This is a genomic window from Pseudomonas sp. FW305-20 (assembly GCF_058788075.1).
Genome location: NZ_JBYTAJ010000039.1, coordinates 1 through 53,208 on the forward strand (window position 1 = coordinate 1; position 53,208 = coordinate 53,208).

The window sequence follows — 53,208 nt, forward strand, 5'->3', positions numbered from 1 at the left end:
TGGAGCGGGAAACGAGACTCGAACTCGCGACCCCGACCTTGGCAAGGTCGTGCTCTACCAACTGAGCTATTCCCGCAAATGGCGTCCCCTAGGGGACTCGAACCCCTGTTACCGCCGTGAAAGGGCGGTGTCCTAGGCCACTAGACGAAGGGGACACGCTAACTGAAACACATGGTGTGTATTTCAGTGCCCAAATCCGCATCCGAAGATGCTGGTTCTGGTTTCACTCAGCCCTGCCCGAAAGCAACGCTGTTTAAAATTGGAGCGGGAAACGAGACTCGAACTCGCGACCCCGACCTTGGCAAGGTCGTGCTCTACCAACTGAGCTATTCCCGCATATGGCGTCCCCTAGGGGACTCGAACCCCTGTTACCGCCGTGAAAGGGCGGTGTCCTAGGCCACTAGACGAAGGGGACACACGTACAACATTCACTGCCTACCGCGTTTCGCTGTGTGCTTTACGCTGTAAGTGGCGCGCATTCTATGGATGGATTGAGGGGTCGTCAACCCCCAGATATAAATTTATTTAAATCAATGACTTCGCCCTGCTTTGAGACACTAATCGGGCTTTTCCGTCGCTCGGGGTTTGACGCCTATATTCTGACACCCGCCAAGACGTTATAGTCCACCCACGCCAAAGATGATGGCAATGTGCACCTCGCACGCTATTACTTATATAAGCAGGAACGCGGCCGATACAGACAGTGCAGTAGCCGATTCAACTCGCCGAGCGGCGCTATGCGCCCCAATGCCAAGCCACTACACTCGCACGCGAACCCCATAAAGAGGTCTTACCGGTGACACCACTCATGATCACCCTGCTAGTCGTAGCCGGGATCGCACTATTGATCGCCATTGGCTACATGAACCATGTGGTGGAAAACAATAAGCTGGAAAAGGCCCGCGCCAAAGTTGAGCTCAACGATCGTCTGCGTCGTTGCGGCGAAATCACCGAGACCTTTCCCGGCCAATTGATGACACCGGGCCTCAAATTGCTATTGACCCGCCTGGAATTGAACGTCTGCCAACGCCTGCTCACTCTGGAAAAAACCAACGCCAACCTCAAGGCACGGATTGGCGAACTGAGCGCCCTGGTCGGCCAGGGTGAATCGATCCCGGTCAACAACCCGCCGGCACCGATCCAGACAGAAGCCAAAGCCAAAGACGTACGTTTCCTGCTCGAAGCCCTGCACGGCCAAATCACCCGCGCCGCCCAGGACGGCTTCTTGCCGACCAACGAAGCCAAACGCTGGATCCGCGAAGTTCGCCACATCCTGGTCCTGCTGCACATTGAATTCTTCAACAACCTCGGCCAGCACGCCCTGCAACAGAACCAGCCCGGCCAGGCCCGCCTGGCATTCGAACGCGGCGTGCAATACCTGCGCAAACAACAAGAACCCAAGGTCTATGCCGAACAGCTGGAATACCTGGAAAAACTCCTGGCTCGCGCCAACGCACAAGTTATGGACAACATCGCCCCGGTAGAAGGCGAAGTGAACCAGCTGACCGAAGGCCTCAAAGACGTCGAGGCCGATGCAGACTGGAAGAAAAAAGTGATCTACGACTGATCACAGAAAGAAGAAAAGCCACCTGAGCAGGTGGCTTTTTTTTGCGTTGAGTTTGATGGACGGGTACAGCCGCGACAGTAAGGTCGACTATCGGTCGCCATCGCGAGCAGGCTCGCTCCCACAATTGGACGATGTACAACCGCAAGGCCGCCATCGCGAGCAAGCTTTGCTCCTACAGAGCCAAAAGCAGAGCGGCATACACCCGCCGCCCCTCACCACTCAACCGGCCGAGCGTTAGCTCGCCTCAGAGCCGAAAGTGCCCCACCATCCCCTTCAACTCAACCCCCAACTGCGCCAACTCGATACTGGAAGCCGCATTCCCCTGCATCGCCAACGAAGACTGATCCGCACTGGCGCGAATACTCGTGACACTGCGATTGATCTCCTCCGCCACCGAACTCTGCTCCTCGGCAGCTGCTGCGATCTGCTGGTTCATCTGCTGAATCAAAGACACCGCCGCAGCAATACTCCCCAGCGCACTCTCCGTCTGCAACGCATCACTCACCGCCAGCTTCACCAGTTCGCCACTGTTCTGAATCTGCTGAACAGAAGACTGAGCCGCCGAACGCAAGGCGCTCACCAGTCGTTCAATCTCCTCGGTCGATTGCTGGGTACGCTTGGCCAAGGCCCGCACTTCATCGGCGACGACCGCAAAGCCCCTGCCCTGCTCGCCGGCTCGAGCCGCTTCGATCGCGGCGTTGAGGGCCAACAGGTTGGTTTGCTCGGCCACACTCTTGATGACGCTCAGCACCGTACCGATGTTCTGGATTTCGGCACTCAAGCTTTCGATGCTCGAACTGGCCGAGGTGGCTGAATCCGCCAACTGTTCGATCCGCGCCATGCTCTGGCGCACCACCTGCTGGCCACTTTCAACCTTGTCGTCTGCCGTCTGCGCTGCCTGAGCGGCCTCCTCAGCATTACGCGCAACGTCGTGCACGGTGGCGGTCATCTGGTTCATCGCAGTAGCAACCTGTTCGGTTTCTTCCTTCTGGCTGCTGACTTCAAGATTGGTCTGCTCGGTCACCGCCGACAGCGACTGCGCTGAACTGGCCAACTGCTCGATACCCGCCTGCAAACCGCTGACAATACTGCTGAGCCCTGCGCCCATCTGCTGCATGGCCTGCATCAACTGCCCGATCTCATCACGACGGGTCACTTCAACCGTTGCACTCAAATCGCCAGAGGCAATCTGTTGAGCAACCCGGATCACGCTGCGCAGCGGTGCCACGATCAACCGGGTAATCACCCAGGCCGCAATCAGCCCGACCAGCAGCGCCAGCGCCGAGGAACCGATGATCAGCATCGAATTCTTTTTCAGCTCCGCCTGCATCGACTGGTCTTCGGCGACATAGGCCTGGTCCACCCGCTCCATCACCTGAGCAGCGCGCTGATGGAGTTGCTCATAGACGGTTTTTTCCTGCGCCAGCAGGCCGGTGTATTCGGCGAGTTTTTCGCTGAATCCGCCAATGTGCCCGACCACTTCATTAAGGACCGTCTGGTAACCCTCATCCTTGACCGTGGTTTTCAACTGCTCGGCCTGGGTCAGCGCCTGGTCGGCCTGCTCGATCTTGCCCTGCCCTGCGCTGTCATCGCCTTTGCGACTCAGGTCCAGGCGCACGCGCGCTTCGTTCATGGCCTGCAACATCAACCGCGACACCTGGCTGACCTGATTGGCCTGTTCGATGAACTGCCCCCCGTCCTTGCCTTCGGATTCCTTCAAGGTATAAGCGCCGTCATCGGCCAGCCCGGCCTGCAGCACGTCGAGGTTATTGGCCACGCTGGACACCGACCAACTGGCCATCTCCAGCGCCAGGTCCTTGCCCTGGCTGAGCGAGACGAACTCGTCGAAGGCCTTGCGATAAGCCCCCAACGACTGCTCCACATCATTCATCACCGGCACGTTGGCCGCAGACGCCGCTTTCAGTTGGGTTGCCAGGGCGATCAAGCCGTCAACGCCCTTGCGTAGCGCATCAGCGGTTTTCGGGTTGCCGTGCAAAGCGTATTCCTGCTCGAGCAGTCTCACCTTGAGCAAACCGCTGTTGAGCGACGACATCTGCTTGAGCCCATCAAAGCGCTGGCTGATGGTTTGCAGTGACCAAACGCCGATGGCCGCCACCAAGGCGGTCAACAGCAGCACCAGTACAAAACCGACACCCAGTTTTTTCGCCATACCGAGGTTGGCAAAACGTCCTTGCACGGCCGAAATCATTGCACTTAGTCCCCTGACATAGTCTGTTGACGCAGATTCGCAACGGGCCTGTATCAACACAAGTCTCTGGCGTCTGAATAATGGCAAAAAGCTACGCTTGCGTCGTTTTCAGAACGCTTGAGGTCGATCCAGAGCGGTGGCCTTAAAAAACGCTCGCGCTCGCGGATCACAGGCATAGGCCACATTGATACGCTGCCAGTCACCGGCCTCTGCGGCGGGACTGAATGCCGTCGCAGAAGACAACAGGACACCGAAGCGCTGGGCTTGTTTGCGCACCTGAGCGTAGTCGGACATCCGTGATCGCGCCCAGATGAACAATCCCCCGGCCGGCTTGCCGAAAACCTCCCATTCGGCGTCTTCCAGCACTTGCAGCGCAGCTTCCCTGTCATTGCTTAAACGCTGGCGCTGGCGCTGGACCAGTTTGCCGTAGGCACCGCTGGCCAAAAGGCTTGCCAGCACCGACTCGCAAAACCGTGAAGCGCCCATGCTGCTGATCATCTTGACCTCGGCCAGCCGCGATATAACCCCGGCGCCGGCCACTACAAAACCGACCCGCAACGAACTGCTGAGGGTTTTGGAGTAGCTGCCGACGTAGATCACGTTGTCATCGATACCCAACGCAGCGAGGCGCGTACCGGGGCCGCTGTGCAAATCCGCATAGACGTCGTCTTCGATTACCAGAAGGCCATGGGCTTTGGCCAGTTGCACAACCCGTTGCGCCACCACCGGCGCCAGGCTGCTGCCAGTGGGATTTTGATAGAAGCTATTGATAAAGATCCCGCAGGGCCGGTACTGGACCAGCAGCGCCTCGAGCGCGTCAATGTCCGGCCCGCGCGGGGTTCGCGGGACCTCGATCATGTTGACCCCGTGCAATTTGAGCAGGTCGAACAGCAAGCAATAACCGGGACTTTCCACCACCACGCAATCACCCGGTTTGAACAAGGTCCGCACGATCAGGTCCAGCCCCTGACTGGCCCCCGCCGTTGTCAGGATTCGGCTTTCCTCCACCACGATATCCAGCTGTTTCAGGCGTTTGTGGATCTGCAGACGCAAGGCTGGCAGGCCCAGCGGCGTGCTGTAGTTGAACAGGCCGGCCATGTCGGTGCGACTGACCTGGCGGATCGCGTAGCTCAGGTCGTCAGTTTCACGCCAGCTCTCGGGCAGTCCGCCACATCCCAGCTTGAGTCGGCCCGAGGTGCCGCCCTGTGTCCTTTCTGCCCCCTCGAACCAGGGACAATCCTGTTGCCCCTGGGCGGCCAACGCTGGGATGGCAACAATGAAACCGGCGCCATGACGCGGAGCCAGCACCCCTTGAGCCACCAGACGCTCACAGGCCTCAGCGACGCTGGACTGACTGAGCAAATTGATCCGGGCGATTTGCCGCACAGAAGGCAAACGCGTCCCCGGTGGCACCTCGCCACGGCACAGCCAGCAGGCTAGCGCGTCGACGATTTGCTGTACGACCGGCACCAATGCCTGTCGATCGATTCTCAACTCCATGAGCAAGCAAACTCCTGTCCGTTTTGCGGGAAACAGTTAATCACAAGAGCGGTCGATCAGTTGTGCGACAAAACCGCCAAAACCCTCGGTTCTAACCATTTGAAACACATTGTCCGCCCCCTTTAAGGAACCGAAAAAAAACCCGCACAAATGCGGGTTTTTTCCTACGTTTCACTGCCTGTATTCAGAACGCCGTAACACCACCGTCCACCGCTAGAGAATGCCCTGTGGTGAACGCTGCGCCGTCGCTGCACAGGTACAGCACCGCGCTGGCGATTTCCTCGACCTTGCCGATGCGCCCGACCGGGTGCATCGCATTGGCGAACTCGCCTTTCTTCGGGTCGGCTTCATAGGCACGGCGGAACATGTCGGTGTCGATGACTGCCGGACACACCGCGTTCACCCGAATCTTTTTCTTGGCGTACTCGATGGCCGCCGATTTGGTCAGGCCGATCACTGCATGTTTCGACGCCGCGTAAATACTCATCTTCGGCGCAGCCCCGAGGCCGGCTACCGATGCGGTGTTGACGATCGCACCGCCGCCCTGGGCCAGCAGTAATGGCAACTGGTACTTCATGCACAACCAGACGCCTTTGACGTTGACGCCCATGATCGCGTCGAACTCGTCGACCGTACCTTCGGCCAGTTTGCCTTTCTCGATCTCGATGCCGGCATTGTTGAAGGCATAGTCGAGACGGCCGTAGGTATTGACCACCTCGTCCATCAGATTTTTTACATCGCTCTCCTGCGTGACGTTGCAGCGCACGAAGGTGGCTTCACCGCCAGCAGTACGAATCAGCGCCACGGTGTCCTCACCACCCGCCACGTCCAGGTCGGCCACTACCACTTTCAAGCCTTCAGCGGCAAATGCCTGGGCGGTCGCGCGGCCAATGCCATTGGCAGCGCCCGTCACAACGGCGACCCGGCCAGTAAACGTCATGCTCATTGTTATGTCCTCGAAGAGAAGATGCGGGGGATTGCGTGTTCGCAATCTAGCCACAAGGACCTGCGGCGCGGCAGCACTATCAAAAGGCCGGTTGGGTGTCCATGAGTGCCAGTGATAAAACCGCCGGGGCGACTATCACTGCACTGGATCGATGTGCATTCGCCGCATCAGCCAAACTTGCGGCATCGTTCATGAAGGTCTATCAACAAGTCTTCATTCATCTTGAGTGCCTGTCATGACTACCCAGATCAATCGCCAGTTCCTGCTCGCCAAACGTCCGGTGGGCGCGGCGACCCGCGAGACCTTCACCTATCAGGAAGTACCGGTCGGCGAACCGGCTGCGGGTCAGATCCTGGTCAAAAACGAATACCTGTCCCTGGACCCGGCCATGCGTGGCTGGATGAACGAGGGCAAGTCCTACATCCCGCCGGTCGGTATCGGCGAAGTGATGCGCGCATTGGGCGTAGGCAAAGTCGTTGCGTCGAATAATCCGGGCTTCGCAGTCGGGGACTACGTCAATGGTGCCTTGGGTGTGCAAGATTACTTCCTAGGCGAGCCACGAGGTTTCTACAAGGTCGATCCGAAACTGGCGCCTCTGCCGCGCTATCTGTCGGCGCTGGGCATGACCGGGATGACCGCCTATTTCGCCCTGCTCGATGTCGGCGCGCCGAAGGCTGGCGACACCGTGGTGCTGTCGGGCGCGGCCGGTGCAGTGGGCAGCATTGCCGGGCAGATCGCCAAGATCAAAGGTTGCCGGGTAATCGGCATTGCCGGGGGCGCGGACAAGTGCCGGTTCCTGATCGACGAACTGGGTTTTGACGGCGCCATCGATTACAAAAACGAAGACGTCCAGGCCGGTCTCAAGCGCGAATGCCCGAAAGGTGTCGATGTGTATTTCGATAACGTCGGCGGCGATATCCTCGACGCGGTGTTGAGTCGCCTGGCCATGAAGGCCCGGGTGGTGATCTGTGGCGCCATCAGCCAGTACAACAACAAGGAAGCGGTCAAAGGCCCGGCCAACTACCTGTCGCTGCTGGTCAACCGCGCGCGGATGGAAGGATTTGTGGTGATGGACTATGCCGCGCAGTTCGCCGCAGCCGGGCAGGAAATGGCCGGTTGGATGGCCAAGGGGCAACTCAAGAGCAAGGAAGATATTGTTGAAGGACTGGAGACGTTCCCGGAGACGCTGATGAAATTATTCAGCGGCGAGAATTTCGGGAAGTTGGTGTTGAAGGTTTAACCCCAAACAAATGTGGGAGCGAGCCTGCTCGCGATAGCGGTGGATCAGCCAACATTGATGTCGACTGACACTCCCTCATCGCGAGCAGGCTCGCTCCCACATGGGATCTTCAGCGTTTGGTTAAGCGAGTTCGGCCACTACGGCCGCCAACGCCTTCGCCGGATCCGCGGCCTGGCTGATCGGACGGCCGATTACCAGGTAATCGGAACCGGCATCCAGCGCCTGACGCGGCGTCAGAATGCGGCGCTGATCGTCCTGGGCGCTGCCCGCCGGACGAATCCCCGGAGTGACCAGTTGCAACGACGGGTGCGCCGATTTCAGGGCCTGGGCTTCCAGTGCCGAACACACCAGACCGTCCAGCCCGGCTTTTTCCGCCAACGCGGCCAGGCGCAGCACTTGCTCCTGCGGCTCGATATCCAGACCGATACCCGCCAGGTCTTCACGCTCCATGCTGGTCAGCACGGTCACGCCGATCAGCAAGGGTTTCGGACCGGTGCGCTGGTCAAGCACTTCGCGGCACGCGGCCATCATGCGCAAACCACCGGAGCAGTGCACATTGACCATCCACACGCCCATCTCCGCAGCCGCCTTGACGGCCATGGCGGTGGTGTTCGGGATGTCATGGAACTTGAGGTCCAGGAACACTTCGAAGCCCTTGTCACGCAAGGTGCCAACGATTTCCGAAGCACAGCTGGTGAACAGTTCTTTACCGACTTTGACCCGGCACAGCTTCGGGTCCAACTGATCGGCCAGCTTCAGTGCGGCGTCACGAGTGGGAAAATCCAGGGCGACGATGATAGGAGTCTGGCAGGCGGACATGAGTGGGCTCTCAGGCAGGTCGAAATCGGCGCGCATTGTAGCGGAACCAGCGCCTCTGCGGGACCCGATGATCGGTAATTCGTCGAGGCGGCTCAAGCAAGACTAGCCCTTGCCCCCATTGTGTCGAGTCAGAGCGTTACCGAACGCAGGATAGCGACAGCAATGGCGCAGGTTCTGTGGGCCTGATCTCAAGGTCGGCGATCCTCGACCCGAGCCTGACTCTTGCTCCAGTCGTTCAGCAGGCTGTAGGCCACCGCCAACAACGTCGGGCCGATGAACAAGCCAATAAACCCGAAGGCAATCAGCCCGCCAAACACCCCGAGCAGGACAATCACCAGCGGCAAATTACCGCCCCGGCTGATCAGGTACGGCTTGAGCACGTTGTCGACGCCGCTGATGATGAACATCCCCCAAACCCCGAGAAACACCGCCATCCCGTACTCGCCCTTCCAGGCCAGCCAGGCCGTGGCCGGAATCCACACCAGTGGCGGCCCCATTGGAATCAGGCTCAACAAAAACGTGACGATCCCCAGCACCAGCGCCCCGGGAACCCCAGCAATCAAAAACCCGATCAACGCCAGAACCGCCTGGGCCGCCGCCGTCCCGATCACGCCGTTCACTACCCGCTGCACTGTGCCTGCCACCAACTCAATGTAATACCCGGCACGGTCACCAATCAGACGTTCCAGCAACCCGTGAACAAATGCCGCCAGACGCGGCCCGTCACGGTAGAAAAAGAACACGAAGACGATACTCAACGTCAGCTCAAGTATCCCGCCGCCAATTTGTGCACTGCGCGCCAGCAGCCAATTGCCGACCTGGCCCAGATAAGGCTTGACCGCCAGCATCATCGCCGCGCCTTGTTGATCGATGCTGTTCCAGAGCCCCACCAGCCGCTCGCCTACCAGGGGAATACTACCCAGCCAGGTCGGCGCTTCCGGCAGTCCGTCGACCTGCACATCCTTGATGAGCGCCGTGGCATCACGCACATGGTCCGCGAGGTTGAACCCCAGCCAGACCAACGGCAACGCCACCAGCAACATCCAGCCCAGCGTCAGCACCGCGGCCGCCAGAGATTCGCGACCATTGAGCAACCGCGTGAGCAAACGCATCAGCGGCCAACTGGCAAACGCCAGCACCGCGCCCCAGAAAAGCGCCGACCAGAACGGCGCCATCACCCAGAAGCTCGCGCCAAACAGCACCAGGAGCAGGATCTGCACCAACAGCCGATCGTTATTGATCATCTAAATCTCGAAAAAAGTCAGTCCGCAAAAGAGTAGGCGAACGCAGCGTGTGCGTTCGCCGGATAAAGCTTATCGCAACAGTTGGATGTGCAAGCCAGCACCTTCGACACTACCCGCTTCCATCCTGGCGGTACGCACACCCTGCCCGATCAGTGCCTGACGCCAGGCTTCAGCCTTCGGCCCGGAAATACTGACCCGCAATGTGGTGTCCAAATTCAACCCGCGCGAGATCAGGCGCAGCCAGGTTTCGTCAGGATCGCCGGTCAGTTTGGGGAAATCGAGTTCACCGGTGCTTTTGAGCTCTCGCAGCAAGGTTGCAGAAGTCGGCAGCAAATCGCCCAGCGGCGCGGCGGCGTCAAACTGTTCGACGTGCAGATAAGCTTTGCGATTGCCGCGCGTGATGCTGTAAAGCGCTACCAGCGTGTTGTCCTGCGGGGCCGCCAGGCGCAACAGCAAATAGGCTTGCTGATCATCGGCACCATAAAGCTTGGCATTGCCGAAGACATCATTGGCCCACAGGCTGCTTTCGCCGCAATCTCGGGCCTGGCACCAGAACAGCAACTGGGCATCCTGCTTCTGCAAGGCTTCACGAGCGGCGGTGAAGGCCTCGGTGGAGGAATGCTCCGGTGGCAACTCGTAGGTTACCGAAGTGGCTTGCCCTCGGGCAGCGACCTGGCCGTCAAAGCGCAACTGGCCGCTGATTTTGCGGATTGAGCCCAGTGGATAGATCCGCTCGAGTTCGGCGACCGGACGATAGTCAACGATCTGCGCATCGGCCATACGCGGCACGACCGGCAGGTCCTGACTGCCCGGGACATCGGCGGCAAATAACAGCGGACTGAAGCAACACAGCGCCAGCAGACTGAATGAACGCATGGATAGACTCATCGGATCAGCATGGCCTGGGCACCCTTGATGATACTGGCGTCATCGATGCGCTCAGGCACCAGCAAACCGCGCTGTACCGCCGGACGCGCCTCCATGGTTGCCATCCAGCGCTGCAGGGCCGGCAAACCTTCGACCTCGACACCCGACCATTCATGGCCACGGACCCACGGATAAGTGGCGATGTCGGCAATGCTGTATTCACCGGCCAGAAACTCCACGGCTTGCAGACGCGTGTCGAGCACTTCATAGAGGCGGCGGGTTTCATGCTGATAGCGATCGATGGCGCCCTGGAGCTTCTCGGGGAAGTAACGGAAAAACACGTTGGCCTGACCTTGCATCGGGCCGATCCCCCCCATCTGGAACATCAGCCATTGCAATGCCACTGAACGCCCCTTGGGGTCTTTTGGCAGCAGTTTGCCGCTCAGTTCCGCCAGGTAAATCAGGATCGCACCGGATTCGAACACGGCGAAATCGCCGTTGGCGCGATCGACAATCGCCGGAATCCGGCCATTGGGATTGATCTTGAGGAAGCCCTCGGACTTCTGTTCCTTTTTGTCGAAACTCAAGGCGTGCACCGTGTAGGGCAGGCCGAGTTCCTCGAGCACGATAGAGACCTTGTGGCCATTCGGGGTCGCAGCGGTGTAGAGATCTATCATGGTTGTCTCCCATTTCAACCCGCCCAGCCTCGACAGTTGCCCGGCGCAAGTCAAGGAACGGCGAAGAACCGATTGAAACAGTCTGCGACAAGCTCGGCACCGGGTTCGTCATTCAGGTGCAAATGATGGCCGCCAGGCAGCTGTTCCCGGCTAAAGGGTAGACGCTCCAGCAACTCGGGATGTTTGGCGAGCATACCGTCGGCAGCCACCAGCAGTTTTGCAGGACAACTGACCCGCTGGACGAAGGCCATCGCCTGTTCAGAGGTCAGACGCAGCGGCGATGGTAGGGTCAGGCGGTTATCGGTGCGCCAGGTATAACCGCCCGGCACCGGCATCAATCCACGTTGGGCCAGCAGTTCTGCGGCTTCGCGACTGACAGCGACCAAGCCTTTCATGCGCGCCTCGATGGCCCGGTCGAGGGTGTGGTAGACCGGTTTGCGCTTCTCGCGCAAATCCAGCTGCGCTTGCAAGGCCATGCCCATCCGTTCGGCAGCGTTTTCGCCCTTGTCTGTAGGAGGAATGACGCCGTCGATCAACGCCAGGTGCGTCACGCGTTGCGGTAACGAACCGGCCAGCACCAGCGAAACGATCGCGCCCATGGAATGCCCCAGCAACCCGAAGCGCTTCCAGCCCAATTGCTCGGCCACTTGCAGCACGTCATGGGCATAGTCCCACAGCGCGTAACCGGCACCGCTCGGCCGATGCCCGGAATGACCGTGACCGGCCATGTCCAGTGCGATGATGCGCAAGCCTTTGAGCTTCGGCGCCAGCCGGGCGAAGCTGTTGGCGTTGTCCAGCCAGCCATGCAAGGCGATCACCGGCATGCCGTCTTCGGGGCCAAACAAATGCGCCGCCAACTCGATGTGCGGCAGGCTCAGGCGAACTTCTTCAACGACATTGCTCATGCGCAATCCTGTTGGTGGCGACCGTCCCACCGGCTGAGCAGGTTCTTCAGCAGCGTGGCCGTGTCCTGGGGACGTTCGAGGGGAAACATGTGGCCGCCAGGCATGGTCAGGGACTCGCCCAGCGGCAAGCGCCCCACGAGGCTTGCGTGATGACGCATCACCACCCGGCTCTTGTGCCCGCGAACCACCGCCAGCGGCACTTTCAGTTGCCGTGTGCGGCCGGGACTGGTGTGCGGCACGCCGCGGTAGATACTGATTTCCGTGGCCGGGTCGAAGCGCAGGCGCAACCGGTCGCCCACCTTGTGCAAGCCATGTTGCAGGTAAGCGTCGAAGCATTCCGGGTCGAAGCCGCGAAACAGGGTTTTGCCCGCGAAATAGTGTCGGGCCGCTTCCAGATCGGTGAACTCTTCCCGCCGTCCCAACGTACGGCCGGCCGGGGTGAGTCGATCGATGAAACCGAAGCGTTTGGCAGCGCGGATCACCCATTGATCAGCGCGGGTCAGCACCGGCGAATCAAGCATCACCACGCCGCGATAGAGCTCGGGGCACCGCAACGCCGCGTGCAGATGCAACACGCCACCGAAGGAATGGCCTACGCCCCACACCGGTTCCGGTTGTTGCTCGAGGTGATGAATCAACTCGTCGACCAGGTTGTACCAGTTGTCATCCGCCGGAAAACGCGGGTCATGGGCGTGCTGCTGCAGATGCGTCACCTGGTACTCGGGCGCCAGCGCCGCGAATAACTTGCCGTAGGTGCCCGAGGGAAACCCGTTGGCGTGGGCGAAAAATATCTGTTGCGACATACCGGTGATCCATCAACGAAAACGAGGGTTGATTGTCCGTAAGACGACGTCCTACAGCAATGACCGTAAGTGCCAGGAATGATGACAGTCCGGTCAAGGAGGCTGCGTTCGGCTGCTACATGGAAAGCGTTTCAGCGGGAGGGTGAATTCTCACCCAATGGCACCACCGCCATGGTCAACCGCGACACACAACTCACCTTGCCCTCATCGCTGGTCAAACGGATATCCCAGACATGCGTCGTGCGGCCAATGTGAATCGGCCTGGCCACCGCGGTGACCCGCCCACTGCGCAAGCCGCGCAAATGGTTGGCGTTGATTTCCAGGCCCACGCAGTAAAACTTGCTGGCGTCGATGCACAGGTAACTGGCCATCGAGCCGACCGTTTCGGCCAGCACCACCGAGGCGCCGCCGTGCAGCAAGCCGTAAGGCTGGTGAGTGCGATGGTCGATGACCATGCTCGCGGTCAGGGACTCGTCGTCGAAGGCTTCGAAGCGAATATCCAGCACTTCACCGATGGTATTTTTCCGGGTTTCGTTCAAATGTTCGATGCTGGGAGTAGTACGCCACAAACTCATAGTTACTTTCCTTTGTAGGTTTTATTCGTGACTCAATCCTGCCACAGCACCGCTTCACTGCGCTCGCTCCATTCTTCGAAGCGGGCACCGTAGGCGGCTTCGATCACGTTGCGCTTGATCTTCAGGGTCGGCGTCAGAAAACCGTTTTCCACCGCCCAGCTGTCCTTGACCACCACCAATCGATGCAAGCGTTCGTGTTTGTCGAGGACGCCGTTGACCTCTTCCAGAAGTTTTTCCAGGCTTGAATGCAGGCCCGCCCGCGCCGTTCCGCTGGCGTCCTGCTGCCCGACCGCCGAGAGCACGCACAACCCCAGCGGCGCGCTCAGGCCATCGCCCACCACGCACACTTGCTCGATGCGCGAATGCTCCGCCAGACGATTCTCGATCGGTGCCGGGGCGACGTATTTGCCTTTGCTGGTCTTGAATATTTCCTTCAGTCGCCCGGTCAGGCGCAGGTTGCCTTCGGCGTCCTCCTCGCCTTTGTCACCGGTGCGCAGGAAGCCGTCTTCAGTGATGGTTTCGGCGGTTTTCTCGGGTTCCTTGAAATACCCGAGCATGGTCGCGCCGCTGCGCACCATGACCTCGCCCGACTCGGCGATCCGCACCTCGACCTCCGGGCAGGGCTTGCCGATCCAGCCGGGTTTGTTCTGGCCCGGCAGGCAAATGTGCGAATAGCCACAGCTTTCGGTCATGCCGTACACCTCCAGCACATCCAGCCCCAGCTTGCGGTACCACAGCAGCAAGGTCTGCGGCACTGGCGCGGCGCCGGACAAGGCGATGTGCAAGGCATCCAGCCCGAGCCCGACCAGGATTTTGTGGCCGACCCGCTTGCCGATAATCGGCAGCCCGAGCAGGAAGTCGAGGCGCTTTGCCGGGATCTTGCTGTACACGCCCATCTGGAATTTGGTCCAGATCCTCGGTACGCCGAACAGCGCTGTCGGTCGTGCACGGCGCAAATCAGTAAGGAAGGTGTCGAGGCTCTCGGCAAAAAACACCGTTTGTCCGGTATAGATCGACGCCAGTTCGACGAACATCCGTTCGGCGACATGGCACAGCGGCAGGTAGGACAGCAACCGATCCGACTCATTCAAGCCAAACAACTGCGTGCCGCGAGTGGTGGCAAACCCCAGGTTGGCGAAACTGTGCATCACGCCTTTGGGCATACCGGTGGTGCCGGAGGTGTAAATGATGGTCGCCAACTGGTCGCCGGACGGCTTGGGATCGTCCTGGATCGGTGAGCTCTTTTGCAGGTCGGCCCAGCTGTAGTCGAACGTTCCAGAAGGATGCAACGGCAGGCTGATCGTCGGCAGATCGGGGCTGACCCCACGAGACATGCCGGGCCAGTCATCGAGTTTGCCGATGAACGCCAGCGCCGCTTCGGAGTGTTCAAGGACCTGGGCCACGGTCTCGGCGGTGAGGTTCGGGTAGAGCGGCACCGACACGTGCCCGGCCATCCAGATCGCCAGGTCGGCGATGATCCAGTGCGCGCAGTTTTTCGAGATCAGGGCGATGTGGCTGCCTTGGGGCAGTTCGCGCGCGCGCAACCAATGTGCGGCGCAGCGCGCCTGATGACCGACGTCGCCCCAGCTCAGGGTTTCGACCTGGCCGCCGCCCGTGGGCTGGACCAGAAAGCGCTGGCGGGGATGACGGGCCTCGCGCTCGTAGAAGACGTCCAGCGGCAAACGAAAAGCAGCAGGCATGCGACTCGCTCCTTTATTTTTGGTCTGGAGCAAGCGTAGTCAACCAAGCAAGTGCTTGGTTAAATTATTTGAGGGTAGAGCCAGATCAAAAGACCGCAGCCTTCGGCGGCTCCTACAGGCTGCGGTCTTTTGGCTTTCAAGGGTGTTTGATGCCGTTAAGCTTCATCGACCCGATCAGTAGTTCGTTGTGCTCAAGCTCGGCCAAGCCGGCGGTACTGACTTTTTCCGGTGGATAGCCGGCGCCGTGCTGCAGATAGCTCAGCAAATTGCCCACCAGCGGATTGTGACTGACCAGCAGGACGTTACTCACCGACACCAGCTGTTCTGCCACCTTGTCCGGGTCGGTATCCGGGGTCAGCCAATCGACCGTGCGGATCTCCGGTGCGAAATTCAGCGCCGTGCGCACAATTTCCGCAGTCTCCTGCGCTCGCAGGAAAGGACTGGCGTAAATGGCGGTGAGCGGCTGGCCGGCCAACTCGGCGGCAGTGCGCAGCACTTCTTCACGACCATGGGCAGTCAGTGCCCGCTCCGAATCAGGACGCTTGCCGTGTGGCTCGGCTTCACCATGACGCAGTATCCAGAGTTTCATAGCTTGGGCTCCTCATCTCGGGCCGGGTGTGGTGCCGGCGCCACAGTGTGCGGCGCTTCACCTTCCGGTGTACGCGGCGTCGGCCAGTCGGCGAACGGCCACGGTTTCTGGTCACTGTGGAAACTGCCGAATCGACCGATCTGCGCCAGGAACTGGCTCAGGCTGTCGCCGAAGTTCATCAGGCTGGCGCTCGGGGCGCCATATATCAAACGATAGATCAACTGCACCAGCACCACGGCGCCAAGGATGAACTGCGCCACTTGCCAGACCAGCACATAGACGATCATCCACAACACTCGCAGCAGGATGGATTCGTACTTGTCCTCTGTTTTCGGATCGTTCATGTCTCGCTCTCCCTGATGCTCAGTTGAAACCACTGGTGGAAATAAAGTCGACGTCGGTTTTCGGCTCGGCACGCATCAGTAGACCGATCACCTGCTCCAGCGTGCGCCCTTCGAACAGGATGGCATGCAGCCCGGCGACCAGCGGCATGTACACGCCCACCTCCTGAGCCTTGGTCTTGAGTACCTTGAGGGTGTTCACCCCTTCAGCGACTTCGCCCAGGCGCGTCACCGCTTCTTCAAGGCTCAGGCCCTGGCCGAGGGCGAACCCGACCTGGTAGTTACGGCTTTTGGGCGACGAGCAGGTGACGATCAGATCGCCCACGCCCGCCAAACCGAGGAAGGTCATCGGGTTGGCGCCCTGATTCACCGCAAAGCGGGTCATTTCCGCCAACGCCCGGGTGATCAGCATGCTCTTGGTGTTTTCGCCCATGCCCATCGCCACGGCCATGCCGGCAATGATCGCGTAGACGTTTTTCAACGCCCCGCCCAGCTCCACGCCATAGCGGTCGGCGCTGGCGTATACGCGAAAGGTCTTGCCGTGCAGCGCTTCCTGGACCCGCTGGCAGAGTTCTTCATCTTCGCTGGCGACCACCGTGGCGGTCAGCGCATGCTCGGCGATTTCACGGGCCAGGTTCGGCCCGGACAGCACGCCGATGCGCGCTTGCGGGGCGATCTCTTCGAAAATTTCGCTCATCAGTTTGAAGGTGTGGGCTTCGATGCCTTTGGTCAGGCTCACCAACAATTTGCCGTTCAAAACTTCGGCGTGCGGCATCAATACCGAGCGCAGCGCGCTGGACGGCAGTGCGACGAAGCACAGGTCGCAGGCTTGCAGGGTGGCCAGCAGGTCGGTGACCGCTTCCACGGCCGGCAGAATCTTGATGCCTTTGAGGTAACGCGGGTTCTCGCGATTGACCCGAATGGCCTCGGCCTGTTCGGGGTCACGCATCCACAGCCGGACCTGATGCCCGTTCTCGGCCAGCAGATTAGCCACGGCGGTACCAAAACTTCCGCCTCCCAGGACCGCAATTGGGCGCTGTTCAGTCATATGCAATCCGTTAATCCATACCAGTGGCGATGTCGGCATTATACGGAGCGCCCCAGTGGCGGCCAGCCCCCACATCAATTACCGACACTTGTAGGAAGAAGACTAAGAAAACCGAGGAAAATGCCCACAACGTGACTGGAAAAGTCATTGCGCTCAGTTAACATGCGCGCCAATTGTTCGCTATCAAGGATGTGTTGTGTCGTTTGGCTCTCCATCACCGCGCTCGCCGTTGGTACTGGCACTGCTCTTCAGTTCGCCATTGCTGGCCGACGACTTGTTCCTCGACAGCGAGCCGCTGCCGCAAGTATTGACCGCCACGCGGCTCAAGCAGTCGCCGGCCGCGGTACCGGGAAGCATGACGGTGATCGACAGCGAACTGATCAACGCCAGTGGCGCCCGGGACATCAGCGAGTTGTTGCGACTGGTACCGGGAATGATGGTCGGCAACATCAACGGCAACCAGGCGGCGGTGAACTATCACGGCACCAATGCGAGCGAAGCGCGACGCCTGCAAGTGTTGATCGACGGCCGCTCGGTATACCGCGCAGGCCTGGCCACGGTGGACTGGAGTGACATTCCGGTGGCCCTGGAAGACATCGAACGCATCGAAGTTTTTCGTGGCCCGAACACCGTCAGCTATGGCGCCAATGCGCTGATGGCGGTGGTCAATATCCTCACGCGCAACCCGGCCGACAGCCACGGCACGCGAATGAAAGTCAGCCGTGGGCAGCGCGGCATCGACGACTTTTACGCCAGCCAGGGCGTGGGCTGGGACGGCGGCGACCTGCGCCTGTCGCTGTCCGGCCAGCAAGACAACGGCTTCGACTCGGACCGCAACGGCACCGATTACCGCGACAGCCGCCGTTTGAACCGCTTCAACCTCGCCGTCAGCCAGACGCTCACGGAAAACCAGAGTATCGACTGGCAATTGAATGCCAAAGAGGGGAGCAACCAGCGGCCGTATACCTACCGCCCGGTCTTCTCTGGGATTACCGATGCCGGGAACAATTCCGACGTCATCGCCAAGGACTATGCCGGTTCGCTGCGCTGGAACCTCGACATCAATCCCGATCACAGCCTTTACGTTCAGGGCTCGGCACAGCACTGGGATCGCCAGCAGACCTGGCGTGCCTGCGATGCCGAGGTTTCGTTCAGCCCGCAGTTGACCGAACTCTGGCAGCTCAGCCCGAATTACACCGAACGCCTGGCGCGCAACATGGAGCGCTACACCGGTCCCGGCGCACCCGCAGGTGACCCGACCCAGCGCGCACTGGCCAATCAAGTGCTCGACCAATGGCGCAACGGCGCCCGGCAAACCCTCTGTGGCGATATTGACCAGAGCACCCGGGAATCGCGCTACGACCTTGAATTGCAGGACACCCTCAGCCTGTCCGACAGTCTGCGGCTGGTCAGCGGCATGAACTATCGTTACGACCGGGCAAATTCCGAGACCTACTTCAATGGCACCCTCGACGACACCACCTGGCGGGCGTTCGGCCAACTCGAGTGGCGCGCCACCGAGCATTGGTTGCTGCAGGGCGGTGCGATGTTCGAAGACACGCAATTGATCGGCAGTTCGCTCACCCCGCGGGTGGCGGTCAACTACCTGATCAACCCGCGCCATGGCCTGCGCGCGGTGTACTCGGAAGCCATCCGCTCGCCGGACATGTTCGAGAACAACGTCAACTGGAGCTATCAGGTGAAGAGCCTGCGCCCCGGCGCCTATGGCCAGTCCAGTGCCCGTTATTTCGTCAAGACCCGTGGCCCCGGCGACCTCGAACAGGAACACATGCGCTCCCGGGAGCTGGGCTACAACGGCTACTTTGCCGAAGCGGGGCTGGCGGTCGATGTAAAACTGTTCTACGACGAAATCACCGGGATGATCAGCGAACCGTTGCGCAACAATCAGTACATCGCCAGCAACTCGAACAGCGCACGCTTCTCCGGGGCAGAAACCCAACTCGACTGGCAAATCAGCAGCGCCGATCGCCTGCGTCTGACCTATGCCTACGTCGATGCCGAGGCGAGCAACCCTCAGGATGCACAACAAACCGCGCGAAACAGCGGTTCCGCCGGTTGGCTGCGCACCTGGGGCCATGGCTGGAACAGCGCGCTCTTCTACTATGGGGACGATGCCCTGAACGGCTACCGCTTCGAACGGGTCGACACGCGCATCGCCAAACGCATCGGCCTGGGCAAGGCCAGCCTGGAACTGGCCGGGGTGCTTCAGCAACGCCTCGACAACCAGCCCACAACCTTCCTCGACAACAACTACGACGAGCGCCGAGTGCTTTACTTCAGCGCAGAGTTGGCGTTCTAAGGTGCTGTGTAGCCCGTCACGCAAAACGCCAATCCTTGGCCGCCTGCTGGCCGGGTTGTGCCTGGTGTTTACCGGACTGCTGAGCAGCCTGCCGGCCAGCGCCGCGGACATTTTGATGACCGGCGCGGAGGACGGTCCGGCCATGCAATCCTTCACCCAGGCCCTGAGCACCTTGCGGTCTGCCGATAACGTGCGCTTCCAGCCACTGGCCAGTCTGCCGGCGCCAGGCAAGCTGCCCGCCGGGACCCGTTTGATTCTGCTCGATCTGCCGAGCCTCGACTGGCGTCTGCAAGACGCCCAAGGCCCGGCGACGCTGGTGCTGCGCATCAGCCGCCTGCAAGCCCGCCAGCGTCTGGGGACCACCCTGCCCCCGCGCCTCAGCCTACTCTGGAGCGACCCGCCGCTGGACCGCCAATTGCGCCTTACCCGATTGCTGCTGCCGCAGGTCAAACGGGTCGGCGTGCTCTTTGACAGCCACAGCGAATTCCTTTTGCAGGAATTGCATCAGGCCGCCCACTCCCTGGGCCTTGAGGTGGTCACCGAGCGCTGGGACAACACCAACGACAGTCGGCCGTTGCAGAACTTGCTGAAGAACAGCGACGTGTTGCTGGGCCTCGACGATCCCGACCTGTACAACCCGAAAACCGTGAAAAACCTGTTGCTCAGCAGCTATGCACGGCAAATGGCGCTGATCGGACCTAACGCCGGGTTCGTCAGGGCCGGGAGCCTGGCCAGCACCTACAGCGATCAGAGCGATTGGCTGGCAATGCTCGACGAACTGCTCGACCGGCCACCGGCCACCTGGCCTCGCGCGCACTACCCGCAACGCTTCAAAGTCTTGAGTAACGCGCAAGTGGCTCGTTCATTAGGTATTGAACAGATGGACGACGCGTCTGTCGCAACACAGTTGGCCGAAGGAGAAAATCGCCCATGACCTTCCGTCGCCGTTGGGACATCAACACCCGCACACAAATCATCAGCCTCGGCCCTGCCCTGTTGCTGACGTTGCTGTTGATCAGCTTCTTTACCTTCGTGCGGATCCAGGACCTGCGTCAGGAGCTCAATCACACCGGGCAACTGATCGCCAACCAACTGGCGCCGGCTACCGAATACGGGGTGATCTCGGGCAACAATGAGGTGCTCGACAGTTTGCTCAAGGCGACCCTGGCCACGCCCAATGTGCGCTTTCTGGAAGTCCAGGACAGCGCCAACCGGATTCTGGTGTACGTCGAGCAACCGTCGCAAACTCACAACCGCTCACACCAGGTCGAAGTGTTCCAGGCCCCCGTGCGGCTGCAACGCATCCAGCTGCACAATGATTTCCTGCAGGGCAGCCGCGTCGCCAACGCGGCGCCCACCGAGGATTATCTGGGTCGGGTGATCGTCGGCCTGTCCAATGACGCCTTCAGCCAGCGTCAACAGGAAATCCTGCTCAAGGCCGGGATCCTGGCGCTGTTCGCCCTGCTGTTTACTTTTCTGCTGGCCCGGCGCCTGGCCGGCAGCCTGTCGCAACCGATCCGCGACATCGGCAACGCGGTCAAGGCGATTCAGGACGGCGACTACAAAACGCCGCTGCCGATCGTCGACGACACTGAGCTGGGCGCGCTGTCCCAACACATCAACAACCTCGCCAGCGGGCTCGAACAAGCCAGCCGCGAACAGCATCAAGCGATGGCGCAGTTGATCCAGACGCGCGAGGAAGCGGAAAAAGCCAACAATGCCAAATCCGATTTCCTAGCGATGATGAGCCACGAACTGCGCACGCCGATGAATGGCGTGCTGGGCATGCTGCAACTGCTGGAAACCACCGAGATGACCGAGGAGCAGGTCGAATACGCGGCGCTCGCCTCGGAGTCCACCGAACACCTGCTCAAAGTCATCAACGACATTCTCGATTTCTCGCGCATCGAGCGTTCGGAACTGGAGCTGGAGCACATTCCATTCAACCTCGCAGACCTGATCGCCAGTTGTGCCCAGTCGTTCTCGCACAGCGCCGCGCAACGCGGCCTCGACCTGGCGTTGTCGATCCCGGACGACATGCGCGCGTTGCAGGTGCAGGGCGACCCGACGCGGATCCGGCAGATCCTGGTCAACTTGATCGGCAACGCTCTGAAATTCACCGAACAGGGCCGCGTCAGCATTGAACCGCAATGGCAATCGCTGGACCACGAACTGCTGTGGTTCACCTGCACTGTGCGCGACAGCGGAATTGGGATCTCGGCTGAAAGCCTGGAATTGATGTTCAACGCCTTCCAACAGGCCGACAGCTCTATTTCCAGGCGATACGGTGGCACCGGGCTGGGCCTGCCGATTGCTCGCACGCTGGCTGAACGCATGGGCGGCACGTTGCGCGCCCAGAGCGAGGAAGGTCGCGGCTCGGTATTCACCCTGGAAATCCCGCTGGCGCTCTATAAACAGACGCCACCCGTGCTGGCGCCACGCATACCGACCGGCAGCGGTGATGGCGAAGGGCGCAACGTGTTGCTGGTGGAAGACAATCCGGTCAATCAGACGGTCATCGAGGCAATGTTGCGCAGTCTGGGCTTTACTGTCAGCGTCGTCACCGATGGCGCGCAGGCCGTGCGCAGTGCGGAGAGTCTGATTTTCGAAGCAATTCTGATGGATTGCCGGCTACCGATCATCGACGGCTACGAGGCCACCCGACAGATTCGCCAATTACCCGGCTGCACAGACTTGCCGATCATCGCGCTGACCGCCAACGCCTTGCAGGGCGACCGCGAAGCCTGTTTATCGGCGGGAATGAACGATTACCTGGCCAAGCCCTTCAAACGCACAGATTTGCAGCAAATTCTGCAGCGCTGGGTGCAGTAGTGCAGGCCTTTCGGCTATCTGCGACTGGCGTGAAAGGCGAAAGTGCGGCAGTCTTAGGCACCCGAACAGGCCCGAAAAGGGGCTTGAATAATAATTTCAGTGCACAAGTGTACATTCATGTCCTTGGTGCTGTGACTTTCACCACAACGCAATAGTCTATGAGTAGGCTGCTGACTCGAGGCATGAACGCTTCGATCGGCCGGGAAGATTTGCCCCACCTGCCGCATGGGACTATTGAGGAGCTCGCATGACCCAACAAAACGCCTTTACTCGGGAAGACCTGCTGCGCTGCAGTCGCGGTGAGCTGTTCGGCCCAGGTAACGCACAACTGCCCGCCCCGAACATGTTGATGGTGGATCGCATCACCCATATCAGCGCCGAGGGTGGCAAGTACGGCAAGGGTGAATTGGTCGCCGAGCTGGATATCACTCCGGACCTGTGGTTCTTCGCCTGCCATTTCGAAGGCGATCCGGTGATGCCAGGCTGCCTGGGCCTCGACGCCATGTGGCAACTGGTCGGTTTCTTCCTCGGCTGGCAAGGTCTGCCGGGCCGCGGTCGCGCCCTGGGTTCGGGCGAAGTGAAATTCTTTGGTCAGGTTCTGCCGACCGCCAAGAAAGTAACCTATAACATTCAGATCAAGCGTGTACTGAAAGGCAAGCTGAACCTGGCCATCGCCGATGGTTCGGTCAGCGTCGACGGCCGCGAGATCTACACCGCCGAAGGCCTTCGGGTCGGCGTTTTCACCTCCACTGACAACTTCTAAGGGTTATCCGCATGCGCCGCGTCGTTATCACTGGTCTGGGCATCGTTTCGTGCCTGGGCAATGACAAAGAGACCGTCTCCGCTAACCTGCGTGCAAGCCGCCCTGGCATCCGGTTCAACCCGGAATATGCCGAAATGGGTCTGCGTAGCCAGGTTTCCGGCTCCATTGACCTTCCCCTCGAAGAGCTGATCGATCGCAAGATCTATCGCTTCGTCGGCCACGCGGCGGCTTACGCCTACCTGGCCATGAAAGACGCCATCGCCGACTCCGGTCTGACCGATGAGCAAGTCTCCAATCCGCGTACCGGCCTGATCGCCGGTTCCGGTGGTGCCTCCACGCTGAACCAGATGGAAGCGCTGGACATCCTGCGCGAGAAAGGCGTGAAACGCGTTGGCCCATACCGTGTAACGCGGACCATGAGCAGCACCGTTTCCGCTTGCCTGGCCACGCCGTTCAAGATCAAGGGCCTGAACTACTCCATCGCATCTGCCTGCGCCACCAGTGCTCACTGCATCGGTAACGCCATGGAACAGATCCAGATGGGCAAGCAGGACATCGTGTTCGCCGGTGGCGGTGAAGAAGAGCATTGGAGCCAATCGTTCCTGTTCGACGCCATGGGCGCACTGTCCAGCCAGTACAACGAAACCCCGGAAAAAGCTTCCCGTGCCTACGACGCCAAGCGTGACGGTTTCGTCATCGCTGGCGGTGGCGGCATGGTCGTGGTCGAAGAGCTGGAACACGCTCTGGCCCGTGGCGCGAAGATCTACGCGGAAATCGTTGGCTACGGCGCAACCTCCGACGGCTACGACATGGTCGCTCCAAGCGGCGAAGGCGCCATCCGCTGCATGCAGATGGCCATGTCCACCGTTGACGCTCCGATCGACTACCTGAACACCCACGGCACCTCGACTCCGGTCGGCGACGTCATGGAAATGAAAGGTGTGCGTGAAGTGTTCGGTGACAAGGCTCCGGCCATCAGCTCCACCAAGAGCCTGTCGGGTCACTCCCTGGGCGCCGCCGGCGTTCACGAAGCGATCTACTGCATGCTGATGATGGAAGGCAACTTCATGGCGGGTTCCGCCAACATCGACGAACTGGACCCGGAAGTGGCTGACATGCCGATCCTGACCAAGACTCGTGAAGACGCCACCATCAACACCGTGATGAGCAACAGCTTCGGCTTCGGTGGCACCAATGCCACGCTGGTACTGAAGCGCTGGGCCGGTAAGTAATACCCCGCCCTTCTAAGCTGCACACAAAAACGCCCCGACTGGTTCGGGGCGTTTTTTTGTGCCTGAAAGATTGAACACCGCAATCCTGTGGGAGCGAGCCTGCTCGCGATGACGGCACCACATTCAACATTTCTGTATGAATGAGACCGCTATCGCGAGCAGGCTCACTCCCACAGGTTTTGTGTGAAGCCAGACATTTTCGTCAATGCGAACATGAAGCTTTTGTCATGAAACCCAGCGGCCTGCGACCAAATGCCACGTGTTTCAAGGGCTGCAGGATTTTCTCTGATTTTGCAAAAATCCGTTACCAAACTCGGCCATTTACTTAGCAGGCTAACCAAACCTATAACGGAGTCCTGCACACGCCTTGCTGCAGATAACAGAGATTGGAGCTAGCAGATGTCTGTAAAAGTAACTGAACGCGACGATTCACATAAGTCCCACGAAGGCATAGCCGCCGGTATCCGGATCTGGGACGTGCATCAACAAGACATGCTGGTGGGGATGTTCCACTCCGAAACCGATGCCCACAGCTACAAGGCCGAACTGGAAAAACTGGAGCAGCAACGAGCGCTCCAATCCGCATAAGCAATGACAGCATTAAAAACGACAAACCCCGCCATGAGCGGGGTTTGTCGTTGTTGCAGCCTTTATCGGCTTACCACATCAGATCGTCCGGGATCTGATAGGCCGCGTACGGATCGTCTTCGGCAGCGACTTCTTCGGTTTTCACGTTCATCTGCACGATACGCTGTGGATCGCGCTCCTGGATCTTCAGGGCCGCCTCACGCGGGATCACTTCATAACCGCCGGCGTGATGCACGATGGCCAGCGAACCGCTGCTGAGCTTGTTGCGCATCAGCGTGTTGACGCAGATGCGCTTGACCTTCTTGTCGTCGACGAAGTTGTAGTAGTCCTCGGTCGTCAGCTTCGGCAGACGCGAGACTTCGATCAACTGTTTGACCTGGGCCGCGCGAGCCTTGGCCTCGGCCTTCTCCTGTTGCTGGCGGTTCAGCTCCTGATCGCGCTTGACCTTCTCGGCCATGGCTTCCTGAGCCGCCCGCTGCTGCGAGTCATCAAGTTCGATCTGACCTTTGTGGGCCAGACGCTGCTGTTTCTGCTTCTCTTTGCCGACCTGTTTGGCCTGCTTCTGGTTGACCAGCCCTGCTTTGAGCAACTGGTCGCGAAGGGAAATGCTCATGGTGCTTATTACTCACTTAGGCAACTGCTCAACCGCAGCTGGGCAAATTCTTTTCCTGACGTTTGGCTTCGCCCCACAAGGCGTCCAACTCTTCGAGGGTGCAATCTTCTATGGGACGGTGGGTGTCGCGCAATGCCTGTTCGATAAAACGGAAGCGTCTTTCGAACTTGCTGTTGGCGCCACGCAGTGCAGTTTCGGGATCGACCTTGAGATGACGCGCCAGATTGACCACGGAAAACAACAAATCACCGACTTCATCGGCAATCGCTGCCGAGTCATTGTCGGCCATGGCTTCGAGCACTTCATCGAGCTCTTCGCGCACTTTGTCGAGCACCGGCAAGGCGTCCGGCCAGTCGAACCCGACCTGCCCCGCGCGCTTCTGCAGCTTCGCCGAACGGGACAATGCCGGCAGTGCTGCGGGTACGTCGTCAAGCAAGGACAGCTGCATTGGCGTGGATGATTTCTCGGCGCGCTCTTCGGCCTTGATCTCTTCCCAGCGCTGCTTGACCTGATCTTCATTCAGCCGCGGAACATCCAGCGGCGCGTACAGATCACCGGTAGGAAACACGTGCGGATGACGACGAATCAATTTGCGGGTGATGCTGTCGATGACACCGGCGAATTCGAAGCGCCCTTCTTCCCGCGCCAGCTGGCTGTAATAAACCACCTGGAACAGCAAATCCCCCAACTCACCCTGCAAGTGATCGAAGTCACCGCGCTCGATGGCGTCGGCGACTTCGTAGGCTTCTTCAAGGGTGTGCGGGACGATGGTTTCGTAGGTTTGCTTGATGTCCCACGGGCAGCCATATTGCGGGTCGCGCAGACGGCTCATCAGGTGCAGCAAGTCTTCAAGGCTGTACATCAATCATGTCTCATCACAAAAACCTGTGGGAGCGAGCCAGCTCGCGATGATAGCGGACTGGCAGACAACACAGATGTCGACTGAAATACCGCCATCGCGAGCAGGCTCGCTCCCACATTGGTCATCTTCAAGGCGTCCGGTTACGGCGGGTTTCGATGATGTTCGGCAACTGGGAAATCCGACCCAGCAACCTCCCCAATGCATCCAGCCCCGGAATCTCGATGGTCAGGGACATCAACGCGGTGTTGTCCTCTTTGTTCGAGCGGGTGTTGACCGCCAGCACGTTGATCCGCTCGTTGAGCAGCACTTGCGAAACGTCACGCAGCAGGCCGGACCGGTCGTAGGCGCGGATGATGATGTCCACCGGATAGGTGAGTACCGGCACCGGCCCCCAGCTGACCTGGATGATCCGCTCGGGTTCGCGGCTGCCCAGTTGCAGCACCGAGGCGCAGTCCTGACGGTGAATGCTCACGCCGCGGCCCACGGTGATGTAACCGACGATCGCATCCCCCGGCAGCGGCTGGCAGCAGCCGGCCATCTGGGTCATGAGGTTGCCGACGCCCTGGATCTGGATGTCGCCGCGCTTGCCCGGTTTGTAGCCGGTGGCCTTGCGCGGAATCAGTTCCAGCTGTTCGTTGCCGCGCTCCGGCTCGACCAGTTGCTGCGCCAGGTTCACCAGTTGCGCCAGACGCAAATCGCCTGCGCCCAACGCGGCGAACATGTCTTCGGCACCCTTCATGTTGGCCTTTTCGGCCAGCTTGTCGAAATCCACCGCTGGCAGACCGAGGCGACTGAGTTCACGCTCCAGCAAGGTTTTACCGGCGGCGACGTTCTGGTCGCGCGCCTGCAATTTGAACCAGTGAACAATCTTCGCCCGTGCCCGCGAGGTGGTGATGTAACCCAGGTTCGGGTTCAGCCAGTCGCGGCTCGGGGTGCCGTGCTTGCTGGTGATGATCTCGACCTGTTCACCGGTTTGCAGGCTGTAGTTGAGCGGCACGATGCGCCCGTTGATCTTCGCGCCACGGCAGTTGTGACCGATTTCGGTGTGCACGCGGTAGGCGAAGTCCAGCGGCGTCGCGCCCTTCGGCAAGTCGATGGCGTGACCGTCCGGGGTAAAGATGTAGACCCGGTCCGGCTCGATATCGACCCGCAGCTGTTCAGCCAGGCCGCCGATATCGCCCAACTCTTCATGCCACTCGAGGACCTGACGCAGCCAGGAGATTTTCTCTTCGTAGTGGTTGGAGCCGGACTTGACGTCGGTGCCCTTGTACTTCCAGTGCGCGCACACGCCCAGTTCGGCTTCTTCGTGCATGGCATGGGTGCGGATCTGCACTTCCAGCACCTTGCCCTCGGGGCCGATCACTGCGGTGTGCAGCGAGCGATAGCCGTTCTCTTTCGGGTTGGCGATGTAGTCGTCGAATTCTTTCGGGATATGCCGCCACAGGGTGTGGACGATGCCGAGCGCGGTGTAGCAGTCGCGCATTTCCGGCACCAGCACGCGAACGGCGCGCACATCGTAGATCTGGCTGAATTCCAGACCCTTGCGCTGCATTTTGCGCCAGATCGAATAGATGTGTTTGGCCCGGCCGCTGATGTCGGCATCGACGCCGGTGGCGGTCAGCTCGTTCTTCAACTGGCTCATCACATCGCTGATGAAGCGCTCGCGATCCAGACGTCGCTCGTGGAGCAACTTGGCGATCTGCTTGTACTGATCGGGCTCAAGGTAGCGGAAGGACAAGTCCTCCAGTTCCCACTTGATGTGACCGATACCGAGACGATGAGCCAAAGGTGCGTAGATGTCGAAGACTTCACGGGCGACGCGGTTGCGTTTTTCGTCATCGGCGGTTTTCACCGCACGGATGGCGCAGGTGCGTTCGGCCAGTTTGATCAGCGCAACGCGAACGTCGTCGACCATGGCGACCAGCATCTTGCGCAGGTTTTCAACCTGGCCCTGCGTGCCCAGCACCAGGGATTGGCGGGGGCTGAGGCTGGCGCTGATCGCCGCCATGCGCAATACGCCGTCTATGAGTTTGGCGACCACCGGGCCGAAGCGCTGGCTGATCGCCGGCAACTCGATCTGGCCTTCGCGCACGCCGCGATACAGGATCGCGGCAACCAACGAATCCTGATCGAGTTTGAGGTCGGCGAGAATCTCGGCGATCTCAAGGCCCGTGCGGAAACTCGAGGTCCCTTCGGACCACAGGTTTTTCGCCGCATTGGCTTGTTGTTCAGACGCACGAGCAAACTCGCACGCTTCCTTCAAGGCTTCGCGATCCAGTGCCGGATCGACACTGACCGCATGATCGAGCCAAGCCTCGAGATTGATACTGCCGTCGGTGTTGATCGGCTGGTGTGCTCTCACCTGTACCATCTTGCTTACCTTCCCTACGACGCAGATTCAATGCGTCAAATCGCTGACCTTCGTTGCCCGTGTGCCCACGTAAGGGCTAATACGCGGCTGCACGGGCGGGCCAGTCGGACCAGACGAGCCGTCCTAGCTCGCTTCAAATAACGCCATGGCCTCGACATGTGCCGTCTGAGGAAACATATCGAGAATCCCGGCACGTTTTAACCGGTAGCCCTGCTTGATCAATTCGACCGTATCGCGCGCCAGCGTTGCCGGATTGCACGACACATACACCAACCGTTTGGCGCCCAGGGACGCAAGCTTGCGCACTGCCTCGAAAGCACCGTCACGCGGTGGGTCCAAGAGTACCGCACAAAAGCCTTCGCGCGCCCATTCGGCATCGGTCAAAGGCTGGGATAAATCGGCCTGAAAAAACTGCGCATTATGAAGATTGTTGCTAGCAGCGTTCGCGGCTGCCCGCTCGACCATCGCCTGCACACCTTCCACCGCCACCACTTCGCGAACGACCTTGGCCAGCGGCAAGGCAAAGTTACCCAAGCCACAGAATAGATCGAGAACGCGTTCATCCGCCGTCGGCTTCAGCCACTCCAACGCCTGGGCGATCATCGCTTCGTTGACCCCGGCGTTGACCTGGATGAAATCTCCCGGTCGGTACGCCAGGTCCAAATCCCACTGTTCCAGTCGATAACCCAACGACTGGTCAGCCTCGACCGGTTGCGGTTCACCGTCACCGTGCAGCCACAACTGGGCTTCATGGAACGCGCAGAAATCCTTGAGGATCGTCATGTCGGCGTCGGACAGCGGCGCCATGTGCCGCAGCAACACCGCCAACGACGAACCGCTGAACAATTCCACATGCCCCAGCGCCTGAGGTTTGCTCAAGCGCCGGAGCATTTCCGGCAAGCGGGTCATGATTGGTTGCAAGGGCTGTACCAGCACCGTGCATTCGTTGATCGCAACGATGTCCTGACTGCCAGCGGCGCGGAAACCGACTTCGAGTTTTTTCGCCTTCATGTCCCAGCGCACCGCCACTCGGGCGCGACGCCGATAACCGAATTCCGCACCGCTCAACGGCGCGGCCCACTCTTCGGGTTCAACACCGGCGACCTTGGACAATTGCTCGGCGAGCATGCGCTGTTTCAGGGCGAGTTGTTCGTTGTGCGGCAAATGTTGCACGCTGCAACCGCCACAGCGACCGGCATGCGGACACGGTGCCGGGCGGCGCAGTTCGCTGGCCTGGAACACCCGCTCAGTGCGCGCCTCGACCACTTTGCCGTGGGCGCCCAATACACGTGCTTCGACTTCTTCACCGGCCAATGCGCCGATGACGAACCAGGTGCGACCTTCAAAAAACGCGATACCGCGACCGTCATTAGCCAGGCGCTCGATACTCAAGCGCTGCTTTTTGCCAGTCGGAATTTGCGGGGCCTTGCTGCCGCCGGTGGGCTGGAAGCGCAGGCCTCTCTCTTGTTTGGCCATCAGTTGGGCGCGTCGAAAATGCCGGTCGACAAGTAACGGTCGCCACGGTCGCAGATGATCGCGACGATCACCGCGTTTTCAACTTCTTGGGACAGGCGCAGCATCGCTGCCACCGCACCGCCCGAGGACACGCCGCAGAAGATGCCTTCTTCGCGGGCCAGACGACGGGTCACGTCTTCGGCTTCGCTTTGCGCCATGTCGACGATCCGGTCCACGCGCTCGGCCTGGTAGATCTTCGGCAGGTATTCCTGCGGCCAGCGACGAATGCCCGGGATCGCCGAGCCTTCCATCGGTTGCAGACCGATGATCTGCACGCTCTCGTTCTGCTCTTTCAAGTAGCGCGAGACGCCCATGATGGTACCGGTGGTGCCCATGGAGCTGACGAAATGGGTGATGGTGCCTTCGGTCTGACGCCAGATTTCCGGGCCGGTGGTGGTGTAGTGCGCTTCGGGGTTGTCCCCGTTGGCGAACTGATCCAGCACCTTGCCGCGGCCTTCGGCTTCCATGCGCTGTGCAAGGTCGCGGGCGCCTTCCATGCCCTCTTCCTGGGTGACCAGGATCAGCTCGGCGCCATACGCCGTCATCGCGGCTTTACGCTCGGCGCTGGAGTTGTCCGGCATGATCAGGATCATCTTGTAACCCTTGATCGCGGCGGCCATCGCCAGGGCGATCCCGGTGTTACCCGAGGTCGCTTCGATCAGCGTATCGCCGACGTGGATCTGCCCGCGCAATTCAGCGCGGGTGATCATCGACAGCGCCGGACGGTCCTTGACCGAACCCGCCGGGTTATTCCCTTCGAGCTTGAGCAAAAGGGTATTGCTGGTGGCGCCAGGCAGGCGCTGCAAACGGACCAGCGGAGTGTTGCCGACGCAATCGGCGATGGTTGGGTACTGCAAGGTCATGGCGTATTCGCAATCCAGACTGCGGGGGCGCCTATCATACCGGCAAACCTTCGAAGGCCATATCACGCAAAGTACGGTGCTTATGGCTTATGGGAATAAGGGGCTGGATCAGTACTCTTCGCCTTGCGCGACATTCAATGCATAGAACTCATGCAACTTGGCTTGCAACAACTGTTTGTCCGGTAGCTGCACCTGGTATTCAGCGATCAGCGCTGGCGACAGGCTGCGGTTAAGGGCGTACTCGACGACCTCGTCATCCTTGCTGGCACATAGCAACACACCAATGGCAGGGTTTTCGTGGGGTTTGCGTTCATCGCGATCCAGCGCTTCCAGATAGAAGTTCAGCTTGCCCAGATACTCCGGTTCAAAACGACCGACCTTAAGCTCAATGGCTACAAGACAATTGAGGCCACGGTGGAAGAACAGCAGATCCAGGGCGAAATCACGCCCGCCGACTTGCAGCGGGCGTTCAGAGCCGACAAAACAGAAGTCGCGCCCCAGCTCGATCAGAAAATCTTTGAGGCGCGCCAGCAACCCTTTATGCAGATCGGTTTCGCCATGGTCGGAGGGCAAGTCGAGAAACTCAAGCATGTAGGCGTCGCGGAACACGTTCAGTGCCTCAGGGTGAGTGTGTCTCAGCACCGCAGAGGCTTTTGCCGGTTGGGTCACGCTTCGCTCGAACAGTGCAGCTTTGAACTGACGCTCCAGTTCACGCTTCGACCATTTTTCCTGAACAGCCAAACGGACATAGAACTCCCGCTCTTCCGGCCGTTTACTCTGGCTGAAAATGATCAGGTTGTGCGACCAAGACAATTGTCGCACCAGTGGTGCGACTTTCTCTTCAGCGTGATAAGCCTCATAGAACTGGCGCATGCGGAACAAGTTCGACCGGGTAAACCCACGCAACCCCGGTTGAGTCTGAGCCAGATGCTCGGCCAACTGGCTGACCACAGAATCGCCCCATTCGGCTTTTTCCAGCTTGCGACTGATGTAAGCACCCACCTGCCAATACAGCTCGATCAACTGGGTATTCACCGCCTGCATGGCCTGCTGCTTGGCACTTTGAATCAGCGCAAGCACTTCATTGAAACGGTCTTCGGTTGTGCTGCCGGGGACGCTGGGTGCAGTCATGCCGAACTCCTGGAGGACGAAGGAAAACGCGAGTCTATTCCGTCAAATCAGGCTTAAGGTGTCGGCAATGACCTTTAGGAAAGGTCGTACAAAATAACGGGAACGCTCCGGCAAAGTTAGAACGGTTGTAGCTGGGAGGGCCTCATCGCGAGCAGGCTCGCTCCTACAGGGTTAGGGGGGTGATCACACCATTTGCGGCCGACACCCATCCAATGTGGGAGTGAGCCTGCTCGCGATAGCGTCGTCACTGACTCCACCGTCATCCGCCACCAACCGCATATTCAGCCGCAACCCCGCCCCAGAATTCTCAGCCCAAAGCAGCCCACCCTGACGCTGCACCGCATTCCTCGCAATGCTCAACCCCAAGCCAAATCCACCATCCCCCGGCCGCGATCCGTCGAGTCGGATGAACGGCGAGAAGATCCGCTCCAGCTCTTCATCGGCCACCCCGCCGCCCTCATCCTCCAGCCACACGTGCCAGAAGTCGCCATCACGCCGCCCACCCAAACGCACAACGCCGCCCTGCGGTGAATGACGAATGGCATTGCGCAGGATGTTTTCCAGCGCTTGAGCCAACGTATTGAGATGGCCGCGCACCCAGCAGGAAGAATCCACCGCGCACTGCAACTGGCTCGCCGGCCAGCCACTTTCATAGCAGGCATTTTCCGTGAGCATTTCCCACAACGCCTGAACCTGGATCGATTCATCGGGCAACCGAGTGCGCTCGGTGTCGAGCCAGGCCAGTTGCAGGGTGTCTTCGACCAGTCGCTGCATGCCATCGACCTCTCGGCCAATGCGTTCGCGCAATTGCGTCAGCCCCTGCTCGCTTTCGCTGGCCACCCGCAGGCGACTCAGTGGCGTGCGCAGTTCGTGGGACAAGTCGCGCAGCAGTTGTTGTTGCAGGGCCACTGTGCTTTGCAGACGCTCGGACATGTGATCGAAGGCTCGACCCAGTTCACCCAACTCATCCGGGCGATTGGTGATACGGCTCGACAACCGCACGTTCAACTGGTCGGCACGCCAGGCATTGGCCTGTTCGCGCAGACTGTTCAAAGGCACAACCAGCAACCGATACAGTCCGACGCACAGCAGCAAGGTGAACAAGCCGGGAATCACCCCGTTGGTGATCACCCGCCAGATCACCCGGTAACGGCCGGGCACGAAACGCTGGGGCAGTTCGATCACCAGACTGCCAGCGGACGGATCCTTGGGGAAAGGCACTCTCAACCATGGCAATCCTTTGGTATGGCGACTCGTCGGCCAATCCAGACCGCGCAAAAAGGTCAGGCGCCGGGTTTCTTTTTCCGTCAGCGGGTAACTGCTCAATGACTGCAAATCGCCGCCAATCACACCGACCCATGTCGACTCGCGATGGCCCACGCCCTGCAACCAGGCATCGATGCCCGCGCTCTGGCGCTCGTTCCACGCCTGCTCCGCCTCGGCGGCGTAGCGCATCAGCGTGCCCCGTGCCTCGTCGGATAGGAACAGGTTTTTCTGTTCCATGTAGCGCCCCCAGGACCAACTGAGCCAGATCATCAGCAGACAGAACGCCACCAACAAACACGCCAGTTTCCAGAACAGCGAATGCCTGCCCGGCAGCTCAGTCCACTTCATCGACAGCACTCAATACGTAACCCTTGCCCCACACCGTGCGCACTTCGCGCTCGAGGTAACCGACAGCCTTGAGCTTGCGGCGGATCTGACTGATGTGCATGTCGAGGCTGCGGTCGTGGGGCGCGTAACCGCGCTGCAGTACATGCTGGTAAAGAAAGGCTTTGCTCAGGACTTCATCGCCATTGCGGTTCAGCGTTTCCAGCAGCCGGTATTCGCTGCGGGTCAGGCCGGCGGCGTGTTCGCCATAAAAGACATCACAGCCTTCATCGTCGAAACGCAGGCTGTCCGCCGAAGGCGCAATCGGTGCCGGCGCTGGCCGGCGGTCGAGCGCGACCCGTCGCAGGATCGCTTCGATGCGCACCCGCAACTCGACCATGCTGAAAGGTTTGGGCAGGTAATCATCGGCGCCCAGGCGAAAACCACTGATGCGATCCGCCTCGGCACCGAGCGCCGACATCAGTACCACCGGGGTGGAATGGCTCTGACGCAACTGCGTCAGTACGTTCAGCCCATCCAGGCCCGGCAGCAGAATATCCATCAGCACCACGTCGAAAGCTTGCTGGCGAGCGATGGTCAAGCCTTCCAGTCCGTTCTGGCACCACGTCACCTGAAAACCGCAACGTCCCAGATGCTCATGAACATAAGCACCGAGTACGAGGTCGTCTTCTATAGACAGGATACGAGGATGGCCAGCAGTGATGGGAGTCATGACTATCTGCAAATAATTCTCAGTTGGCGATTATTAAAGATTGCCTCGCTGCGGGCAACACAAGGTTTGCCCGTAAGGTAAAAGTATTGATCCAGCCGACGAATGCCGACATCAATTTTACGAAGATTGCCCGCCTGCAAATCGCTACACTGCGCAAATGGCGCGTGCTGGACGTACGTGCAGGTCGTTAAATCGCTGGATGCAGGAGAGATGCGTGCTCAAAAAACTTGGAATTAAAGGCCGCGTGTTATTGCTGACCCTGTTGCCGACCAGCCTGATGGCCTTGGTTCTGGGCGGTTATTTCACCTGGATGCAGCAATCCGACCTGCAAACCCAGCTCATGCAGCGTGGCGAGATGATCGCCGAACAACTGGCGCCGCTGGTGGCCCCGGCCATGGGCCACAAGAACACCGAGCTTTTGGAACGCATCGCCACCCAATCGCTGGAACAATCGGACGTTCGCGCCGTTTCGTTCCTCGCCCCCGACCGCTCTTTGTTGGCCCATGCCGGGCCGACCATGCTCAATCAGGCGCCGGTCGGTAACGGTGCGCAGATGCTGCGCCGCAGCGGCAATGACGCGACGCGTTACTTGCTGCCGGTGTTCGGCAAGCACCGCAATCTGGCCGGCGACCTGATTCCCGACGAAGCCGATCGCCTGCTGGGCTGGGTCGAGCTCGAACTGTCCCACAACGGCATGCTGCTGCGCGGTTACCGCAGCCTGTTCGCCAGCCTGTTGCTGATCGGCGCAGGCCTGGCCGGTGCGGCGCTGCTGGCGTTGCGCATGGGCCGGAGCATCAATCGGCCGCTGAGCCAGATCAAGCAAGCGGTAGCGCAACTCAAGGACGGTCATCTGGAAACCCGCCTGCCGCCCCTCGGCAGCCAGGAGCTGGACACACTGGCGTCCGGCATCAACCGCATGGCCGGCACCCTGCAGAACGCGCAGGAAGAATTGCAACACAGCATCGACCAGGCCACCGAAGACGTGCGCCAGAACCTGGAAACCATCGAGATCCAGAACATCGAACTGGACCTGGCGCGCAAGGAAGCCCTTGAAGCCAGCCGGATCAAATCCGAGTTCCTGGCCAACATGAGCCATGAAATCCGCACGCCGCTCAATGGCATTCTCGGCTTCACGCATCTGCTGCAAAAAAGCGAACTGACCCCGCGCCAGCTCGACTATCTGGGCACTATCGAAAAATCCGCCGACAGCCTGCTGGGAATCATCAACGAGATTCTCGACTTCTCGAAAATCGAGGCCGGCAAACTGGTGCTCGACAATATCCCGTTCAACTTGCGCGACCTGCTCCAGGACACACTGACCATCCTCGCTCCGGCCGCCCACGCCAAGCAACTGGAGCTGGTGAGCCTGGTTTATCGCGATACGCCGCTGTCATTGGTAGGCGATCCGCTACGGCTCAAGCAGATCCTCACCAACCTGGTCAGCAATGCGATCAAGTTCACCCGCGAAGGCACCATCGTCGCCCGCGCCATGCTTGAAGAAGAACACGAAGACAGCGTGCAACTGCGCATCAGCATCCAGGACACCGGCATCGGGCTGTCGAACCAGGACGTGCGCGCCTTGTTCCAGGCCTTCAGCCAGGCGGACAACTCGCTGTCCCGGCAACCGGGTGGCACCGGTCTGGGGCTGGTGATTTCCAAACGCCTGATCGAACAGATGGGCGGCGAGATCGGTGTCGACAGTACGCCCGGTGAAGGCTCGGAATTCTGGATCAGCCTGAGCCTGCCAAAAACCCGCGACGACGCCGAAGACCTGCCCGGTCCGCCGTTACTCGGGCGTCGGGTGGCCGTGCTGGAAAATCACGAACTGGCCCGTCAGGCATTGCAGCATCAACTGGAAGACTGTGGCCTCGAAGTCACTCCGTTCAATACCTTGGAAAGCCTGACCAATGGCGTGACCGGCGCGCATCAGACCGATCAGGCGATCGACCTGGCGGTGCTCGGCATCACCAGCAACGACATGCCACCCGAGCGCCTCAACCAGCACATCTGGGACCTCGAACACCTGGGCTGCAAGGTGCTGGTGTTGTGCCCGACCACCGAACAGACGCTGTTCCACCTCTCGGTGCCCAACCCGCACAGCCAGCTCCAGGCCAAACCGGCCTGTACCCGCAAGCTGCGGCGGGCCTTGTCCGATCTGGTCAACCCGCGCCAGCACCGCAGCGAACCCGGCGAACCGGTGTCCAGCCGCGCGCCAAAAGTGCTGTGTGTCGACGACAACCCGGCCAACCTGCTGCTGGTGCAAACCCTGCTCGAAGACTTGGGCGCCAAAGTCCTCGCGGTGGAAAGCGGCTACGCGGCGGTCAAGGCGGTGCAGACCGAAACCTTCGACCTGGTGCTGATGGATGTTCAGATGCCCGGCATGGACGGGCGGCAAAGCACCGAAGCGATTCGCCAGTGGGAAAGTGAACGGCATTGCACGCCGCTGCCGATCGTTGCCCTCACCGCTCACGCCATGGCCAACGAAAAACGCGCGCTGCTGCAAAGCGGCATGGACGATTACCTGACCAAACCGATCAGCGAACGGCAACTGGCTCAAGTGGTGCTGAAGTGGACCGGCCTGGCGCTGCGCAATCATGGACCGGAGCGCTCCAGCGACAGCCACGGCGGCAGTCATGAATTGCAGGTGCTCGATCACGAAGAAGGTTTGCGCCTGGCCGCCGGCAAGGCTGATCTGGCGGCGGACATGCTGGCGATGTTGCTGGCGTCGCTGGAAGCCGACCGCGAGGCGATTCGCTTCGCCCGGGAAAACAACGATCACAACGCCCTGATCGAGCGCGTCCATCGCCTGCACGGCGCGACCCGTTATTGCGGCGTCCCGCAACTGCGCGCCGCCTGCCAGCGCAGCGAAACCCTGCTCAAGCAACAGGACCCCAAAGCCCCCAGTGCACTGGAAGACCTCGACCGGGCCATCAATCGCCTGGCCGCCCATGCCCGTATAAATGCCTGATGCAACGCAATGGCGCCGACCACCATCAGCGCTAAGCTCACCGGACTCTGTAGCAGCTGGCGAAGCCTGCGTTCGGCGACGTAGTCGTCGTAAATCCGGCAAACGCGGTTTACCTGAAAGACCGTAGCGCCTGATTTTACGACGACTACGTCGCCGAACGCAGGCTTCGCCAGCTGCTACAAAAGCGTGAAAAGCGTGAAAAGCGTGAAATTTTCCAGGAGGACCGCATGCGTACGATTCTTTTCAGTAGCCAGACCTACGATCGCGACAGTTTTCTGAGTGCCGACCTGCCCGCCGGCATTGAACTGCACTTTCAATCAGCGCGACTGAGCCTTGATACGGTGGCGCTGGCGGAGCATCACGACGTGGTCTGTGCCTTCATTAATGATGACCTCAGTGCGCCGGTGCTCGAACGCCTGGCCGCGGGTGGTACACGCCTGATCGCCCTGCGCTCGGCGGGTTACAACCATGTCGATCTGGCGGAGGCAAAGCGTTTGGGGCTGGCGATTGTGCGCGTCCCGGCCTACTCGCCCCACGCAGTGGCGGAACATGCGGTGGCGCTGATCCTGGCGCTCAACCGACGCCTGCACCGCGCCTACAACCGCACGCGCGAAGGGGATTTCAGCCTGCACGGGCTGACCGGCTTCGACCTTGTGGGCAAGACCGTCGGCGTGGTCGGCACCGGGCAGATCGGCGCGACCTTCGCGAAAATCATGAACGGCTTTGGCTGCCAATTGCTGGCGTACGACCCCTTCCCCAACCCGCAAGTCGAAGCCCTCGGCGCCCGTTACCTGAGACTGCCGCAACTGCTGGCCGAGTCGCAGATCATCAGCCTGCACTGCCCGCTCAACGAACAAAGCAAACACTTGATCAATCGCGAGTCCCTGGCGCACATGCAAGCGGGGGCGATGCTGATCAACACCGGCCGCGGTGGTCTGGTGGACACGCCGGCGCTGATCGACGCGTTGAAGGACGGTCAGTTGGGTTATCTGGGGCTGGATGTGTATGAAGAGGAGGCACAGCTGTTCTTCGAGGACCGTTCCGACCTGCCGCTGCAGGACGATGTGCTGGCACGGCTGCTGACCTTTCCGAACGTGATCATCACCGCTCACCAGGCCTTCCTCACCCGCGAAGCCCTGGGCGCGATTGCCGCGACTACCCTGCAGAACATCGCCGCCTGGGCAGCAGGCGCGCCTGCGAATCTGGTAACGGCTGACTGAACCAGATCGAAGGTCATACGCCCGCTCCATGCTGCGCTGATGTCCGTGCTAGCATGCCGCGCATATTTGGAGGACCCATGGTCGAACACGATTTCCGCTATAGCCTGATGAACCCGCAACACACCCTCACCGAATGCCGCGCCCTTGTGCCGGGGCGTTATCAAGTCACCGGCAACGGCGGCTCGATTCGTAACAACGACGTGCTGGTAGTGACCCTGAAAGGCGCCAAGGACTTGTCCATGCGCCTGACCGTCGAAACGGTTCGCCACTTGATCAACCCGCCCGGCCAATGGGTCGCGGTGGCCAGTGGTCCGGTGTTCGGTGAACTGGCGATCCACACCTGGAAAGTCAACTGCGACAGCTGCGCCAAAGAGCTGAGCTTCGAGTTCGCGGTCGACGCCAAGCTGGGCAACAAGGCTGAAAAGCCTGCTGCCACTGCTCGGATTGCCGAATTGGGCTGGTCCACGGTCAGCGAGAAGCACCTGTGCCCGAAATGCCAGGAGCCTGCGTGATGAAACGCCTCGCTCTGTCCGCGATGGTTGGCGCCAGCCTGCTGGGCTGCGCCGCCGAGCCGGTGCAATTGCAACACAACCGCAGCTACATTCTGGAGTGGATCGGCGAACGTCCGTTGATGGATTACAGCCACCTGACCATCACCCTCGGTGACGACGGCCGGGCCTACGGCAACGGCGGCTGCAACCACTGGTTCGCACCGTACACCCTGGAAGGCGACAAGCTGAGCTTCGGCAAGGTTGGCAGCACACGCAAGCTGTGTGCGCCGGCGCTGATGGAGCAGGAAAAGCGTTTCCTCCAGGCGTTGGAAAACGTTCAGCGCTGGGACGTCTCGCCGATCGACCAGATGCGTTTCTGGCCGGCAGAAGGCAAACCCTTGCGCTGGTGGCTTGAAGAGGGTTAACCCTCTCAATTGTGGCGAGGGAGCTTGCTCCCGCTGGGCTGCAAAGCAGCCCTAAACCCAACCACTTCGTGTCGTCAGGTACACCGCATACACAGCTTTACGATTGCTGCGCAATCGAGCGGGAGCAAGCTCCCTCGCCACAGGTGGGAACGATCAGCGCACTCAGTTCTTCGCCTGCAACGCCTCAAGCTTCGCCATCACCCCCGCCGCCGTCTGCTCGCCCATCAACTGTTCCCGTACCTTGCCCTTGTTATCGATGATGTAAGTCACCGGCAACGCCTCACTGCGCGGCACCTCAAATAGATCAGCCGGATCAGAAGCCAGTACGGTGAACTTGATGCCCAGTTTTTCACTGGCGCTTTTCAGCTCTTCCCCCTGCACATTGTCGAAGTTGACCCCGAACACACCAATCTTCTTGTCCTTGAGCTGATCGGCCAACGCGTTCAATTCCGGGATCTCGGTTCGGCACGGCCCGCACCATTCAGCCCAGTAGTTGAGTACCAGCCATTGTTTGTCCAGGCGTTCGGCGGCGACTTTCTGGCCGTTCTGGTCGATGCCATAGTCGTTACCGCAGCCCCCCAGCAATAACGTACCGATGATCGCCAATGCCGCTGCCAGTCGCCTAGTCATGTCGTATTCCTTGTTGAAAATTGAATGTGCCTGCGACCCATCGCCTCCCAAGGTTCTGGATTACGCGCTGCACAGTTAGAATAGCCGTCACCTTACGCAAGATGCGAACCGCACATGACCGATCTGACGCTTTATCACAACCCGCGCTGCTCGAAATCCCGCGGTGCGCTCGAACTGCTCGAAGCCCGTGGCCTGACCCCGACCGTGGTCCGCTACCTGGAAACCCCGCTGGACGCCGCGCAAATCCAGAGCCTGCTGACCAAGCTCGGCATCAGCGCCCGGCAACTGCTGCGCACCGGTGAGGACGAATACAAAACCCTCAACCTGGCCGACAGCAGCCTGAGCGAGGCGCAATTGATCGCCGCCATCGCCGCCAACCCGAAACTGATGGAGCGACCGATTCTCGAAGTCGGTGACAAAGCCATCATCGGCCGACCACCGGAAAATGTGCTGGAGCTACTGCCGTGAGTGCGCCGTACATTCTGGTCCTGTATTACAGCCGCAGCGGCTCGACCAATGAAATGGCCCGGCAGATCGCCCGTGGTGTCGAGCAGGCAGGCCTGGAAGCCCGGCTGCGCACGGTCCCGGCGATATCCAGCGAATGCGAAGCCGTGTCGCCGGACATCCCGGACGAAGGCGCGCTGTACGCCAGCCTCGACGATTTGAAAAATTGCGCAGGCCTGGCCATGGGCAGCCCGACCCGGTTCGGCAACATGGCGGCGCCGCTCAAGTACTTCCTCGACGGCACCAGCAACCTGTGGCTGACCGGCGCTCTGGTGGGCAAACCGGCCGGCGTTTTCACCTCCACCGCGAGCCTGCACGGCGGCCAGGAAACCACGCTGTTGTCGATGATGTTGCCGTTGCTGCACCACGGCATGCTGATCACCGGCCTGCCTTACAGCGAATCGGCCCTGCTGGAAACCCGTGGCGGCGGCACGCCTTACGGCGCCAGCCATCACGCCGGGGCCGATGGCAAAAGCGGCTTGAATGAACATGAAGTCGCACTGTGCCGGGCCTTGGGCCTGCGTTTGGCGAAGACTGCACAGAAACTGGGGAACTGACGTGGCCAAAAAGCCGAAGATTTTGCCCTCCATCGAATGGCTCGAACCGCGGGTTCGGGCGATGCGCGTCATCAGCCTGCTGTGCTACTTCGGTCTGGTGGGTTTGCTGTGCGCCTACTACCTGGTCTTCGCCGACCTGCACGGCGCCCGTCCGTGGGTGATTCTGCTGATCGAACTGGTGCCGCTGCTATTGCTGGCACCGGGGATGATTATCGGCAGTGCGCGCGGGCATTCATGGATGTGTTTTGTGGTGAACCTGTATTTCATCAAGGGCGCATTGGCGGCGTATGACCCGAACCGGCAGCTGTTTGGCTTGCTGGAAATGGGCGCCAGCGTGGCGGTGTTCTGCTCGGCGCTGTTGTATGTGCGATGGCGGTTTCAGTTGAACCGCAAGCTTGCTGGCGAAGGTGAGATTCGCGTCGCCTGATCTGACGCCATCGCGAGCAGGCTCACTCCCACATTGGATTTGCGTTGTTCACAAATCCAATGTGGGAGTGAGCCTGCTCGCGATGGGCGCGACTCGGTCTCAATGATTGACGGTATACGCCAGCATCATCGATATCTGACTCATCGGCCGCCCACCACTTTCTTCATGCCACTGGTTGAACACGCCCTGCACCGTGGCCAGGTCCCGCAGGCTGGTCGGCACCTTGTCCACAATCTTCTGCGCATTCAACGCCGCGACCACGTCATAACTCGGCACAAACGTATCCTTGCCGACCATGCGCAAGAACCGCGGAGCCGACAAGCCACCCAATTGATGGCCACGCTTTTTCAGGTAGGTCCACAACCCAACGATATCCGTGACTGGCCAATCGGCGATCAACGCGCCAAAGCTGCCCTTCTCATGCGCCACATCCAGAATGAACTGCGCATTGCGCGGCACGCTCTTGAGTTTGCCCAGATGACGAATGATCCGCGCGTCCTGCATCAGACGCTCAAGGTGTTCGGCACTCATCAGCACGACTTTCTCAGGGTCGAACTTGAAGAACACTTCTTCGAACGCCGGCCATTTGGCGTCCACCAGGCTGTGCTTGAGCCCGGTGCGGAAGACGCGCAGCGCCATGGTCGAGAGGTAGCGGTCGTCGCTGATCTTGCGCAATTGCGCCGGGGTTTTCGGAACGGGCAGATGGGCTTCCAGTTCAGCTGCCGAACCGAAGCGGTTCAGACAGTATTCGTGCAGCCACTTGTAATCGCGCATGCCCTTTCCTGATGAGTAAGTGAACAGACTCATGTGGGAGCCAGCCTGCTGGTGATAGCGGTGGGTCAGTCAACAACGATGTGTCTGACCGACCGCTATCGCCAGCAGGCTGGCTCCCACAGTGATTGTGTTTAGAGGTTGACTACGTTGACGAACCGCGAAGCGGCGGTTTCATCGATACGCAGGTTGGTGAAGTCGAACAGATTACGGTCCGCCAATTGCGACGGGATCACGTTCTGCAAGCTGCGGAAAATGCTTTCGGTGCGACCTGGCGTCTTGCGTTCCCACTCCTGAAGCATGTCCTTGACCACCTGGCGTTGCAGGTTTTCCTGGGAACCGCAGAGGTTGCACGGGATGATCGGGAATTGCTTGAAATCCGAGTAGGCCTGGATGTCCTTTTCGTTGCAGTAGGCCAGCGGGCGGATCACCACGTTGCGGCCATCGTCGGCGCGCAGCTTCGGCGGCATGGCTTTGAGCGAACCGTTGAAGAACATGTTCAGGAAAAAGGTCTCGACGATATCGTCGCGGTGATGACCGAGGGCCATCTTGGTCGCGCCGATTTGGTCGGCAAAGGTGTAGAGCGTGCCGCGACGCAGGCGCGAGCACAGCGAACAGGTGGTCTTGCCTTCCGGGATCAGCTCCTTGACCACCGAATAGGTGTCTTTCTCGACGATGTGGTACTCGATGCCCAGCGCTTTGAGATAGGCCGGCAGCACATGCTCGGGGAAACCCGGCTGTTTCTGGTCCATGTTCACGGCCACGATCTCGAACTTGATCGGGGCGACCTTCTGCAAGTGCAACAGCACGTCGAGCATGGTGTAGCTGTCCTTGCCACCGGACAGGCAGACCATGACCTTGTCGCCGTCTTCAATCATGTTGAAATCGGCAACAGCCTCACCAGCCTGGCGGCGAAGGCGCTTTTGCAGTTTGTTCTGGTTGACCGTAAGAGTGCCCATGACGCGAAATCCGTGAGGTGTGACGAAAGGCCGGCATTTTACGCAAAAACCGGTCACGGGCGAAGAGCCCCCTATCCCCTGTGGGAGCGGGCTTGCTCGCGATTATGGTGTGACAGGTTGCATTGATATTGACTGACACTACGCCATCGCGAGCAGGCTCGCTCCCACAAGGGTCTGGGTGCACAGACCCTGCGGCGATTAACAGACGTGTTTACAGTGCAATTTGCTCTAAAGCCCTGCAACCCGCGCCGTTAAGACCTTTCTATACTGCGACATAAGGTCGCACATATAATCCAGACCTTTCCTTACTCGGCCACTTTGGCCTGTAGGCGCTCCACTGGGGGGCGACGGTAAAAACAAGAGGAGTGACTGGCATGATCCATCACGTAGTGGGGCTCTTCACCCACCCTGACCAAGAATGGAAAGAGATTCGTGGCGACCAGGAGGAAAGCATCAGCCACATGTATCTCACTCATACCCTGATTCTGGCGGCGATCCCTGCGGTGTCGGCATTTATTGGCACCACACAGGTCGGCTGGGTCATTGGCAGTCGCGCACCAGTGATGCTGACGATGGAAAGCGCGATATGGATGACGGTCATGTCGTACCTGGCGATGCTGGGCGGTGTGGCGGTAATGGGCGCGTTCATCCACTGGATGGCGCGCACCTATGACGCCAACCCGAGCCTGGCACGCTGCGTTGCATTTGCGACCTACACCGCGACACCGCTGTTTATCGGCGGTCTGGCGGCGCTGTACCCACACATGTGGCTTGGGATGATCGTTGGCACCGCGGCCATCTGCTACACGGTGTACCTGCTGTATGTGGGGCTACCCACTTTCATGAACATTCCATCAGACGAGGGATTTCTGTTTTCGAGTTCGGTGCTTGCTGTAGGCCTGGTGGTGCTAGTGGCCATCATGGCGTTCACAGTCATTGTCTGGGGACTCGGCGTGGGGCCGGTCTATACGAACTAGCCACTCTTCACCCAAAAACAAGATCTGCCAACACAGGCCGCCGCAAGGCGGCCTTCTAATGTTCAAGGATAGAAAACGGTGACGACCATTCGGCGCCTGAACGATTCGCAAGTCCCAAGGGTTGCGGCATACTCGACGCCTCTGGAGATCCATCAAGCATGCCCGAGCAACTCAATTCCCGCGTCGAAGACTGTTACCAGCTAGCCGAATCCTTTTTCAAACGACCTTTCAAACGCCCCGTGGTGAGCCTCAAGCTGCGCGGACAAAAAGCCGGTGTCGCGCATTTGCACGAGAATCTGCTGCGCTTCAATCCACAGCTGTACCGGGAAAATACCGAAGACTTCCTCAAGCAAACCGTGGCCCATGAGGTTGCGCACCTGATCGCCCATCAACTGTTCGGCGACCGCATCCAGCCCCATGGCGAAGAGTGGCAACTGATCATGCGCGGCGTGTACGAGCTGCCGCCCAATCGCTGCCACACCTATGACGTCAAACGCCGCAGCATGACCCGCTACATCTACAAATGCCCGTGCCCCGACAGCGATTTCCCGTTTTCGGCGCAGCGTCATGGTTTGGTGAGACAGGGGCGACGGTATTTGTGTCGGCGGTGCCGGAGCACGTTGGTGTTTAGTGGGGAAATGCGGGTCGAGTGACCCACATGATCGTTCCCACGCTCTGCGTGGGAATGCCGCCATGGACGCTCCGCGTCCACTGTGACGCAGAGCGTCACGGGATGCATTCCCACGCGGAGCATGGGAACGATCTATGTAACGACCCTGGCACGGCGCAACTCCGCGATCTGCTCAGCGCTATACCCCAACTCCTCCAACACCTGATCCGTATGCTGCCCTATGGCCGCGCCAATATGCCGAGGCTCAGGCAAGCCGTCCGAAAACTTCAACGGACACGCCATCTGCGCCTGAGTCGTCCCGTCACCCCGCGGCACTTCGGTCACCAGCGCCCGCGCCTTCACCTGCGGATGCCGCACCGCTTCGCCCAGGCTCAACACCGGCTCGACGCACGCATCGACGCCGGCGAACAGCTCACACAACTCGGCAAAGTCGTGTTTTTCGAATTCAACTTTCAATGCCTCCTTGAGCGCCTGTTGCCGGGCCGGCTCGGGCGACAGCCCCTGGGCCGCCAGTTCCGGGCGACCCAATGCCGTGCAGAGTTGCTGCATGAACACCGGCTCCAGACTGCCCACCGAGAACCAGCGCCCCTCGCGGGAACGGTAATAGTCGTAGAAGCTGCCGCCATTGAGCATCTGATTTTCCCTGCCCGGCTCCACCCCGCAGGCCAGGTACCCGGCACCGGCCATGGCGTTCAGGCTGAACACACAGTCGGTCATGCTCACATCCAGATGCTGCCCCTGCCCGGTTTGCTGCCGGGCGATGACCGCCGCCAGCAGGCCGATCACCCCGTGCAACGAGCCACCGGCGATATCCGCCACTTGCATGCCCAACGGCAACGGGCCACTGTCGGCGCGGCCGGTGTAGCTCGAAAGCCCCGCCAACGCCAAGTAGTTGATGTCGTGGCCGGCGCGGTCCTTGTAGGGGCCGGTCTGGCCATACCCGGTGATCGACACATAAATCAGCTTCGGATTGATCGCCTTCAAGGCTTCATAGCCCAAACCCAACCGGTCCATCACGCCGGGACGGAATTGCTCCAGCACGATGTCGTAGTCCTGCAACAACTGCTTGATCACCTCCAGCGCCTCGGGCTGCTTGAGGTCCAGCGCCAGGCTGCGCTTGTTGCGATTGAGATAGGCGTGGCTGGCCGAGACGCCTTGATCATGCGGTGGCAACACCCGCAACAGGTCCATGCGTGTTGGCGATTCGATGCGCAACACCTCGGCGCCCATGTCCGCCAGCAGCAACGAGGCGAACGGCCCCGGCAGCAATGTCGAGAAATCCAGAACCTTGAGTGATGCCAGTGGACCGAGCATGGGCGTTCTCCGTAAACGATGCCTCCAGACTAGGCAGCCTACGCCCTTGCAGCAATCACCTTAAGCGTCAGATGCGCTGACCGTTGCGCTCAAATCCCAGGCATGAAAAAACCCGCCGAAGCGGGTTTTTTCAGTGCAGCCGTCTTATTTGACGTTGCTTGGGGTCGGGCCTTCAGCCACGCCCAGGTCATCTACTTCACGCTCGTCGGAGATACCGCGACCGCCAGAAGCCAGCTCGACTTGCAGCTTGTCTTCGTCCAGCTCTTTCACCCACTTGGCGACCACGAGGGTGGCTACGGCGTTACCCACCAGGTTGGTCAGCGCACGGGCTTCGGACATGAAGCGGTCGATACCGAGGATCAGCGCCAGGCCGGCCACCGGCAGAGTACCCACGGCCGACAGGGTCGCTGCCAGCACGATGAAGCCGCTACCGGTGACACCCGCCGCACCTTTGGAGGACAACAGCAGCACCAGCAGCAAGGTGATCTGGTGAGTGAGGTCCATCGGGGTGTCAGTCGCCTGAGCGATGAACACAGCCGCCATGGTCAGGTAGATCGAAGTACCGTCGAGGTTGAAGGAGTAACCAGTCGGGATCACCAGACCCACTACCGATTTATCCGCACCCAGACGTTCCATTTTGATCAGCATGCGTGGCAGCGCGGATTCCGAAGAGGAAGTGCCCAGCACGATCAGCAGTTCTTCACGGATGTAGCGAATCAGTTTCAGCACGCTGAAACCGTGCGCGCGGCAGATGGCGCCCAGAACCAGGACTACGAACAGGATGCAGGTGATGTAGAAGCAGATCATCAACTGACCCAGTTGCACCAGCGAACCGACACCGTAGGCACCGATGGTGAAGGCCATCGCACCGAACGCGCCGACTGGAGCGAGCTTCATGATCATGTTGATGATGTTGAACATCACGTGAGCGAAGCGATCGATGAAGTCCAGCACCGGTTTGCCGTAGGCACCCAGGCGATGCAGGGCGAAACCGAAGATCACCGAGAACATCAGCACTTGCAGGATGTCGCCGTTGGCGAAGGCGCCGACGATGGTGTTCGGGATCACGTTGAGAACGAAAGCAATGATGCTCTGGTCTTTACCGGCCGAGATGAAGCCAGCGATTTTGCTGGTGTCCAGGGTCGTCACGTCGATGTGCATGCCGGCGCCCGGTTGCACGACGTTGACCACGACCAGACCGATCAGCAAGGCGATGGTGGAGACGATTTCGAAGTACAGCAGCGCATAGCCGCCGGTCTTGCCGACCGATTTCATGTTCTGCATGCCGGCGATACCACTGACGACCGTACAGAAGATGATCGGCGCGATGACCATTTTGATCAGTTTGATGAACCCGTCACCCAGCGGCTTGAGGGCTACACCGGTCTGCGGGTAGAAGTGACCGAGCAGGATGCCGATGGCAATAGCAACGATCACCTGGAAGTACAGGGATTTATACAGTGGCTGACGAGTCGTCATTGCAAAGTTCCTCAAGAGTGCCTCAGTAGCAACATCCATCTGTTGCACCTGACACCTCAATTGCGAACCCTCCTGCACTGGAGGGATTTGTTTTGTCGAGCTGCGCAGCGGCAGGCATCTGCGAGTTGTATCGCAAGGCCCGTGCCACCTTCGTCAAATCGCCAGCAAGCCTTTTGGCTTCAAGGGTTGCAGGTTTTTCTTTGTCACCAGACGGTTACGGCAAAGTGGCGGATTTCCGCCCATCGACCAAACCTCGTCCTACAAATTGGCGGATATCCGCCTTGTTCATCATCAGGCGCCACGGCTACCATCGGCCGCTCAATGGACGGACTTGCCTGCTATGCGCGAACGCACCATCGCCAGTCATTTCGCCCGTGCCGCCCTCGGTGGCGCACGCCGGCTGGGTTATGACTATTCGAATCTGCTGCAACAACTCGGCATCAGCCCCGAGTTGCTTGAAGAGCCGCGAGCGCGAATCGCGCCTGAACAGTTCACCCGATTGATCCAGGGCCTGTGGCTGGCACTGGATGACGAATACCTGGGCTTCGGGCCGGCTCCGAGCAAAACCGGCAGCTTCGCGATGATGTGCCATGCGCTGATCCATTGCCGCAATCTGGAGAAAGCACTCCACCGCGGCCTGTTGTTTTACAGCTTGTTCCCCAACAGCCCCCGTCTGACCCTGACCCGCGAAGACGACCTGATTCGCCTGAGCCTCGACGACTCGCAGTTCCGCGACCCGGACCACTTCCTCACCGAGAGCCAGTTGCTGGTGTGGCATCGTCTCGGCAGCTGGCTGATCGGCCAGCGCATTCGCCTGGAACAGGCGACGTTCAGTTACCCGAAACCCGAGCACGGCGCCGAATACGATTTGCTGTTCCCCTGTCCTCTGGCGTTTTCCAGAGCGCAGAGCAGCCTGTTGTTTCACAGTCGTTACCTGGACATGCCGCTGCTGCAGGATGAACGGACACTCAAGCATTTCCTCGAACGCTCCCCCGCCGACCTGTTGTCGCGCCCGGACGACGGCGACAGTTTGAGCAGCCAGTTGCGAAGGTTGCTCAGCCGTGACAGTTCGCACTGGCCGGATCTTGAAGAGGTGGCCGCGCACTTGCACATCAGCCCGCAAACCTTGCGCCGGCATTTGCGGGAGGAAGGGTCGAGTTTTCAGGAATTGAAGGATCAGCTGCGGCGGGACATTGCGATTTATCACCTGGGGCGGGCGGATTTGTCGTTGCAGCAGATTGCCGAGCAACTGGGGTTTTCCGAGCCTTCGGCGTTTCACCGGGCGTTCAAGAAATGGACCGGACTTACGCCTGGGGCTTATCGCGCGCAAGAGAACTGAAGTTCCACTGATCGTTCCCACGCTCTGCGTGGGAATGCCTCAAGGGACGCTCCGCGTTCCAGCTCCCGAAAGGGACGCAGAGCGTCCCGGGCTGCATTCCCAGAGCGTGGGAACGATCAGTCGCTCCGCGTGGGAACGATCGGTTACTCGCGGTCAAACCACCGGAAAATGAATCCGGAACGCCGCCCCGCCCATCGGCGAATCCCCCAGCGTCAGCTTCGCGCTGTAGCTCTCGATGATGTCCTTGACCACCGCCAACCCAATCCCCTGCCCCGGATGCTGGCGATCCAGCCGTTCCCCACGCTGCAGAATCCGGGCCCGCTGATCCGGCGGCACTCCCGGCCCGTCATCCTCAACACACAACTCAACCCCGCCAAGATTTTCGCGCACGCTGATGCGTACTTCGCCGAGGCACAGGCGATAGGCGTTTTCCAGCAGGTTGCCCATCATTTCCAGCAACGCACCCTGTTCGATCGGCACGTAACACTGCTCCGGCAGATCGAACGCGACCCGCACGCGTTTGTCGCGGTAGACCTTGTCCAGCGTGTCGCACAGGCTTTGCAGCACCGGGCGCAGGCGTACCTGATGACGCACCAGACCGCTTTTGCGCAGGCTGGCGCGTTGCAGTTGGTAGCTGATCTGCTGGCTCATGCGTTCGATCTGGGTTTGCAGCACCCAGGCCTGATCACGATCGGCCGGGCGCTGGGCCATGTCTTCGCTGACGCCTTGCAGCACAGTCAGCGGGGTTTTCAGGCTGTGGGCCAGGTCGTCGAGGGAATCGCGATAGCGGCTGCGTTGTTCGCGCTCGCTGTGCAGCAAGCGGTTGAGGGAACCGGTCAGGCGCAACAGTTCGCGCGGGTGTTGTTCGCTGAGGCTTTCGCGGGTGCCGCTTTCGATCTCGTCCAGTTCCTGACTGAGCCGGCGCAACGCCTGCAAGCCCCAGGTCAGGCCGCTCCACAGCAGCGCGAGCAACACCAGCAAGGCGGCACCGAAACCGAGGTAGAGGTTTTCCCGCAGGCCTTCGAGGGTGGCTTCGTACTCGCGCACCGGTTGCAGCGCGACGATGCTGAACGCCGCGCTCTTGCCGCCGAGCAGTTTGACCTCGACGTCATAGACGAAGAATTCCTGGCCGTTGGCTTCGCTGATTCTCGCGAACTCGTTACCGCGCCCGTCGTAACGCGGTTTGTAGTTGATGTGCTCTTCCTGGGTGCCCTTCGAGCGCCAGACCAGATGCCCTTCGCGATCATAGATGTAGCCAAGCAAACGGCCGTCAGTCAGGTTGAAACGCTCATCGGGCAACTGCGCTGGCATCTGCAAGCGATTGTTCTCCACCCGGGCGGCAGAGATCAGGGTGGTGACGTCCGACGCCAGGCGCTGTTCGATCGAGTCCTGCAACGCCAGGCTGAACGCGCCCTGCATCGCCGGCAGCAGCGCCAGCATGAACAACACCGCCAGGAGCGCGGCAGCGAGCATCAAGCGGACACGAAGGGAACGAATCAAGTGCAGCGCTCATTGAATAGGTAGCCGAGGCCACGCACGGTATCGATCGGTTTGAAACCGGCCGGGCCTTCAAGTTTGCGGCGCAGACGGCCGACCAGTACTTCGATCACGTTCGGATCGCGCTCGTCGTCGTCCGGGTAGAGCTGTTCCATCAAGCGATCCTTGGCCACCACTTGCTGGTGATGCCGCATCAGGTACTCGAGGATCCGATACTCGTAAGCGGTCAGCGCCAGCGGTTGTTCATCGAGGGACGCCTGTTTGCGATTGAGGTCCAGCAGCAACGGCCCGGCGACGATGGTCGACTGGGTGAAACCGCTGGAACGGCGCAGCAAGGCATTCAGGCGGGCATCGAGTTCTTCGAACTGGAACGGTTTGACCACGTAATCGTCGGCGCCGGCGGCGAGGCCTTCGACCTTGTCCTGCCAGTTGCCGCGCGCGGTGAGGATCAGGATCGGGAAGGTCTTGCCGCGCGAGCGCAGCTGACGGATCAGGTCGAGCCCGCCCATGCCCGGTAGGCCGAGATCGATCACCGCCAGGTCATGGTTGTACTGCTCGGTCTGGTACAGCGCCTCTTCGGCATTGGCCACGGACTCGACCACGTGGCCGCTGTCCGTCAGGCGGGTTTGCAGGTGATGGCGCAACAGCGCTTCATCTTCGACGACCAGCAGTTTCATAACGCTCTCCTACGCAAATCAACATCTCCAGAAACAAACTTCAATGGCTGACAGGGCGACCTGTGGGAGCGAGCCTGCTCGCGATAGCGGTGGGTCAGCCCATATTGATGCTGAATGTACCGCCGTCATCGCGAGCAGGCTCGCTCCCACAGGTTCTGCGCTTGACTGACTGGCAATGCTTGTCAGAAAGCGTAGTTCGCCGACAGGTAGGTCTGGGCGCTGCTGGTCAGGTCCAGCGAGCCCTGTTTGCTGCCACCGCGCTCGCTCATTTCGGTGCTGGCGTTGCTGCGCAGGTAACGGTAACCCAGTTCTACCGAGGTGTTTTGCGAAACCTGTTGCAGGACACCCACCTGGCCGCCGATGGCGTAACCGATGTCGCTGTCGCGGCTGAAGCCTGGCGACTCCTGAGTCATTTTGGTCAAACCGGCCGTGGCGCCGCCGAACAACCTGGTGCTGCTGCCCACCGGGTAGAACAGATCGTAGCTGCCCAGGAGGTTTTCCTGCCGCAGTTTAATGCCGTTGTGCGAGCCCGATACGTTGTCGTAAGTGGCATAGTAGCGACCCTGGCTGTTTTGCCGGCCCAGACGCACACCCCAGGTGTTGTCCTTGCCGATCACGCCGTCGGCGTTTGGGCTGTTGAGGTTGTCGTTCAGGGCGTGGGACTTTTTGACCTTGTCGCTGGTCTGTCCAAAAGTAAGGCTGGCGAAATTGTCGTCGGAAGCGAAAGCCGCGGTACTCGCGCTCAGGACAGTAAAAGCCAGAAGCAGTTTTTTGAATCCAGTCATAGGGGAGTTCCTTATGTGCTATTTGCTATTTGGGTACGAGGCAAGATTACTCACCCGGCCCTGAACTCCCCCTGAACGCACGCTGAACCTGAGCTGAATCAAATCGACCAGGCTGTTTTGATGACTTTTTTGCAGGAGATCCGACGATGCGCATTTTCCTCGCCTTTGTATTACTGGCCTTGAGCGGGCTCAGCCAGGCCGCTATCAAGACTCAGCAAATCCCTTATCAAAGTGCTGACGGCACCAAGCTGATCGGCTATTTCGCCTACGACGACGCCATCCAGGGCGCACGCCCTGGCGTGGTGGTGGTGCACGAATGGTGGGGGCTCAACGAGTACACCAAGCGCCGCGCCCGGGATCTCGCCGGTCTGGGCTACAGCGCACTGGCCATCGACATGTATGGCGATGGCAAAAACACTGAGCATCCCAAGGACGCGATGGCCTTCATGCAAGCGGCATTGAAAGACAGTGCCGCGTCCAGTGCACGCTTTCAGGCCGGGCTCGATCTGCTGAAGAAACAGCCGCAAACCGACCCGGACAAAATCGCCGCTATCGGTTATTGCTTCGGCGGCGGCGTGGTGCTGAATGCGGCACGCCAGGGTTTGCCGCTGGCGGGCGTGGTGAGTTTTCACGGTGCGCTGGCAACCAAGACGCCTGCCACACCGGGTAGCGTGAAAGCCAAAATCCTCGTCGAACATGGCGCTCTGGACAGCATGATCACCGCGGATAACGTTGCAGCGTTCAAGGCAGAAATGGACAAGGCAGGTGCTGACTATCAATTCGTCAACCTTGAAGGAGCCAAGCATGGATTCAGCAATCCTGATGCGGACCGGTTGAGCCATGGCGATCACGGCGGGCCGGATATTGGCTACAACAAAGCGGCGGATGAAAAATCCTGGGCGGACATGCAGGCGTTCTTCAAGAAAATATTTAGCTGACACAGTGATCGTTCCCACGGTCCCCGTGGGAATGCAGCCCGGGACGCTCCGCGTCCCTTTCGAGAGCTGGAACGCGGAGCGTCCCTTGAGGCATTCCCACGCGGAGCGTGGGAACGATCAAGCCGTTGCTACTACCCAGCCTGAGAGCAACCCGGCAAAATGCCCCACATGAATCG

At 60.1% G+C, this 53,208-nt stretch carries 49 protein-coding genes, 4 tRNA genes and 1 pseudogene; 19 read left to right on the plus strand and 35 right to left on the minus strand.

Translation table 11 applies throughout. The annotated features are described in order from the left end of the window. The 4 genes from AC3WP4_RS24705 to AC3WP4_RS24720 form a co-directional block, all read right to left on the minus strand. A tRNA-Gly gene (locus AC3WP4_RS24705) sits at positions 1 to 76 on the minus strand. A gap of 3 nt (positions 77 to 79) precedes the next feature. After that, positions 80 to 155: transfer RNA gene (locus tag AC3WP4_RS24710), tRNA-Glu, on the minus strand. A 105-nt stretch (positions 156 to 260) separates the two neighbouring features. Next, positions 261 to 336, minus strand: a tRNA-Gly gene (locus AC3WP4_RS24715). Positions 337 to 339: 3 nt separating this feature from the next. Next, positions 340 to 415 (minus strand) — tRNA-Glu (locus AC3WP4_RS24720). Between the two features lie 393 nt (positions 416 to 808). On the opposite strand from AC3WP4_RS24720, the gene AC3WP4_RS24725 reads away from it, so the two are divergent. Continuing rightward, entirely contained in the window at positions 809 to 1,567 is a 759-nt protein-coding gene (locus AC3WP4_RS24725; RefSeq protein ID WP_173860493.1) for a hypothetical protein, read from the plus strand. A 244-nt stretch (positions 1,568 to 1,811) separates the two neighbouring features. Here the strand turns inward: AC3WP4_RS24725 and AC3WP4_RS24730 are convergent, their stop codons facing one another. From AC3WP4_RS24730 to AC3WP4_RS24745, 4 genes and pseudogenes are all read right to left on the minus strand, one after another. Next, positions 1,812 to 2,693, minus strand: a complete 882-nt coding sequence (locus AC3WP4_RS24730; protein WP_371916929.1) for a methyl-accepting chemotaxis protein — start codon at positions 2,691 to 2,693, stop codon at positions 1,812 to 1,814. Next, positions 2,673 to 3,776 (minus strand): annotated as a pseudogene (locus tag AC3WP4_RS24735) (HAMP domain-containing protein); the annotation flags it as partial. The gene AC3WP4_RS24730 and the pseudogene AC3WP4_RS24735, both read right to left, overlap by 21 nt. A 108-nt stretch (positions 3,777 to 3,884) precedes the next feature. Continuing rightward, complete coding sequence (locus AC3WP4_RS24740; RefSeq protein ID WP_102616255.1) at positions 3,885 to 5,276, minus strand: aminotransferase-like domain-containing protein; 1,392 nt, start codon at positions 5,274 to 5,276, stop codon at positions 3,885 to 3,887. Positions 5,277 to 5,460: 184 nt separating this feature from the next. After that, on the minus strand, positions 5,461 to 6,222 hold the full coding sequence (locus AC3WP4_RS24745) for an SDR family oxidoreductase (RefSeq protein WP_074879079.1): 762 nt from the start codon (positions 6,220 to 6,222) through the stop codon (positions 5,461 to 5,463). A 235-nt stretch (positions 6,223 to 6,457) separates the two neighbouring features. On the opposite strand from AC3WP4_RS24745, the gene AC3WP4_RS24750 reads away from it, so the two are divergent. Beyond that, on the plus strand, positions 6,458 to 7,462 hold the full coding sequence (locus AC3WP4_RS24750) for an NADP-dependent oxidoreductase (protein ID WP_074879081.1): 1,005 nt from the start codon (positions 6,458 to 6,460) through the stop codon (positions 7,460 to 7,462). A gap of 120 nt (positions 7,463 to 7,582) precedes the next feature. Here the strand turns inward: AC3WP4_RS24750 and pyrF are convergent, their stop codons facing one another. The 11 genes from pyrF to AC3WP4_RS24805 form a co-directional block, all read right to left on the minus strand. After that, entirely contained in the window at positions 7,583 to 8,281 is a 699-nt protein-coding gene (pyrF, locus tag AC3WP4_RS24755; protein ID WP_162493961.1) for an orotidine-5'-phosphate decarboxylase, read from the minus strand. A gap of 188 nt (positions 8,282 to 8,469) precedes the next feature. Then, entirely contained in the window at positions 8,470 to 9,525 is a 1,056-nt protein-coding gene (locus AC3WP4_RS24760; RefSeq protein ID WP_074879084.1) for an AI-2E family transporter, read from the minus strand. Positions 9,526 to 9,594: 69 nt separating this feature from the next. Further along, positions 9,595 to 10,401 (minus strand): DUF4892 domain-containing protein, encoded by an 807-nt coding sequence (locus AC3WP4_RS24765; RefSeq protein WP_074879086.1) that lies wholly within the window; start codon positions 10,399 to 10,401, stop codon positions 9,595 to 9,597. 8 nt (positions 10,402 to 10,409) lie between these two features. Then, positions 10,410 to 11,069, minus strand: a complete 660-nt coding sequence (locus AC3WP4_RS24770; RefSeq protein WP_074879088.1) for a glutathione S-transferase family protein — start codon at positions 11,067 to 11,069, stop codon at positions 10,410 to 10,412. A 50-nt stretch (positions 11,070 to 11,119) separates the two neighbouring features. Further along, the gene (locus AC3WP4_RS24775) at positions 11,120 to 11,974 is read right to left on the minus strand and encodes an alpha/beta hydrolase (RefSeq protein ID WP_074879090.1); all 855 of its coding nucleotides are present in this window, start codon (positions 11,972 to 11,974) and stop codon (positions 11,120 to 11,122) included. Next, positions 11,971 to 12,777 (minus strand): alpha/beta fold hydrolase, encoded by an 807-nt coding sequence (locus AC3WP4_RS24780; RefSeq protein WP_074879092.1) that lies wholly within the window; start codon positions 12,775 to 12,777, stop codon positions 11,971 to 11,973. Before AC3WP4_RS24780 ends, AC3WP4_RS24775 begins: the two co-directional genes overlap by 4 nt. Positions 12,778 to 12,908: 131 nt before the next feature. After that, complete coding sequence (locus AC3WP4_RS24785) at positions 12,909 to 13,352, minus strand: hotdog fold thioesterase (protein ID WP_102616256.1); 444 nt, start codon at positions 13,350 to 13,352, stop codon at positions 12,909 to 12,911. A gap of 32 nt (positions 13,353 to 13,384) precedes the next feature. Beyond that, positions 13,385 to 15,052, minus strand: coding sequence for an AMP-binding protein (locus AC3WP4_RS24790; RefSeq protein ID WP_102616257.1), 1,668 nt, complete (start codon positions 15,050 to 15,052; stop codon positions 13,385 to 13,387). Positions 15,053 to 15,188: 136 nt separating this feature from the next. Further along, a complete protein-coding gene (gene sixA, locus AC3WP4_RS24795; RefSeq protein WP_074879099.1) occupies positions 15,189 to 15,641 on the minus strand; it encodes a phosphohistidine phosphatase SixA in 453 nt (150 codons plus the stop codon). Beyond that, a complete protein-coding gene (locus tag AC3WP4_RS24800) occupies positions 15,638 to 15,985 on the minus strand; it encodes a DUF4389 domain-containing protein (RefSeq protein WP_008148033.1) in 348 nt (115 codons plus the stop codon). Before AC3WP4_RS24800 ends, sixA begins: the two co-directional genes overlap by 4 nt. A 19-nt stretch (positions 15,986 to 16,004) precedes the next feature. Further along, positions 16,005 to 17,030, minus strand: a complete 1,026-nt coding sequence (locus tag AC3WP4_RS24805) for an NAD(P)H-dependent glycerol-3-phosphate dehydrogenase (protein WP_102616258.1) — start codon at positions 17,028 to 17,030, stop codon at positions 16,005 to 16,007. A 196-nt stretch (positions 17,031 to 17,226) separates the two neighbouring features. Here AC3WP4_RS24805 and AC3WP4_RS24810 point away from each other — a divergent pair, with 196 nt between their 5' ends. The 6 genes from AC3WP4_RS24810 (at position 17,227) to AC3WP4_RS24835 (ending at position 24,765) form a co-directional block, all read left to right on the plus strand. After that, positions 17,227 to 19,350 carry a TonB-dependent receptor plug domain-containing protein gene (locus AC3WP4_RS24810; protein WP_102616259.1) on the plus strand — a complete coding sequence of 708 codons (2,124 nt, stop codon included), beginning with the start codon at positions 17,227 to 17,229 and terminating at the stop codon, positions 19,348 to 19,350. Position 19,351: 1 nt separating this feature from the next. Continuing rightward, positions 19,352 to 20,284 carry an ABC transporter substrate-binding protein gene (locus AC3WP4_RS24815; protein ID WP_102616260.1) on the plus strand — a complete coding sequence of 311 codons (933 nt, stop codon included), beginning with the start codon at positions 19,352 to 19,354 and terminating at the stop codon, positions 20,282 to 20,284. Beyond that, positions 20,281 to 22,182 carry an ATP-binding protein gene (locus AC3WP4_RS24820; RefSeq protein ID WP_102616261.1) on the plus strand — a complete coding sequence of 634 codons (1,902 nt, stop codon included), beginning with the start codon at positions 20,281 to 20,283 and terminating at the stop codon, positions 22,180 to 22,182. Before AC3WP4_RS24815 ends, AC3WP4_RS24820 begins: the two co-directional genes overlap by 4 nt. A gap of 247 nt (positions 22,183 to 22,429) precedes the next feature. Continuing rightward, positions 22,430 to 22,945 carry a 3-hydroxyacyl-[acyl-carrier-protein] dehydratase FabA gene (gene fabA, locus AC3WP4_RS24825; protein ID WP_008148022.1) on the plus strand — a complete coding sequence of 172 codons (516 nt, stop codon included), beginning with the start codon at positions 22,430 to 22,432 and terminating at the stop codon, positions 22,943 to 22,945. A gap of 11 nt (positions 22,946 to 22,956) precedes the next feature. After that, entirely contained in the window at positions 22,957 to 24,177 is a 1,221-nt protein-coding gene (gene fabB, locus AC3WP4_RS24830; protein WP_076028275.1) for a beta-ketoacyl-ACP synthase I, read from the plus strand. Positions 24,178 to 24,576: 399 nt separating this feature from the next. Next, positions 24,577 to 24,765, plus strand: a complete 189-nt coding sequence (locus tag AC3WP4_RS24835) for a hypothetical protein (protein WP_102616262.1) — start codon at positions 24,577 to 24,579, stop codon at positions 24,763 to 24,765. A gap of 70 nt (positions 24,766 to 24,835) precedes the next feature. Here AC3WP4_RS24835 and AC3WP4_RS24840 read toward each other — a convergent pair whose 3' ends face one another. The 8 genes from AC3WP4_RS24840 to AC3WP4_RS24875 form a co-directional block, all read right to left on the minus strand. After that, a complete protein-coding gene (locus AC3WP4_RS24840) occupies positions 24,836 to 25,378 on the minus strand; it encodes a DUF2058 domain-containing protein (protein WP_008148015.1) in 543 nt (180 codons plus the stop codon). A 28-nt stretch (positions 25,379 to 25,406) separates the two neighbouring features. Further along, positions 25,407 to 26,240, minus strand: a complete 834-nt coding sequence (gene mazG, locus AC3WP4_RS24845) for a nucleoside triphosphate pyrophosphohydrolase (protein WP_074879113.1) — start codon at positions 26,238 to 26,240, stop codon at positions 25,407 to 25,409. A gap of 127 nt (positions 26,241 to 26,367) precedes the next feature. Further along, positions 26,368 to 28,611, minus strand: coding sequence for a GTP diphosphokinase (relA, locus tag AC3WP4_RS24850; RefSeq protein WP_074879115.1), 2,244 nt, complete (start codon positions 28,609 to 28,611; stop codon positions 26,368 to 26,370). A gap of 123 nt (positions 28,612 to 28,734) precedes the next feature. Continuing rightward, positions 28,735 to 30,087 (minus strand): 23S rRNA (uracil(1939)-C(5))-methyltransferase RlmD, encoded by a 1,353-nt coding sequence (gene rlmD / locus AC3WP4_RS24855; RefSeq protein ID WP_102616264.1) that lies wholly within the window; start codon positions 30,085 to 30,087, stop codon positions 28,735 to 28,737. Beyond that, positions 30,087 to 30,989, minus strand: coding sequence for a cysteine synthase CysM (gene cysM / locus AC3WP4_RS24860; RefSeq protein WP_076028278.1), 903 nt, complete (start codon positions 30,987 to 30,989; stop codon positions 30,087 to 30,089). The genes rlmD and cysM overlap by 1 nt, the downstream gene beginning before the upstream one ends. Before the next feature lie 108 nt (positions 30,990 to 31,097). Further along, positions 31,098 to 32,120, minus strand: a complete 1,023-nt coding sequence (locus AC3WP4_RS24865; protein WP_102616265.1) for a PDDEXK nuclease domain-containing protein — start codon at positions 32,118 to 32,120, stop codon at positions 31,098 to 31,100. A gap of 183 nt (positions 32,121 to 32,303) precedes the next feature. Beyond that, a complete protein-coding gene (locus AC3WP4_RS24870; protein ID WP_102616266.1) occupies positions 32,304 to 33,734 on the minus strand; it encodes a sensor histidine kinase in 1,431 nt (476 codons plus the stop codon). Next, positions 33,721 to 34,443 (minus strand): response regulator transcription factor, encoded by a 723-nt coding sequence (locus AC3WP4_RS24875; RefSeq protein WP_102616267.1) that lies wholly within the window; start codon positions 34,441 to 34,443, stop codon positions 33,721 to 33,723. Before AC3WP4_RS24875 ends, AC3WP4_RS24870 begins: the two co-directional genes overlap by 14 nt. Before the next feature lie 214 nt (positions 34,444 to 34,657). On the opposite strand from AC3WP4_RS24875, the gene AC3WP4_RS24880 reads away from it, so the two are divergent. The 4 genes from AC3WP4_RS24880 (at position 34,658) to AC3WP4_RS24895 (ending at position 39,547) form a co-directional block, all read left to right on the plus strand. Then, positions 34,658 to 37,411, plus strand: coding sequence for a response regulator (locus AC3WP4_RS24880; RefSeq protein WP_074879124.1), 2,754 nt, complete (start codon positions 34,658 to 34,660; stop codon positions 37,409 to 37,411). 227 nt (positions 37,412 to 37,638) lie between these two features. Further along, positions 37,639 to 38,631, plus strand: coding sequence for a 2-hydroxyacid dehydrogenase (locus tag AC3WP4_RS24885; RefSeq protein WP_102616268.1), 993 nt, complete (start codon positions 37,639 to 37,641; stop codon positions 38,629 to 38,631). Positions 38,632 to 38,708: 77 nt separating this feature from the next. Beyond that, entirely contained in the window at positions 38,709 to 39,143 is a 435-nt protein-coding gene (locus AC3WP4_RS24890; protein ID WP_074879128.1) for a hypothetical protein, read from the plus strand. After that, a complete protein-coding gene (locus AC3WP4_RS24895; RefSeq protein WP_074879130.1) occupies positions 39,143 to 39,547 on the plus strand; it encodes an META domain-containing protein in 405 nt (134 codons plus the stop codon). The genes AC3WP4_RS24890 and AC3WP4_RS24895 overlap by 1 nt, the downstream gene beginning before the upstream one ends. Positions 39,548 to 39,709: 162 nt before the next feature. Here the strand turns inward: AC3WP4_RS24895 and AC3WP4_RS24900 are convergent, their stop codons facing one another. Beyond that, positions 39,710 to 40,177 (minus strand): TlpA disulfide reductase family protein, encoded by a 468-nt coding sequence (locus AC3WP4_RS24900; protein WP_074879132.1) that lies wholly within the window; start codon positions 40,175 to 40,177, stop codon positions 39,710 to 39,712. A 114-nt stretch (positions 40,178 to 40,291) separates the two neighbouring features. On the opposite strand from AC3WP4_RS24900, the gene arsC reads away from it, so the two are divergent. From arsC to AC3WP4_RS24915, 3 genes are read left to right on the plus strand one after another with little or no spacing between them, the layout of a single operon-like run. Next, positions 40,292 to 40,645, plus strand: coding sequence for an arsenate reductase (glutaredoxin) (gene arsC, locus AC3WP4_RS24905; RefSeq protein ID WP_074879134.1), 354 nt, complete (start codon positions 40,292 to 40,294; stop codon positions 40,643 to 40,645). After that, on the plus strand, positions 40,642 to 41,238 hold the full coding sequence (gene wrbA / locus AC3WP4_RS24910) for an NAD(P)H:quinone oxidoreductase (RefSeq protein ID WP_008147989.1): 597 nt from the start codon (positions 40,642 to 40,644) through the stop codon (positions 41,236 to 41,238). The genes arsC and wrbA overlap by 4 nt, the downstream gene beginning before the upstream one ends. A gap of 1 nt (position 41,239) precedes the next feature. Further along, a complete protein-coding gene (locus tag AC3WP4_RS24915) occupies positions 41,240 to 41,665 on the plus strand; it encodes a DUF2069 domain-containing protein (RefSeq protein WP_102616269.1) in 426 nt (141 codons plus the stop codon). A 99-nt stretch (positions 41,666 to 41,764) separates the two neighbouring features. Here the strand turns inward: AC3WP4_RS24915 and AC3WP4_RS24920 are convergent, their stop codons facing one another. Next, positions 41,765 to 42,439, minus strand: a complete 675-nt coding sequence (locus tag AC3WP4_RS24920) for a DNA-3-methyladenine glycosylase I (RefSeq protein ID WP_102616270.1) — start codon at positions 42,437 to 42,439, stop codon at positions 41,765 to 41,767. Between the two features lie 131 nt (positions 42,440 to 42,570). Further along, entirely contained in the window at positions 42,571 to 43,395 is an 825-nt protein-coding gene (ttcA, locus tag AC3WP4_RS24925) for a tRNA 2-thiocytidine(32) synthetase TtcA (RefSeq protein WP_102616271.1), read from the minus strand. Positions 43,396 to 43,769: 374 nt separating this feature from the next. Here ttcA and AC3WP4_RS24930 point away from each other — a divergent pair, with 374 nt between their 5' ends. Together AC3WP4_RS24930 and AC3WP4_RS24935 are read left to right on the plus strand one after the other, a co-directional pair. After that, complete coding sequence (locus AC3WP4_RS24930) at positions 43,770 to 44,372, plus strand: Yip1 family protein (protein WP_074879141.1); 603 nt, start codon at positions 43,770 to 43,772, stop codon at positions 44,370 to 44,372. Between the two features lie 158 nt (positions 44,373 to 44,530). Beyond that, positions 44,531 to 45,025, plus strand: a complete 495-nt coding sequence (locus tag AC3WP4_RS24935) for a SprT family zinc-dependent metalloprotease (RefSeq protein WP_074879143.1) — start codon at positions 44,531 to 44,533, stop codon at positions 45,023 to 45,025. Between the two features lie 110 nt (positions 45,026 to 45,135). On the opposite strand, the gene AC3WP4_RS24940 is transcribed toward AC3WP4_RS24935, so the two are convergent. Together AC3WP4_RS24940 and AC3WP4_RS24945 are read right to left on the minus strand one after the other, a co-directional pair. Beyond that, positions 45,136 to 46,317 (minus strand): CaiB/BaiF CoA transferase family protein, encoded by a 1,182-nt coding sequence (locus AC3WP4_RS24940; RefSeq protein WP_102616273.1) that lies wholly within the window; start codon positions 46,315 to 46,317, stop codon positions 45,136 to 45,138. 144 nt (positions 46,318 to 46,461) lie between these two features. Beyond that, positions 46,462 to 47,796 (minus strand): dicarboxylate/amino acid:cation symporter, encoded by a 1,335-nt coding sequence (locus AC3WP4_RS24945; protein ID WP_074879147.1) that lies wholly within the window; start codon positions 47,794 to 47,796, stop codon positions 46,462 to 46,464. A 340-nt stretch (positions 47,797 to 48,136) separates the two neighbouring features. Between AC3WP4_RS24945 and AC3WP4_RS24950 the strand changes: the two genes are divergently transcribed. Then, positions 48,137 to 49,135, plus strand: coding sequence for an AraC family transcriptional regulator (locus AC3WP4_RS24950; RefSeq protein WP_102616274.1), 999 nt, complete (start codon positions 48,137 to 48,139; stop codon positions 49,133 to 49,135). Positions 49,136 to 49,288: 153 nt separating this feature from the next. Here the strand turns inward: AC3WP4_RS24950 and AC3WP4_RS24955 are convergent, their stop codons facing one another. From AC3WP4_RS24955 to AC3WP4_RS24965, 3 genes are all read right to left on the minus strand, one after another. After that, on the minus strand, positions 49,289 to 50,635 hold the full coding sequence (locus AC3WP4_RS24955; RefSeq protein ID WP_074879151.1) for an ATP-binding protein: 1,347 nt from the start codon (positions 50,633 to 50,635) through the stop codon (positions 49,289 to 49,291). Further along, on the minus strand, positions 50,632 to 51,309 hold the full coding sequence (locus AC3WP4_RS24960; RefSeq protein WP_046046505.1) for a response regulator: 678 nt from the start codon (positions 51,307 to 51,309) through the stop codon (positions 50,632 to 50,634). The genes AC3WP4_RS24955 and AC3WP4_RS24960 overlap by 4 nt, the downstream gene beginning before the upstream one ends. Positions 51,310 to 51,491: 182 nt before the next feature. Next, positions 51,492 to 52,094 (minus strand): hypothetical protein, encoded by a 603-nt coding sequence (locus AC3WP4_RS24965; RefSeq protein ID WP_076028292.1) that lies wholly within the window; start codon positions 52,092 to 52,094, stop codon positions 51,492 to 51,494. 146 nt (positions 52,095 to 52,240) lie between these two features. On the opposite strand from AC3WP4_RS24965, the gene AC3WP4_RS24970 reads away from it, so the two are divergent. Further along, the gene (locus AC3WP4_RS24970) at positions 52,241 to 53,032 is read left to right on the plus strand and encodes a dienelactone hydrolase family protein (protein ID WP_102616276.1); all 792 of its coding nucleotides are present in this window, start codon (positions 52,241 to 52,243) and stop codon (positions 53,030 to 53,032) included. The last annotated feature ends 176 nt before the right edge of the window (positions 53,033 to 53,208 follow it).

Excerpts from the sequence above, each read along its gene's own strand:
- AC3WP4_RS24725 (WP_173860493.1), top strand. The coding sequence starts at position 809 with ATGATCACCCTGCTAGTCGTAGCCGGGATCGCACTATTGATCGCCATT.
- AC3WP4_RS24730 (WP_371916929.1), bottom strand. The coding sequence starts at position 2,693 with ATGCAGGCCATGCAGCAGATGGGCGCAGGGCTCAGCAGTATTGTCAGC.
- AC3WP4_RS24740 (WP_102616255.1), bottom strand. The coding sequence starts at position 5,276 with ATGGAGTTGAGAATCGATCGACAGGCATTGGTGCCGGTCGTACAGCAA.
- AC3WP4_RS24745 (WP_074879079.1), bottom strand. The coding sequence starts at position 6,222 with ATGAGCATGACGTTTACTGGCCGGGTCGCCGTTGTGACGGGCGCTGCC.
- AC3WP4_RS24750 (WP_074879081.1), top strand. The coding sequence starts at position 6,458 with ATGACTACCCAGATCAATCGCCAGTTCCTGCTCGCCAAACGTCCGGTG.
- pyrF (WP_162493961.1), bottom strand. The coding sequence starts at position 8,281 with ATGTCCGCCTGCCAGACTCCTATCATCGTCGCCCTGGATTTTCCCACT.
- AC3WP4_RS24760 (WP_074879084.1), bottom strand. The coding sequence starts at position 9,525 with ATGATCAATAACGATCGGCTGTTGGTGCAGATCCTGCTCCTGGTGCTG.
- AC3WP4_RS24765 (WP_074879086.1), bottom strand. The coding sequence starts at position 10,401 with ATGCGTTCATTCAGTCTGCTGGCGCTGTGTTGCTTCAGTCCGCTGTTA.
- AC3WP4_RS24770 (WP_074879088.1), bottom strand. The coding sequence starts at position 11,069 with ATGATAGATCTCTACACCGCTGCGACCCCGAATGGCCACAAGGTCTCT.
- AC3WP4_RS24775 (WP_074879090.1), bottom strand. The coding sequence starts at position 11,974 with ATGAGCAATGTCGTTGAAGAAGTTCGCCTGAGCCTGCCGCACATCGAG.
- AC3WP4_RS24780 (WP_074879092.1), bottom strand. The coding sequence starts at position 12,777 with ATGTCGCAACAGATATTTTTCGCCCACGCCAACGGGTTTCCCTCGGGC.
- AC3WP4_RS24785 (WP_102616256.1), bottom strand. The coding sequence starts at position 13,352 with ATGAGTTTGTGGCGTACTACTCCCAGCATCGAACATTTGAACGAAACC.
- AC3WP4_RS24790 (WP_102616257.1), bottom strand. The coding sequence starts at position 15,052 with ATGCCTGCTGCTTTTCGTTTGCCGCTGGACGTCTTCTACGAGCGCGAG.
- sixA (WP_074879099.1), bottom strand. The coding sequence starts at position 15,641 with ATGAAACTCTGGATACTGCGTCATGGTGAAGCCGAGCCACACGGCAAG.
- AC3WP4_RS24800 (WP_008148033.1), bottom strand. The coding sequence starts at position 15,985 with ATGAACGATCCGAAAACAGAGGACAAGTACGAATCCATCCTGCTGCGA.
- AC3WP4_RS24805 (WP_102616258.1), bottom strand. The coding sequence starts at position 17,030 with ATGACTGAACAGCGCCCAATTGCGGTCCTGGGAGGCGGAAGTTTTGGT.
- AC3WP4_RS24820 (WP_102616261.1), top strand. The coding sequence starts at position 20,281 with ATGACCTTCCGTCGCCGTTGGGACATCAACACCCGCACACAAATCATC.
- fabA (WP_008148022.1), top strand. The coding sequence starts at position 22,430 with ATGACCCAACAAAACGCCTTTACTCGGGAAGACCTGCTGCGCTGCAGT.
- fabB (WP_076028275.1), top strand. The coding sequence starts at position 22,957 with ATGCGCCGCGTCGTTATCACTGGTCTGGGCATCGTTTCGTGCCTGGGC.
- AC3WP4_RS24835 (WP_102616262.1), top strand. The coding sequence starts at position 24,577 with ATGTCTGTAAAAGTAACTGAACGCGACGATTCACATAAGTCCCACGAA.
- AC3WP4_RS24840 (WP_008148015.1), bottom strand. The coding sequence starts at position 25,378 with ATGAGCATTTCCCTTCGCGACCAGTTGCTCAAAGCAGGGCTGGTCAAC.
- mazG (WP_074879113.1), bottom strand. The coding sequence starts at position 26,240 with ATGTACAGCCTTGAAGACTTGCTGCACCTGATGAGCCGTCTGCGCGAC.
- relA (WP_074879115.1), bottom strand. The coding sequence starts at position 28,611 with ATGGTACAGGTGAGAGCACACCAGCCGATCAACACCGACGGCAGTATC.
- rlmD (WP_102616264.1), bottom strand. The coding sequence starts at position 30,087 with ATGGCCAAACAAGAGAGAGGCCTGCGCTTCCAGCCCACCGGCGGCAGC.
- cysM (WP_076028278.1), bottom strand. The coding sequence starts at position 30,989 with ATGACCTTGCAGTACCCAACCATCGCCGATTGCGTCGGCAACACTCCG.
- AC3WP4_RS24865 (WP_102616265.1), bottom strand. The coding sequence starts at position 32,120 with ATGACTGCACCCAGCGTCCCCGGCAGCACAACCGAAGACCGTTTCAAT.
- AC3WP4_RS24870 (WP_102616266.1), bottom strand. The coding sequence starts at position 33,734 with ATGAAGTGGACTGAGCTGCCGGGCAGGCATTCGCTGTTCTGGAAACTG.
- AC3WP4_RS24875 (WP_102616267.1), bottom strand. The coding sequence starts at position 34,443 with ATGACTCCCATCACTGCTGGCCATCCTCGTATCCTGTCTATAGAAGAC.
- AC3WP4_RS24885 (WP_102616268.1), top strand. The coding sequence starts at position 37,639 with ATGCGTACGATTCTTTTCAGTAGCCAGACCTACGATCGCGACAGTTTT.
- AC3WP4_RS24890 (WP_074879128.1), top strand. The coding sequence starts at position 38,709 with ATGGTCGAACACGATTTCCGCTATAGCCTGATGAACCCGCAACACACC.
- AC3WP4_RS24895 (WP_074879130.1), top strand. The coding sequence starts at position 39,143 with ATGAAACGCCTCGCTCTGTCCGCGATGGTTGGCGCCAGCCTGCTGGGC.
- AC3WP4_RS24900 (WP_074879132.1), bottom strand. The coding sequence starts at position 40,177 with ATGACTAGGCGACTGGCAGCGGCATTGGCGATCATCGGTACGTTATTG.
- arsC (WP_074879134.1), top strand. The coding sequence starts at position 40,292 with ATGACCGATCTGACGCTTTATCACAACCCGCGCTGCTCGAAATCCCGC.
- AC3WP4_RS24920 (WP_102616270.1), bottom strand. The coding sequence starts at position 42,439 with ATGCGCGATTACAAGTGGCTGCACGAATACTGTCTGAACCGCTTCGGT.
- ttcA (WP_102616271.1), bottom strand. The coding sequence starts at position 43,395 with ATGGGCACTCTTACGGTCAACCAGAACAAACTGCAAAAGCGCCTTCGC.
- AC3WP4_RS24930 (WP_074879141.1), top strand. The coding sequence starts at position 43,770 with ATGATCCATCACGTAGTGGGGCTCTTCACCCACCCTGACCAAGAATGG.
- AC3WP4_RS24935 (WP_074879143.1), top strand. The coding sequence starts at position 44,531 with ATGCCCGAGCAACTCAATTCCCGCGTCGAAGACTGTTACCAGCTAGCC.
- AC3WP4_RS24940 (WP_102616273.1), bottom strand. The coding sequence starts at position 46,317 with ATGCTCGGTCCACTGGCATCACTCAAGGTTCTGGATTTCTCGACATTG.
- AC3WP4_RS24945 (WP_074879147.1), bottom strand. The coding sequence starts at position 47,796 with ATGACGACTCGTCAGCCACTGTATAAATCCCTGTACTTCCAGGTGATC.
- AC3WP4_RS24950 (WP_102616274.1), top strand. The coding sequence starts at position 48,137 with ATGCGCGAACGCACCATCGCCAGTCATTTCGCCCGTGCCGCCCTCGGT.
- AC3WP4_RS24960 (WP_046046505.1), bottom strand. The coding sequence starts at position 51,309 with ATGAAACTGCTGGTCGTCGAAGATGAAGCGCTGTTGCGCCATCACCTG.
- AC3WP4_RS24965 (WP_076028292.1), bottom strand. The coding sequence starts at position 52,094 with ATGACTGGATTCAAAAAACTGCTTCTGGCTTTTACTGTCCTGAGCGCG.
- AC3WP4_RS24970 (WP_102616276.1), top strand. The coding sequence starts at position 52,241 with ATGCGCATTTTCCTCGCCTTTGTATTACTGGCCTTGAGCGGGCTCAGC.